The sequence below is a fragment of the Methylocystis sp. Uni0008 genome (genome assembly GCF_056838045.1).
The window spans coordinates 57,672-114,575 of record NZ_JBXEJH010000002.1 but is presented as its reverse complement, the minus strand read 5'-3'; the positions used below and the strand labels follow the sequence as shown (position 1 = coordinate 114,575).

Genomic DNA, 56,904 nt, shown 5'->3' with positions numbered 1-56,904 from the left:
GCGATGGGTTCGCCTATGGCGTTGTGCTTACAGGCGCCGGCGCCGATGGCGCGCATGGTGTGAAGTCCATTAAGGAGTCCGGCGGCATCGTTCTCGTGCAGGACCCCAATGAGGCGGAATTTCCTTCAATGCCCCGCAACGCGATCGCGGGCGGCGTAGCCGATTATGTCCTGCCCATTCGGGCGCTCGCGAACCAGCTAGCCGAGCTGCTGAAGGACGCCAAAGCGCATTCAATCCCAGCCGCAACCGAAGATAATCAGGAAGTGACAAGTCGCATACTCGCACACCTACGCTTAAGAACCGGGCACGATTTTTCGCTCTACAAAAGAGTGACCGTATTGCGACGAATTGGGAGAAGGGCGCTGATAACCCGCAAGGACTCGCTGGAGGAGTATTACCGGTATCTGAGGGATAACGCCGAGGAGGCGCAAGCGCTATTCGCTGATTTTTTGATCTCCGTTACGACATTCTTCAGAGACCCGAAGGCGTTCGGCGTTCTCGCTCGAGATGTCATCCCAAAACTTTTCGATGACAAGGCTGCGAGCGACACGGTCCGCGTCTGGGCGCCGGGCTGTGCGACCGGAGAAGAGGCTTATACGATCGGCATGCTGCTCCTTGAAGAGGCTGCGCGCCGCGATCCAGGGCCCGACATACAGGTCTTCGCGTCTGATCTGGACACAAAAGCGCTCGCTATCGGCCGAGAAGGACGGTTTCCGGCGACAATAGAAGCCGACATCTCCAACGAAAGAATTGAGCGATTCTTTCTTCGTGAAGGAGACTATTATCGCGTACGTCGGGAGCTTCGCGATATCATCCTATTTGCGAGCCACAGCCTGCTGCGGGATCCGCCCTTTTCGCACGTCGACCTGATTTCGTGCCGCAATCTCCTCATCTATTTGGACCGCGAACTCCAAGACCAGGTTTGCAACACATTTCATTACGCTCTCAATCCTGGCGGGTTCCTGTTCCTCGGATCGTCGGAAAGCGCAGATCACCCAGGTGAATTGTTCAAAAGTGTAAATCGCGAGGCGCGGATTTTTCAAGCGGTCGCAAACAATTCCGAAATAGGAACTAGGCTGCCGGTTACCCTCAGTCCGCGTAAATCGCCGGTTGAATGGTCTGCAGAGCCTTCGCCGTCGGAGAAAGCGGACGTCGACCGCTCGGCATTGCACCGGCACATGCTTGAGATGTACAAGTTTTGACTTAATCTGACGGACGGTGTTTTTAGCCACGCGTGGGAGCCGTGGCGGGGGCGGAGTTGGTCGGGGTAGCGCAGCCCCCGCCACGGCGTCTCCAGGAGACACCGATATGACCAAGGATCAGAAAGTCATCCGCGCCAAGGCCGGCCTGCTCGAGCTCGCCAAGCAGCTTGGCAACGTCAGCCAGGCTTGCAAAATCATGGGGTACAGCCGCGACAGCTTTTATCGCTTCAAGGACCTTTATGACAAAGGCGGCGAACTGGCGCTGCAGGAACTGTCTCGTCGCAAGCCGTTGCTGAAGAACCGGGTCGCGCCCGAGACCGAAGCGGCGGTCGTCGCCATGGCGATCGACCAGCCGGCCTGGGGGCAGACGCGCGTCGCCAACGAACTGGCCAAGAAAGGGATCAGCGTATCGCCGTTCGGCGTGCGCTCGATCTGGCTGCGCCACGACCTCGCGACCATGAAACACCGGCTGAAGGCGCTCGAAGCCAAGATGGCGCAGGAGCAGCTGATCCTCACCGAGGCGCAGGTCGCCGCCCTGGAAAAAGCCAAGTCCGACAAGGAAGCGCATGGCGAATTCGTCTCCGAATGCCCCGGTTATTGCGGCGCGCAGGACACCTTCTACGTCGGCACGTTGAAAGGCGTCGGCCGTGTCTACCAGCAGACCTTCGTCGACACCTACGCCAAGGTCGGCTTCGCCAAGCTCTATGACCGCAAGACGCCGATCACCGCCGCCGATCTCTTGAACGACCGCGTCATTCCCTTCTACGAGGAGCACGGCATTCCGCTGCAACGCGTGCTCACCGATCGCGGAACCGAATATTGCGGCAACCCCGAGCGGCACGAATACGAGCTGTATCTCGCGGTCGAGGACATCGACCATACGCGCACTAAGGCGAAGAGCCCGCAAACCACTGATGTGATCGACAAGAGTTTATTTTTCGGATTTGGGTTATTCTCTCCCTGCGCACGGGTGACCGCGTGGCGAAGAGCAGGGCATGAGGTGAGAGCCCTGCCGCGCAGCCTTTATCGTCGCACCTCGTTTGCGGCGCCTGTGCGCACCCTTTTTGGGCCGCGAGGGTTCCATCCGGAGACAAAGCGGGCATAAGCCGTTTCGGCCTGCTCCACCCACCTCCGCTCCTCGTCTCGGCAACTCTTGATGTTGTAGGCGTGAGCTGCGCCCTTTTGGCCGCGCGCCGGCTTGAATCCTGCCCTGAGCTCGAGGTCGCGCAGCTTCTTCGCGTGCAGCGACGGACGCGCCCACACATAGCTCTCGCCCTTGGTCAAGAGATGCCAAATCACGATGGCGAGTTTGCGCGCGGTCGCGACGGCCGCTACATGCTGGCCGCGCCGGGCCCTGACCCGGAGAAAGAAAGCTCTCAAAGGACCCGGCGCGCGCGCCGCGGCCCAGGCGGCCTCTACGAGCATGCCGCGGGCATGACCGCGGCCTTGCTTGGTAATCCGGCCGTGATAAGCCGGCCCTGGTCCCGACTGCCGGACACTTGGGTTCAAGCCGAGGTAGCTGACAAGCTTCTGCGGTTCGCCGAAACGGGTCACATCGCCAACCGCAGCCACGATCGCAAGCGCCACCACCATGTCGACGCCCGGGATCGTCATCAGACGCTTGACGCCATCGTCCGAAAGAGCCGAGCGGGCCAGATCGCGTTCGATCACTTTCAGGTCCTCGCCCAGGCGGTCGAACTCGCGCAGATGCCGTTCGATCGCGAGGCGCTCATCCTCGGGCACGACCTGCTCGACGAGCCAGGCCCGGCCCTTAGGTCCGCAGAGATCTGCATGCGGGCAAGACGGGATGAGATAGGCATGCAAAATCGATTGTATGATGTTCTTGAGACGGGATCTCTGTCGGACAATCTGATTGCGACGCGTCACCTGACGGCGCAAGGCCTGCGTCGGTTCGTCGGGGATCCAAACTTCGGGCAGGAAGCCGCTGGCGTAGAGCTGAGCCAATACGCTCGCATCGATCGTATCGGTTTTGATCTTCGCGTGAGCGATCATGCGCACTTGCTTCGGGTTCGCGATCACGACCTTCTTGACATGCGGAGCGATAACCGCTGCGACAGCCGCTGCATTGCCCGTCGCCTCGATAACCACGGTGTCATCTTCCGAGAGTTTTTGCGCAAAGGCCGTCAGAAGCGCGCGTCGCATGTCAACGCGCCCTAGCCGCTTTAGCTTTCCGTCATCCCAAGCCACCGCTTCGGCGAAAGCTCGGTGAATGTCCAGTCCAATGATGCGCATGCCCAATCTCTCCCCTTTGCCTCGTTCAAAATGGGAGCTGGCGGGCAACACGACATCTACTGATCCGCGCTCGCGGCGCATCCGGGAAAGTCGCAGGGGCGGCCATGTAACGAGCTCGGGCTCTCAGCCCAATGTCTATCGGCGGCCTGCCCGCACCTTCGTGCTCCCGGCGCCCCTCGTCCCGGATGGGCTCACCATACGCCGTTCCCAAAAAGAAAACAGCCGGACGAAAAGGCGCCAGGAATCACATACCGGATAACGGCATCGTCGAGCGTTTCCACAAGACCATGCTCGACGAGTTCTACCGCATCGCTTTCCGCAAGAAGGTCTATGCGACGATCGACGAGCTGCAGAGCGATCTTGACGCGTGGATGCGAGAGTTCAACGAACTCCGCCCACATCAGGGAAAATGGTGCTTCGGAAAAACGCCGATGCAGACCTTTATTGACGCGCTGCCCTTGGCGCGTGAAAAATCAGGTCATCTTCAGGCCAACGAGGAGAGCAACGCCGCCTGAAACGACATCGGCCAACTCATGCCGTCCGTCAGATCAAATATCAACTTGTACACTTGAGAGAGTCGCTCCGCCAAGCATGCTGATCGATGAAAATCACCATGCAATTCATCTCTCCGACAATGCCGGCCGATTCTTAAAATTTTCTGGCGGCCCCATCACCACGGATGCGATCGAATTAGTGCGAGAGGAACTCCGCTTTGATCTACGGATGGCGCTTCACCGTGCGTTCGTACGCGGAGAAGGGACCCTCAGCACGCCGCTTACGGTCAAATTCAACGGAGATGAAAGGCGCGTCTATCTGCAGGTTAAGCCGGCGCTCGAGGAAAACGATCCAACGCGCTACGCCTTGGTGCTCTTTATCGAGGGCGAAACCGTTGAGCGTAACGATCTGGAAGTTGATCAACGCGCGCCAACATCGGGGGTCAGCAACATAGTCAAACAGCTACAAAGCAAGCTCCAGCTCGCCCACGGGCAATTGCGAGCGACCAGGGAGGAGTCGGAAGCGGCCAATGAGGAGTTGCGCGCGGCCAATGAGGAGCTTCAGTCGATCAACGAGGAATATCGTTCAACGTCGGAGGAGCTGGAGACGAGCAAAGAGGAGCTTCAGTCCATTAATGAAGAACTCCAAACCGTCAACAATGAGTTGAAACTCAAACTGGAGAACGTGTCGCGCGCAAACAGCGATCTCCAGAACCTAATGGCGGCTACTGATTTTGGAACGCTCTTTCTCGATCCTTCGCTGCGCATCAAGCGCTTCACGCCGAACATAACGGAGCTCTTCAACATCACGCCCAGCGATGAGGGGCGGCCGATCACCGATTTCATGCACCAGCTCGAATATGATGGGCTAGCCGACCAAGCCCGGGTCGTACTAAAAGACCTTGTGCCTATCGAGCGCGAAGCAAAAAGCCGCAACGGGAGATGGTATCTCATACGCGTGCGACCCTACAGAACAGTCGAGGATAAGATCGACGGCGTGGTCGCCACGTTCGTTGATATCACTGAACGCCGTCGAGCTGAGGAAGCGCTCCGCGAAAGCGAGGCGCGGCTGCGTCAAGAAACGCGGCTCGTCGAACTGTCAAGGTCGCCCATCTTCGTATGGGATTTTGACGATGGCATCACACAGTGGAATCGAGGGAGCGAGCAGCTGTACGGCTACTCGCGTGAGGAAGCGATTGGGCAGAAGGAAGAAGCTTTGCTTCAAACATCCGTGCCGGGAATCAATTTGGATGCGCTGCGACATTCGCTTATAAAAAACCGAGTTTGGAGCGGCGAGCAGCTGCATCGAACCAAGGACGGGCGGACGCTAACTGTCGAAAGCCAGGTTGAATTCATGGCAACCGGAGATCGACGCCTAGTGCTCGAGAGCACCAGAGATATCACCGACCAGAAGAAATGGGAGCAGCGGCAGCGTCTGCTGCTCCGAGAAATGAATCATCGCGTGAGCAATACGCTTGCGGTGGTCCAGTCAATTGCGCGGCAGACGCTGCGCACGACTGCATCGAATAGCGAATTCGTCGACTTATTTGAGGGACGACTCGCAGCGTTGGCGCATGCGCATACGCTGCTGATCGAGTCGCGCTGGGAAGGCGCAGAGCTCGGTCATCTCGTCAGTACGCAGCTCGCAGCCTACATTCGAGACGAGGGCATACAGCGCCTACAATTGCATGGCGAACCGATCATGTTGTCTCCCGATATCGCCACTCCGTTGGGTTTGGTGCTTCATGAGCTCGCGACCAACGCCGCCAAATATGGAGCGCTCTCGTCGCCCAAAGGTAAGGTTGACCTGGATTGGACCGTGCGCCAGGAGAAAAAACAGCAGATCTTAAAAATCATCTGGCGTGAATCCGAGGGACCCGAAGTTGTTTTGCCAAATAGGGTGGGCTTTGGGGGTTCATTGATCGAGCGCAGCTTGCCGGGAGCAAGCGTGCGTCGCGAATTTTTGCCTGAGGGCTTGATTTGCACGATTGAGATTGACATCGCCAGGAGGCCAAAAAGTGACGTCGAAAGTTGAGGGGGACGGTAAGCTAAGAGGCGCAAAGATACTCGTCGTCGACGACGAGTTCCTCATCGCCGTGCATATCGAAACGATCTTGAATGACGCGGGCGCCGAAACCACAAGCGCTACGACTCTCCAAGAGGCTTTGATACGCGCAGAGAATACAATGCTCAGCGCGGCTGTATTGGATTTCCGATTGGGTGGGGACACTTCCGAACCCATCGCGGATGTGCTTGCAGCTCGAAACGTCCCTTTCGTGTTCTACAGCGGCCAAACGTTGCCCGATAAGGTTAGGGCGAAATACCCCGGCGTTATAGCCTTAGCCAAGCCTCTCAGGCACAATGACGTTGTTGAAGCTGTGCGCAGCCTGATTGAGCGTTGACGCTTGTCGTAGACGCCCCTCTTCGATGAAATGCGGAACCAGTTCGACGGCATCTTTCGAACGTTTTGTACCCCGTCTAATTGACGAGCTCGACCTTCGCGAAGCTCGCCGCGCCGCGCGCCGGCTCCAAGGCCGCAGAGTTTATATGGCGATAATTGACACCTCGCAGCGGTGAAAGCCGCGGGGATGCGACGGAACACGTCTGTCGCTCTCGGAGGACAAAGAATGAAAAGCGCTGCTCACTTCGAACGTCGGAACGGAGCCAAGCAGAACAAGCATAGGCTCAATAGAGAGGTATTCTGCTAGCGAGGGACAAATCAAAGGTTAATTTCGTCATGGCGGAATTGTGATGGAGATGCGCGGGATACAGCGCCTTGTTGTGGTCGACAGGTCGCGCAACCGAGTGTGCCGCGACGCGGCGGTTCCCGGTCCGCATGCGCGGAATTGGGCAACGATCGTTGCGCGGCGTACGACGATGATACCGCGGGCGTGGCAGCCTATGCTGCGCGGTTGCAAGACAATGGGTCTTGACAAAGCGGCTCAGGATTACGTCTTCACGCCATTGGCTACTAAGCGCGATCCTGATGACGATCTGAGCTTGACTGCAGCGGTTGTGAGGACGGGTCATCTTTGGATGATGTCTGATCAGGCGCATCCGGACGAAACGATCTACGCCAACTATGACGAGTTGCCTTTATGTCCGATACGTCCGACGCGACCATTGACGCCTCGGCTCGGCGAGCCAAATGACGCCTGTCCAGAACGGACGTACGCAGCATAGCCTCAAGACGCGCGACCGGGCGGCTCGCCGGAAATGGTGGAGGAGCGATCATGACCAATCAAGGGCCATCTCCCGAGAAGGAATGGGAAGTAACGACCAACACCTACATTTTCGCTGGAGTCGGCGCCGTCATATTGGGCGGTCTCGCATATGCGAGCCTCGGCGGCGTTCCGAACACAATCGCTGCTGCCGTCGTGGGTGGATTAGCGGGCGGCGCCCTAGGGCTTTTTTTCTAAGGATGATCGATCGGTCGGCGTGGGGCGAAATCGGCATCCGCGCCGGCGGGCATGAAGCGGACGGCAGCACCGCTCTAGTTCTTACAGAGCTTCTTCCAACTCAATCAAAAGATCTTGGAGTTCGGCAGGCAACGGCTCAGTGACGATCTTCGTGAACTTAAATTCCAATTGTTTGCCGATTTTTTCTAGCGTAGCGGCGGGCAGCCCTTGACGCTCGCGGCTAAACGCACTGCTCCAATCGTCTGGCTTCAGTTCTTTCATGAGATGCTCCGCTCTGGGCGCTAACCTCTTCACGGCAGTTTCGTTCCACGATATTCGGAAAAAATTGATGTCGGGCCTGAATTGAGCGTCGAATTGACATTGCCGGCGCCGGTTCTGTGACCGGCGGCGACGGCGCCCATTCTTCTAGTTTTACTGTGCGGTGGCCGGAGCAGCGCTGCAGAATTGCCACTCATCTTACAGAACTCCAGTCGCCAAATCGACCCGATCACGACCATCATTCCTGCGATAGCCAACCGTACGAACCGAAGCGGAACTATTATTGCTAGCCGAGCTCCGATGTAGGCGCCAAGAAAAGCAGCATCCGGAATGAGGAAACATGGCGGAAGGGCGAGCCTGGAAAACGCGAGCTCAACTTCAATACCGTGATGACGACAAGCACGAGTCCGATGCCGAGCTCGAAGGGATTGAGGTCATGCGTCTCGCGAAAGAACTCATAGCGTCGCCACCGCGGAAAGCCCGCTAAGCGTCCGAGCAGCCCACTCCGATTATCGCTGCAAGAGCGGCCGTCGGAGCGAAGTGTAGGAGTGCGCCTCGATCGACTCGGCGGCCGACGAGGAAACGTTAAGCAAGCTATACGCCAGTGAACGTTTAGGCCTGGGGCGCGCAAGTTCGCGCTCTCTTGGTGGCGCCCGGCGTTAGCTCTTGTTATTCGCTTTTGCGTTGACGCCGTTATGATCGATCCATCGCCGATTCACTGCCCAAAGCGCGATGCCGACGCCCAGCAAAGCGAGCGCGATAACGTAGTCGTTGGGAGGCCGACCCGACAACACTGGGAGGGCGAGATAGCCGCATAAAACCGCGCCCAGGAGTGGCGTACCGGAGGGCGCGTGAAAGTGTGTGTGTTCGACTTGCTCCCGACGCAGCGCCAGACAGGCCATATTAACTCCCGTGAATACGCACAGAAGGAGAAGCGCTGTGGTGCCGCCAAGCTTCTTCACTCCATCTTCGCCGACGATGACGACCAACGCCGCAGCAAGCGCAGTGGTGAACAAGATTGATACCCAGGGCGTGCGCCGGGAAGGATGCACCGCGGCGAACCCAGGGGGCAAAATGCCTTCATTGGCCATGCCGTACAGTAACCGGCTAGCCATCATCAGATTGATCAGAGCCGAGTTGATCACGGCGAGCAAACCGATGCCGGCGAAGAATCTTAGCGGAAAGGAAGGAGCTCCGATGGCGACCACCTTCAGCAGCGCATCTGACCTCGCGGCGGCAAGCGTCTCGGCGGGAACCAGCAGCGAAGCGGTGAGAGCGACCAGCTCATAGAGCACGGCTGCGGCGGCCAGTCCGGAAAGCAATGAGCGCGGGAAGATCCGCGCTCCGCCCTCGCATTCTTCGACCATGTTCACCGAATCCTCGAACCCGACCATAGCGAAAAACGCCAGTGAGGTGGCCGCGCTGATCGAAAGCAGAAAGCTCTGGTCTCCGGTATGAATCTCTAAGAGCCGGCTCGGCTCGCCGTGGCCCGCTCCGAGGGCGTAGCCGCCCATCGCAATGACTAGCAAGAGGCCCGAAACCTCGATGCTGGTAAGCGCCATGTTGACCTTCACCGATTCGGTCACCCCTCGGAAGTTGATCAGGCCAAGGGCGATGAGAAATCCGACGGCCGTCGGCATGACCGGCATTTGGACGAACGGCTGGAGGTAAGCGCCGAAAGCCAGGGCCGCCGCCGCAGCTGACGTAATGCCCGAACTCATCACGGCGAAAGCGACCAAGAAGGTGAGGAAAGGAATACGAAACGCCTGCTGGACGTATAGCGCTGCGCCGGCAGCGCGGGGATATTTGCCGACCAATTCGAGATAGCTGAAAGCGGTGACGAAGGCGACTGCGAACGCCGCTAGGAATGGCAGCCAAAGCGCGCCGCCAATCTGCTCAGCTACGCTGCCGATGAGCGCATATATGCCGGTGCCGACGACGTCGCCGATAACGAAGAAAAACAGGAGCTTTGGACCGATCGCTGGCTTTAGCGTCGCCTGGATCGCGTGTGAGCGCCGACCCGTGTCATTCAACATGAGAAAGAATCACCATCTAAGGCTTGAGGCCATCGACCACTAAAGGACCATTGCCTACGTTGGCGCTAGCGCAAAAATCCTGCTTGTCACAGGCGTTCTTACCTGTCGATTTCGCCAAAAACAATATCGAGAGAGCCGACGATGGCGGACACATCCGCCAACATATGATAACGCATCAAATAATCGGCCGCGGCGAGATGCGCGAAAGAGGGCGCGCGAATCTTGCACCTGTATGGCTTATTTGAGCCGTCGGAGATGAGATAGACGCCAAACTCTCCTTTTGGCGCTTCTACTGCTGCATAGACTTCGCCGGCCGGCACATGAAATCCTTCCGTGTAGAGCTTGAACTGCTCGATCATCGCTTCCATTGAGCGCTTCATTTCGAAGCGCTTCGGCGGTGTAATTTTATGATCAATCACTGCAATTGGCCCGCGGCCCGCGCTTGAGGCGAGCTTGTCGAGGCATTGCTTCATAATGCAGGTCGACTGTCGCATTTCCTCCATTCGAACGCAGTAGCGATCGTAACAATCGCCATGCTTGCCGGTTGGGATGCCGAAATCGAATTCAGGGTAACATTCGTAAGGTTGCGCCTTGCGCAGATCCCACGCCGCGCCGCAGCTCCTGACGAACACGCCAGAAAAGCCCAAGCGCCACGCGTCTTCCAAGGTCACGACGCCGATGTCGACGTTTCGCTGCTTAAAGATGCGATTGTCAGTAAGCAATCCTTCGAGATCGTCGCAGACTTTCAAGAATGGATCACAGAAGGCATAAATGTCATCAAGAAGCTTACCGGGGAGGTCCTGATGCACGCCGCCGATGCGGAAATAATTGGCGTGCATGCGCGCCCCCGAGGCGCGCTCGTAAAACACCATTAGTTTCTCGCGCTCTTCGAAACCCCACAAATTGGGAGTGAGCGCGCCGATGTCTGAAGCTTGTGTAGTGACATTCAGCAGATGAGAAAGAAGCCGACCGATCTCACAAAAGAGCACGCGAATGAGTTGCGCTCGCCTCGGAAGCTCGAGTCCGAGCAGTCTTTCTACAGCGAGACAAAAGGCGTGCTCTTGATTCATCGGTGCGACGTAGTCCAACCGGTCGAAATAGGGCAGGGCTTGTAAGTACGTCTTGCTCTCAATGAGCTTTTCGGTTCCACGATGCAAAAAGCCGACATGCGGATCGACGCGCGTCACCACTTCGCCGTCTAGCTCGAGTATGAGCCGCAATACGCCATGGGCGGCCGGATGCGCGGGGCCAAAATTCACGGTGAAATCGCGTCCCGAAATATGAACCATGGCTGCCTCAGAATTTCTGGGGAGCAACGCTGCCTCAAGGCGTGTGTTCCACGTCAATTGCGCCGATAGGGTAGAAGAAACTGAATCCGCTGGCGCACACGGCCTGCGTGCTTAGATCGCCCAAAGAACAATTTGGGTGTTTTCCGCCTAACTGTCGCGCTGTCTTGATCGGCGCCGCGCCCTATATGAGGGCTCGTGACGAATGCTCGAGGGAACGTCCGATGGCCAAGGCTTCGGCTTTAAAGTCATCGGCAAGAAGATCATCGCTCGCCAAAAAACTGATCGATCTGCACCGTATCGACGGCGGCGAGGAAATCGGCGCGCCACTCGCACTGCGCATTGACCAGACCCTTACGCAAGACGCCACGGGCACGCTCGCCATGCTTTCGCTTGAGGCAATGCGCCTTGATCGCGTGAAAGCCGAGGTCAGCGTCCAATATGTCGATCACAATCTACTACAGGTCGACAATCTCAACGCTGAAGATCACCTCTTCCTGGAAAGCGCCTGCCGGCGATTTGGCCTTTGGTATTCGCGGCCCGGCAACGGCATCAGCCACGTCGTGCATATGGAGCGCTTCGGTCAGCCAGGAAAATCTCTGCTTGGCTCCGATAGCCATACGCCGGCGGCCGGTTCGCTTGGCATGCTGGCGATTGGCGCTGGCGGCCTCGATGTAGCGCTGGCCATGGCGGGAGAGCCCTATGTGACTGAGGCGCCCGCCATATTTGGCGTCGAGCTCAGTGGCGTCTTACCGGCCTGGGTGAGCGCCAAGGACGTCATACTCGAAATGCTGCGTCGTCACGGCGTCGCTGGCGGCGTGGGAAAAATAATTGAGTATTATGGAAGCGGCCTTGCTGGTCTTAGCGCGATGGACCGCCACGTTATCGCCAATATGGGCGCTGAACTTGGCGCGACGACATCCGTCTTTCCTTCCGACAATGCAACGCGCGCTTTCATGGCCGCGCGCGGGCGCGAAGCGCAATGGCGAGCGCTCGCGGCGGACGAAGGCTGTGAATATGATGTCCACGACAGCATCAACCTGTCGGCTCTTGAGCCGCTGATTGCTCTGCCTTCCAGTCCTGGCAAGGTCGTTCCAGTCACCGAGGTTGAAGGCCGGGAGATCGCCCAAGCTTATATCGGTTCTTCCGCTAATCCCGGTTGGCGGGATTTCGCCATTTCCGCCGAAATGGTTCGAGGCAAGACAATTCCGCCAGCCGTTTCCTTCGACGTCAATCCGACGTCGCGAGAAGTGTTGCAGATGTTGCTTGACGATGGTCGCCTTGCGGCGCTCCTTGGCGCTGGCGCCCGCATTCATCAGACAGGGTGCAATGGGTGCATCGGTATGGGTCAGGCCCCCGCGATTGGCCGCAATTCCTTGCGTACGACGCCGCGTAATTTCCCCGGACGATCCGGCACGAAGGAAGATTCGGTCTTTCTCTGCTCGCCAGAAACCGCGACTGCTTCAGCCCTTGCAGGCTGCGTGGCTGATCCGCGCAAGATCGGCATTCTCTATCCGGGACTGGTTGAGCCCGCGCCGCGGTCCGAATTGTCGCTGATTGAGCCGCCGCTACCGCCAGCGGAAGCGAAGCGCGTCGCTTTAGAAAAGAGCGCCAATATTCATTCGTTGCCGGACTTTGATCCTCTTCCTGACAAGGTCGAGTTAGAGATCTTGCTTAAAATGGGCGACGACGTATCAACCGACGAAATTCTTCCAGCTGGAGCCAAGGTGCTGCCTTTCCGCTCAAATCTGGAGCGCATCTCGGATTTCGCGTTCGAACCGATTGATCCGGGCTATTCACGCCGCGCCCGCGCGCTCGGCGCCGCGCTCGGGCACGCCGTTATCGGCGGAGAGAATTATGGTCAGGGATCATCGCGCGAACACGCCGCCGCGGCGCCGCGCTATCTCGGCCTGCGCGTGGTCATCGCGAAGAGTTTCGCGCGCATTCACCGCCAAAATCTCATCAATTACGGCATTCTCCCGCTGCTCTTCGCACACAATGACGCTTATGACCGCTTGCACATCGGCGATAGGTTGAACTGCGAGAACTTGCGCAGCAAGCTCACGAACGGGGAGGCCATAATCTTCGCGAGCGGCAAGGGAGACGTCGAAACGGTCCATCACCTGACGCTCAAGGAAATCGCTGTCATTATCGATGGCGGCGTGATTGCGCATCGACGCCGCCTTGGCCATATGCACGAGGCGTCTGAGAGGCGGTCGGCCTAGCTGAATCTTCGTGGAACACGCGCGCCAACTGCTGCAGCTGCCCGGCTACGTCCGCGAGTATTCCTTTGAGCGGAGGAGCCGGAGGAGAGCGTCAAGAATCGGTCGCTGACCGTTGGTGATTCTACGCGCAGCATCTCCAATCTCGAACCATTCCGCGCGGTCCGCCTCTGGGAAATTTTTAACGCGAGCAGATCTCGGTGGCCACTCCATTTGGAATTCATCGCTCTTAAAGGAGTCAAGATCGAAATCTCCTTGGAGCGCCCACACGGTCAGGCGCTTGCCGCTGGGCTGACGAAACTCGCCAAGATCGACGAAGGCGCCTTGGGGGGTCGTTCCCGTTTCCTCCCGAAATTCGCGCTTGGCGGCCAGCAGGGGCTCTTCACCCACGCCAATCAGTCCTTTCGGGATTGACCAGGCGCCTGCGTCCTTAAGCTGCCAATAAGGGCCGCCAGGATGGATCAGGAGAACCTGCAGCGAGCCGCGGATGCGGCGATACAGGAGAATTCCCGCGCTCCGCTTGACCATTTCCATTTTTCCACCGACGCGCTTCAACTCTCCATGAGAACACGTCTATAGTTCGAGGTCCATCAAGCCGCGGGCGCTTTGCGTGGCCTGGCCGCCCGGGTTTTCTCAGGAATTCACGTTTTGATTTTTATAGTCTGGCCGCATTGAGGCGCGGCCACGAGTCAGGGTTCAGAATGTCTTCAGGCCTTATCTGTTGCTCGACGGTTGCGACCGCACAGCCGCTTAGCGAAGCCGAGATGGCGCTGAAGAAAGTCAGGCGCTTTGCTCAACTACACCCCTGGTCCTTGCGAGGGTTAAGGCGATCGGCAGCGGCTACTCGGCCTTAAGGGGCGATTCGCGAGGGCTAAGGCACTTGATGACTCAGGCGATGGCGCGGACCGGTCCTGCCATTACGTGCGAAGGTTCTTGTCGCCAGGCGCCTGCGACGCAGTATTGGCTCTACCCCTATGGCGCGCGCGAATTCTTATGTCTGCCTGCAGGAATGCGCTAAGCCACATCGTAAAGAACGAAAACTATCATTCCTTCGAAGTGAAAAATTATGTCGTAGCTTCGGCGGTGCCGCGCGATGACACGGCGTGCAGCCGCCCAATCCGAGGAACATTTTGGCGGTCAAAAGGTTCCTGCGCATCCGCGCAGACCCTAAAAGGAGCAATGAAATGAGTACCAAAGCTCAGATTGTGTTGAGGAACTTGGCCGAGGTAAGTCGCGACGGAGAAAAGGGGTTTGCCGCTGCGGCCGGAGTCGTTAAAGACGAAAAACTGCAACGCGTCTTTGAGGGAGTTTCAGAGCGATTTGGGATTGGCGCTGGCGAGCTCGAGGACGAGGTAGTGATGCTTGGCGGTACGCCTCCTGGAACTGGTGGCACTATCTCAGGCGCGCTTCACCGCTACTGGACAAATCTGAAGACGGCGATTGCCGGTAGCGACGACGAAGCCATTCTGAAGGATTGCGAGCGCGAGGAAGACGCCGCGAAAGCCGCCTATGAGAAAGCGCTCAGTGAGGAATTGCCTTCGCATGCCCATACGATCGTACGGCGGCAATACAACAGAGTGGTAGAACATCGCGATTTGATCAGGCGCTTACGCGACGCGGCCTAACTGGATTGATTACGCCCGCGCGATGGCGGGCCGTGCTCAAAGTGTGGCGACTACCGTCGAGCAATCCAGTTTTTCGACCACGGTTCGAAAAGGCTTTTTAGGGCTTCAGCGTCGCCAGTGAGGCAATGCCCGCGGCACGTGCAGCGCCTCTCTCCGGTTGTCATTTTGATCGCCAGCGCGGGCGTCGTAAGCGTCCCCGTAACCATTATAGACGTCGGTTCGGGTCATTTGGCGCCGACGTAAGTTGTGACGGACACATTCGCGGAGCACTCGGCGCCGCTCTGCGGGAGGAGACCGGCTGTGCCGCCCGTCTAAGACCAAAAACTCGCAGGGACGAAGTCAAAGATTCCCAATCTTGGCCACAATGTCTCGGATGTGGCAGCTTTTGGCGAAGGCTCTAAATGTTCTCCTAGAGAAAATCCTATAGTTGCATCACACCCTGGCCTCATGAAGGTCGTTCTTGTGAAAGTGGAGACGTGGCACATCCAGAACTCGGAAAACAGGGCCGGCCGGGCGACGCCTCCGCAATCGAGCGGATTCTCGCGGCTGAACGCGAAAGCGAGAACGCGCTTCAAGAGTGTCGACGGCGGGCGCAGCTCCTGGTGGCGGCTGCTCAGGAAAGCGCCAATGCGCTCGGGCGGCGAACTGAAGCCCGCATCTCGAGATTGTACGCGTCATGCGGCTCAATCGACAATGGTGCTGCAAAACTCTTGGGCGAGCCAAGCTCGGCTAAGGCGATCCCCAGCACTCGACAAAATACCGCTGCGCTGAGGCGGGCGGCTGCGCGCCTCGCAGCGAAGCTCACGGGTGGCGACGATGAGGCCTCTTGCTGAGTGGAGCTATGTCCAGGCAAGGTTGCAAGCTCGCCATGGCGCGCGCTTGGGCGAGCCCGAGTGGCGTATGCTCGAGACCGCCAAAACGCAGGCGAGCCTCTTAGAGAAAGCGCGCTCAACCTCGCTTCGCCGGTTCATCAATCGCATAGATGACGAGATGACGAGTCATGCGATCGAGCGCATTCTGCGCTTTGCATGGCATTCATATGTGGCGGAGATTGGGAGTTGGACGCCGCCAGCGTGGAGGCGGGCGACGCTCTGGGTCAGCTATGTCCCGGATCTCGTCGTGTTGGATCGCCTTCTCGCCGGTGAGACGGCGATTTGGCTGCGCGACGACCCGCTGTTCGGTCCACTCGTTGACGCCGATCACGATACGCGCCTCGGCAAGCTCCGAGCGTCTCCGTTCTTTCCGCTGGCAGCGGCTCCTAAGGAAATCGGGCTTGGCGAAAGCTGGCGCGCACACTGGCGGACGTTGTGGCCGCAGCGCTGCGGGTCTCACTATCAACCACCGCTCGAGAAACTCGCCGATCTTGTTAAAGCTCATGTTAGCGAGCTCGCCGAGGCCAGCGTCGAAGAATTGAGCCAACTCTATCGGCAGAAATTGGCGCATGCGTTGACGCGAATGTTTCGCAGATGCGGCGGGACGCCTGCCGCCGCATTTTGCCACCTGGCGCTGGTGGCTCTCGATGTAGAGCGTCTGCGCGGCAGCCTCGTTCGACGACGGTTATTCGATGCCGCATATGCCGAGAGGTCCGGATGACGTTGCGCCCAATTCCTGCACGCTGGTTTGAGCTGATTACGGTGCACGCCGATGTCGTGAACGCCATGGAACGCCTTTCGCGCACAGGCGCTGTGGAGCTTGAGACGTCCAATCGCTTTGCAGAGCTTTTGCTAGCTCCTGATCTGGAACGGCGCCTAAAGGATTACCGTGAGCTCGCGAGTCGTTACCGGGCATATTGGCCTGCTCCCGTGGCGGAACAAAAACGGCCGCCGGAATGCGCTCTTAGAATATTGGACTCTGCTTGTCGGCGGCTAGCGGCGTGGCGTGTCAAAGCGGACTCGATCATCGGTCCGCTTGAATACAAATTACGGCGGGCCGCAGAATTAAATTCTCTAAGAGAAGCGCTGAGCTATGTCGGCGACGAGTTCCCTGCTCCCCAACTGTTGGCGGGCGCTGGCCCAAAACTGCGGGCTAGGCTTGCATTGCTGCCGGCGGGCGCGATGCCGGGCCAGCCTTCCGCTCGAATTCTGTTCCATGGCTGGCAATCATCGGCTGCGAACTACGTCTTAGCGGTTGGCCTGCCGCCGGACATCGACCAATTTGAGGCGCAGGTTCTAAATGTCCAAGGACGCTTCATACCGCTCCCCGCTTGGTTGCCGCCTTTCGTAACGGACGCCAAGCGGGTCATATCGGAACGTCTCTCTTGCCTTGAAAAGGAGAATGACGCACGGCGCGGGGAGCTTGCGGCATTGTCTGCGCGATTACGGATTTCGCAAGCGCTGGCAGATATTGCGATTCTCGAGTGGCTCACCCGAAATGTAAGCGCATTGCGCGGAAGCGGAAGGCTTGTGTGGATCACTGGGTGGACCAATGATCTTGGGGGAACGGTCCTGCGTAAGGCGCTCGATCAAACCGGCGTGCGTTATGCGCTCCGCATTTCGGACGCGCCGGTTGGAGCGGAGCCGCCGATGCTTCTCGGTAACCCCTATTGGGTTCGCATCTTCGAGATGTTTGCTCGGCTACTCGGCGTGCCAGCGCGCCACGAAGCTGATCCGAGCCTTATCGTGGCGACTCTCGCCCCGCTAATGTTCGGTTTTATGTTCGGCGACGTCGGCCAAGGCCTGGTCCTTCTTGCAGTCGGCTTAATCTTCGGTCGTCGCGTTGCTTTCCTTAAGATCCTCGTACCTGGAGGGCTCGCCGCCATTGGCTTCGGTCTTCTATTCGGCAGCGTGTTTTGCAGAGAGGATATTATTCCCGCGCTATGGATTCGTCCGTTGGTCGAGCCGGTCGCTTTGCTCATCGCCGCTCTATCCATCGGCGTGGCGGTTCTCTCAATTGGCATGGCGCTTGACGCCGCGCAGGAATATTGGCGCGGCGCCGCACGCCGCTGGTGGCAAAGTAAGGCGGGCCTGTCCGTCGCCTATTTCGGACTGATCCTTTCGCCGATCTGGGCCGAGAGCTTAATTCTCGTAGCTCTTGGCGCGGTCTGGTACATTCTCGGCTCAGCGATGTTCGCGCAAGAGGGGCGACTATCCGTTGGTCTGCGGGGCGCCGCAGAGTTTGTCGAGCAGTGTTTGCGGTTGCTCGTGAATACGGTCTCATTCGCACGCATTGGGGCTTTCGCGCTTGCACATGCCGCGCTGTCGGCGGTTGTTGTTAGTTTTGCCCAGGCCAGTGGCCCTGTCGCTTACGGATTCGCGCTGGCGCTCGGCAATCTTTTTATCATCGCCCTCGAAGGGTTGGTGGTGAGCGTTCAAGCGACCCGCTTGATGCTGTTCGAGTTCTTTATTCGCTTTTTTACCGCCAAAGGGCGCGACTTCAATCCGCTTTCTTCACCCCACGTCTCCGACGCGAATTCGCTGAGAGGTGCGTCATGATGCTGCTGCGAACGCCTTCGATGGCGACGTTGAGTTTTATTGCCGCTTTAGCTATTGTCTTTTTGGCGCAGCTAGAGTTCGCCGAAGCCGTCGAGGCTGCGCCAACAACCGCCGATTCCGGTGTTGCGCAGTGGGCCATGATCGCCGCCGCCGTCGCATCGGGACTCTCCGCTCTGGCGGCAGGCTATGCGGTCGCCGCCGTTGGAAGCGCAGCGGTTGGCGCTCTCGCCGAGAAGCCTGAATTGCTGGGCAGGGTGCTTATCGTCGTCGGCCTCGCGGAAGGCGTCGCGATCTATGGGCTCATCGTCGCTGTCCTAATTCTAAACAGAGTTGGTTGACATGGGCGCGGCCATTTTCATCGGCGACGAAGTCGCCGCGGCGGGCTTTCGCCTTGCGGGCATCGAGACAATGACGCCCCCTATCGAGGCCATAGTTCCGGCGTTGGAAGAAGCGAAGCGGAAGGCGGCGCTCGTCATCATCGCCGCGAGCATTGCTCGGCACATACCACGATCTGACCTCGAGGCGACGCTTCGCGCGGCTCAACCTATTGTCGTCATCGTCTCCGACCTCCTGTCGCCTGCGCGTTCGCCTGATCTTGGCGGGAGGCTCAGGGTCCTCCTGGGTATCGAGCCATGAACGAGATTGGAGAGGGAGGCACTTTCCCGGCGGAAATGCTTCTGCGGGAAATCGAACGGCAGATGCAGGATGAAATGCGAGTCATCGACGAAGCGGCTGATCGCGAGGCGGGTACTATTCTCGCCCAGGCTCACGCCGCCGCGCGTCGGCGCATGCGCGACGCCGTTAACGAGTTGCGTAGAAATCGCGCTCTCCGTTTAGCGCGTGACAGAGCCAAGATCGAAGAGGCCGCGCGCATGCGCGCGCAACAAAATGCTGCAGAGGCGCTCAGGCAAGCTTGGCCATTCTTGATCGAAGCGCTCGACGCCCGCTGGAAAAGTTCCGCCGCCCGCTCACGCTGGCTTGAGGGCGTCGCTCATTATGCGCGTGATCGATTAATGGCAGGAAGTTGGACCATTGAACGTCCTCCTGGTTGGAGCGCCAACGACCAAAGGCGTATTTGCGAACTCCTCGACAAAGGGCAGGATGACATCAGTTTCACAATTGATCGCGACATCACGGCCGGGCTCAGGATTCGCGCTGGTCAGGCGACGCTCGACGCGACGTCGCAAGGACTCTTGGCGGATCGGCGCGCCAGGGAAGCCTCACTTCTCGCTGAGATCAACTCCCAAGCCAAAAGCGAGCGCCCGCGGCGCGGTGTGAAGAAATGACGAGCGAAGCGGTAATTCGGTGGATCGGCGGTCCTGTGCTTTATGCGCGCGCCAGGGGCTCTTTCCACATCGGCGAAGCGATTGAAGTCGGCGACCGGCGGCTGCGAGGCGAGGTGATTCTACTGAAGGGCGAGGAGTTGGTCGGGCAGGTTTATGAAGACACGACTGGGCTTCGGCCAGGGGATCTGGTCCACGGCGCCGGCCATCCTTTGTCGGTGCGTTTAGGTCCCCACCTCCTCGGACACATCTTCGATGGGTTGCTGCGTCCCCTCGACGAAGCGCCGAGAGAGAATGATGCTGGGAGCCGGTCTCGTGGTCCCATTCCCTTTCATCCTTTGGTCGAAATTCGCCAAACGGTAACGCCGGGCATCGCCTTCGGCTCCATCCCGAGTAGCGGCGTGTCGCAACTGTGCCTTCTGCCGCCAGACGTCGCCGGCGTCGTGGAGCATATCGTCGAGGAAGGCGAGTTTGGACCCGATGCGAAACTCTGCGTGATTCGCACGTCATCAGACTCGCTGCAAGAAATCGGCTTTTTTCACAATTGGCCAGTGCGGCGAGCGCGGCCCGTTCAGGGGCGGCTGCTGAGTGATGAGCCAATGATCACTGGCCAGCGCATTCTCGACACGCTCTTTCCAGTGGCGAGAGGCGGACGCGCAGCCTTGCCCGGCGGATTTGGCGCCGGCAAGACGGTCTTGCAGGAAACCCTTGCAAAATGGAGCGACGCGGACGTCATCGTTTACGTCGGCTGCGGCGAGCGCGGCAATGAAATGGCTGAAGTCCTGCACGATTTTCCCTCGCTTTACGATCCTCGCACCGGCCGAGAATTGATGGAGCGCACCGTCATCATTGCGAATGTCTCAAACATGCCGGTCGCAGCGCGTGAGGCGAGCATCTACACCGCTGTCACTGTTGGCGAGTATTTCAGAGATCAAGGGCTCCATGTTGCGCTGATGGCGGACTCGACCAGCAGATGGGCGGAGGCTTTACGGGAAGTGTCGGGCCGCCTGGGAGAACTGCCTGGGGAATCCGCCTACCCGGCGTATCTCGGCTCAAGATTGGCTGAATTTTATGAACGCGCGGCGCAGGTGCGGACGCTTTCCGGCAGGATCGGCTCAATGACGATCATTGGCGCTGTTAGCCCGCCGGCCGGCGATTTTTCGGAACCGGTGACCAGCCATACAAAACGTAATGTCCGCAGCTTTTGGGGCCTTGATCGGAATCGAGCGCAGGCCCGCTTTTATCCGGCGATCGACCCGCTGCAGTCTTACTCCGAGGGTGCGTCGCGATTTGCGCCTTGGTGGGCGGCGCGTGGCGACCCAAATTGGGGAGAGCGCCGACAGGCGCTCATGTCGCTCCTTGAAAGTCAGGCCAGTCTCGAGCGGATGGCGAGAATCGTCGGCAGGGACGCCTTGCCGCCCTCCAGTCAGCTGACGCTGCTTTGCGCCGGTCTCGCCAATGAGGCGTTTTTACGCCAGTCGGCCTTCTCGAAGGTCGACCGCTACTGCTCTCCGCAACGACAGACGGCGATGCTCGGCCTCATATTTCGATTCTTCGAGCTTGTGCAGCTTGCCTTCGAAGATGCTGGCGTGCCGCCGCAGGACTTAGCGGAACTTAGCATATTGCGTCGGTTGCGACGAATGGGAGAGGAGATCGGCGAAGGCGAGTTGGAGAAATTTCAGGAATTGCGTAGCGCTTTGGAGGCGGAGATAGCCGAATTGAGAACAGCTCATACCAGAAAGGCCGCGCCACATGCTGCCTGAGCTCTCAGTTCAAGGCGGCGCGACCGCGATCGAAGGCCCGCTGCTATTCTTGAATCGCAGTGTCCAAGTCGGTTTGAACGAAGCGGTTGAAATCCTGCAACGAGGCGAAAAGCCGAGACTCGGTCGCATCGCGGCGCTCGATGACGATGTCGTCGTGATCGAAATCCTTGAACCAACGATCGGACTGGGACTTCACGACATTCGTGTGCGCTTTCTTGGAGAGCCCCTCCATTTCGAGCTCGGTCCAGGTCTGCTGGGGCGCATCTTCAACGGGGTCGGCCAACCAGTTGACGGCGGACCTCCAATCGCCGCGGTGAGGCGCTTGCGTATCGATGGTGAACCGCTCAACCCCGTGCGCCGTGATCTGCCGAGCGATCTCATCGAGACGGGCGTTTCGGCTATCGACTTGATGAATAGCCTGGTCCGCGGCCAGAAATTGCCGATCTTCTCAAGCGGGGGGTTGCCGCACGACCGCATCGCCATCGAAATTGCCCAGAATGCGCGATTGCGGGGAGATGCCGCTGGCGCGTTCGCCATTGTTTTCGTGGGCATCGGCATCTCGCATGAAACTGCAGAAGGCTTTCGTCAGGCGATGCAGAATTCTGGCGCTCTCGCGCACACGGTTATGTTCCTCAATCTAGCAAGCGAATCGTCGACTCAGCGGCTGCTGACGCCGCGCTTTGCTCTTACCGCGGCGGAATATTTGGCGGCTCATGAGGATCGACATGTCCTCGTCATCGTAACCGACATGACGAACTATTGCGAAGCTCTGCGTGAGGTCTCAGCCAGTCACGGCGAAGTTCCGAGTCGTAAGAGTTATCCAGGCTATATGTATTCGGACCTCGCTTCGCTTTATGAGCGCGCCGGATGCGTGCGCGGCGAAAAAGGAACCGTGACACAACTGCCGATCTTGACCATGCCGGCCGACGACATCAGCCATCCAATACCGGATTTGACGGGCTATATCACCGAGGGCCAACTGGTGCTTGATCGGGCGCTAGATCATAAAGGCGTTTATCCGCCTATTAATGTTTTGCCGAGCCTTTCGCGTTTGATGGACCAGGGCGTCGGCGCCGGCTTCACGCATGAAGACCACCCCGCACTTGCGAGCCAACTCTTCGCGTCCTACGCGAAGGCGACGCAGGTGCGGCTACTCGCAAGCGTCGTCGGTCGAGATGGGCTGACGCATATAGATCGTCAGTACCTGGCGTTCGCCGATCTATTCGAACACGATGTGATCCGTCAGAGTCGTTCACGGACTTTGGAAGAAAGTATGGAGCTAGGCTGGCGCGCGCTACGACGGCTGCCCAAGCTCGAACTCGCGCGTCTTTCCGATGCGCAGATCTCGATTCACCTTAATGAGAATGAAGGCGCCCATGCGTGAGGCGACGACCACGAGAAGTGCGGCGCTCGAGCTCATTAGCGAGCGCGAACTTATGCGCGAGGGCTACGAATTCCTAGATCAACAGCGCATTCTGCTCGCAACCGAAATGCTCCGCCAACTCAAAATCTATGAGCAGTTGTTCGAAATATTTGAAGCCGAGCGAAGCGTCGCCGCACGAGCGCTCGAAGCGGCCGTCGAGCGGCATGGTCTCGACGCTCTGCAAATTTACCCAGCGCCGGCAGCGCCGAGCATCGATTTTGCGACCGAGGGGAGCCTGCTCGGCGTTCCTCTGCTTGTTCTTGGGGAATTCGCCGAGTCTCTCAGCGTTCCGCTCGAGGCAATTGACCCGTCGCCGGAAGCAAAGTCCTGTCGGAGGGCCTTTGAACGTCTACTTCGGATTTCGGCAGACGTGGGGGCAAGAGCAAGCAATCTTCATCGGCTCGGTCGCGAGTACCAACGCGCGAATCGCCGCGCGAAAGCTCTCGAGAATGTCCTTTTGCCCGAAGTTGAAGAGGCGATTAGGCGTGTCGAGGACCGTCTCGATGCTGTAGATCGAGAGGAATTGATACATGCCAAGTGGGTAATGAAAGGGTCGTCCAAGGTGCGATGAGCGCGATTGAGGTACAATGAACGCGTTCAGTTTCTCTGGGACGTGAATTACCTGAAGCCGCGCCGACCCAGCATTATGCGCTTCTGGAGCAGAACGTTGCCGGCTCCCGACACCGATCCGATAAATCAACGATAATCAATCAAACGCGCGGACAAGCTTGATCGGTGTGTTTTGCGCGCGACATCTGCCCGATCAAGCGACGCCGGAGTTGGCGTCGGTTCGCAATACGCGCGTCATGCACTGCCGCAAGGCCGGATACGCCGTCAAGCTCGCCGAAGCCTTGAAGGGCTCCGTCACCGGCGAAACGCGGCTCGGCGAGCTTTCATTCGTCTAGACCACGAAGTGCAGGAGGCGCAGGAAAGAGGGAACCATGGGGAGCTATGCCGGCCAGGGGCGTCGCGCATCCGCGACAGATAGGCGCCCATGGGGGAATACAGGCGCAGCCGGGACAACAAAGGAACCCATTCGACGATTGCTCCATTTTGCGAAAGGCGTCAGCATGGCTGGGTTTAAGGCAGCCAGACCAGACTTTCACCGCCCGCCCCGAGACGTCAAGGCGAAGGCGCTACTGTCGCACGACGAGCACTGAGCACTTTGCGTGGTGTACGATGGCGCCGGCGTTAGAGCCGATGAGAAACCGATCCATTCCGGGCCGATGGGATCCTACGACCACGACGTCAGCGCTCCACTCCTCGGCTTCCGTCAGAATCTTTTGATAGACGGGACCGAACAGCACAACAGTCGAAACGCGTTCCTTCGCGTAGTCAACGCTGGCCGCGAGGGCCGTGATCTCCTCCTCAATGCCTAGCCGAATATCCGTGTCGAAATCTCCCTTGACGTAGTCAAGAAAGGCGACTGGGATAAGCGTCTGCACGTTGACAAGCCGGAGTTCGCTATTGAAGGCCCGAGCGAGCGCCGCAGCTTTGTCAATCGCTTGTTTTGTCATCTGAGATTCGGTGAGATCGATTGCAGCAAGAATCTTCTTGAACATCTTCGCCTCCTTGGCTCTCCCTTTAGTAGTTAAATGCCGATGTCTACTGCCGAGGCAACGGTGCCTTGGGCATATGCGCGCGCGAAGGCCATCTATCTGCGCCCCCGCCTTCGCCGACCAAGACTGCCCCAGCCCTCCCTGTATTAGGGCGGCGTCCAGCAACATTGCAGGGGAGTTAGGCGCGCGTCGCTAGATTTTGCCCCAATGCTGAGAGGCGGCGGGTACGGTCGGATGAATCGGAGAGCGCAAGCCGCTACTGCGTCCTTTGCATATTCGTCAACTTCTGCGGTTTCATGTGCCTGCACCCCGGTCATCATCCGTTGGGAGGGACATCGCTGACATACGCCAGTGACCGCGGAGGAGCGCAAACGGCCCTTGGGTCTACCGCCAGTCAATGGAATTCACCCGCACTGGCGATGCGCATGATTCACACGATCGCAATGCAGCGGCGACGCGCGGGAGCACTGCGACGCCGATGGAGAGGCGCGACGTGACGCCGTGCCCAACCCACTGGAAGCAGGCTGTATGGGCGCTTGCGGTTCTCCACTGGCGGCGCTGCGCAAATCCGGCCGATGAGCAGAGCCGTAAAAAAGCCCGAGAACTTGGAGCGTCCGAGCTTCTAAGTCCTCTAATTATGAGTACTCGCCCTCAGGATGAGCCGCACGGATCAGATGACTTCTCTTTTCAAACCTACTGATGGCTCTCTTGGCCTTCGCCGAACAGGGGCTGGCGCACGGTTCAGGTTTGGACGTGCGTCGCCCTCGCGCGGGAAAGGCCGTGTCTTAGATGTCTCGACAATTCTCGTTTGCAGCGAGTCGCTACGCTTACGCTCACCACAGTCAATGGGAGTAATTTAACAGTTGCCGACGATCACGCTAAAAGAGAGTGAGCTGCTAAAGCCGAAATATTCGTGTCGCGGCTTCCTTCCGGAATTAGATCCGCTCACCGCCTTTCCGTCTGGTTCGCCTTACGCCGCGCTCGACGAAATCGGGCGCGATCTACCCAGTCTCCTTCATGAAAAGGAGTTCCGGACCTACGCGCGCGCGTTGCGCATTCCCCCCTGGGAGGATCCCATCTCCGAGACGACTCTTTCACAGCTTCGTCTGTATTACGTCCGGATTGGATTCCTCGCATCGGCTTATATCAATCAAGTCGGTCAAAAGCCGGCTACGTCTCTTCCTCTCAACATTGCCGAACCGCTCACTAAGGCGGCGAAACGGCTCAACCGACCGCCAATTCTCAGTTACGACGGCTATGCGCTGTACAACTGGAAACGGTTTCGCAAGAACGGGCCGATCGCGCTCGGGAACATCGACACGATCCAGAACTTTGTCCATATGTACGACGAGCGCTGGTTCATACTCGTGCATGTCGAGATCGAAGCCATCGCAGCGGAGATTCTGTCGGCGATCGCTACGATCAAGCGTAGGCTGATCGTTGAAAGCGCCTCTGATCTTAGCGCCGATCTTTGGCGCATCGAGAAGGCGATACGACGACAGGTCGAGGTGCTCAAGCGCATTCCTGAGCACATGGATCCGACGCTTTATTATAGGACCTTCCGGCCTTACATTCGCTTTTTCGAGAACGTGACCTACGAAGGCGTCGATCAAGCCCCCTTGCATTTCCGTGGCGAGACGGGCGCACAGAGCAGCATCATGCCGACGCTGGTAGCCTTTATGAAGATTCCACATCAGCGGTCTTTGCTCTCGGATCATCTCTTCGATATGCGCAATTACATGCCGGCCGAACATTTGGCGTTGATCGAAGAGGTTGAGGCTATGGCCGATGTGCGAAATCCCTTGCATAAGGAGGCCTACAACGCTGTCTTGGAGGCGATGGCAAGCTTCCGGCGGGTCCATTACGGCTGGGCTGAGGAATACATTAATCGTTGGACTGATGACCCGCGAGGAACGGGCGGCACTCCCTATATGCAGTGGCTGCAACAGATGCTCGTCGAAACCGAGGCGCACTGTCTTTGAGCAGTAGCGAGCGAGTACGAGCGATCGGCGCCGCGCGTGAGGCGAGGCAAAAGCAGGAGCCAGCGCATGAAAGCAATCGCGATCGATGGTTACAGCGACGCAGACAGTTTGAGCCTGCGAGATTTGCCCGATCCGCAGCCAGGCGACGAGGAGATGCTTGTTCGTGTCCGAGCAGCCAGCGTAAACCCCTTGGATTGGAAGATTCGGCAAGGCCAATTGCGATTCTTACTCCGCCTGCGCTTCCCTTATGTTTTGGGGTCGGATGTCGCGGGCGAAGTCGTGTCGTCAGGCATGCTTGCCAGAAGGTTCAAGGCAGGCGATCTCGTTTTTGGCTTCAGTGATCCGAGGCGAGGCGGCGGTTATGCGGAACTGGCGGTCGTAAAGCAGGCGATGGCCGCCTCGAAGCCCGAATCTTTGGATTACGCCGAAGCTGCTTCATTGCCGATTGCAGGATGTGCGGCCTTGCAGGCTCTGCGTGATCTCGGCAATCTCTCCCGAGGCTCAAGGGTTCTCATCCACGGTGGAGCGGGTGGGGTGGGGCACTTCGCCGTACAGATCGCCAGAGCGTTCGGCGCAGTGACTGCCGTCACCTGCGGGCCCTCCAACGTCGAGTTCGTCCGTTCACTCGGCGCGGATTCGGTCATCGACTACCACCAGCGTGACTTTACTGCTGAAGGGGCCAATTATGACGTCATCTTCGACGTCGTCGGCAAAAGTTCATTCTCTGCCTGCCGAAAGATTCTGGCGCCCGGCGGCGTCTATATCACGACGTTGCCGAGCCCGGCGTTCTTTTTCTCGAGCGCTATTCAGAAGTTCGCGAAGGCATTCGGCAGAGCCAAGCAGGCCAGGCTGCTTATGGTTCGACCCAACGGGGACGATCTCGCTTATCTCGGTCGACTGGTGGACGAGGGGAAACTGAAGCCAGTCGTAAGCGTTAGGCTTCCTCTTGAGCAGGCAGCGGAAGCCCACCGCGTCGGCCAAGCCGGCCACGTGCGCGGGAAGATGGTCTTGGAAATATCCGATCGCTCCAAAACGCACACGCCCGTCTAGATCGCAGCGCGGCGCGGCTTTTGTTCGAGGAGCGGGCATGTTGCAGGGGAGACCTGAGCGGCGGTTCGGCGCTTTGGTTCCATGGAATTTCGGATTGCTCGGGCCGCGTTGGCAAATATTTGCCATATGTGCGGACCTGGCTGGCCGCGCGTGTTGAGGGATGGCGTTCGTGCGATATTTCCTCTTCCGTTTACGAATTCAGTTTCGTCGAATTCGTTTTTCCTGGCTTATTTCGACGAGCGCCACCATGTTGACGCCGCTGCAGGCAAGCGCCAGTCCGCCCTCGGGCGCCGGGGTCATATTGCGGATGACGCCGCCGCCCGAAGGGACGGGCCACCGCTTGAACGATTCAGTTTTCGGATCGAATCGCACCAGCATGTTTGGCGTAGCCGCCGACTCGGCGTACCAGATGATATCGTTGACCGCAGTAATCGCGTAAGGTCCGGATTCTCCGCCACCGGGGGACGGCCATTCGACGACCTCGCCGGTCGCCGGGTCCAATCTGCCGATATAGCCCCTCGGGTAATCTGAATACCAAATGAGATCGTCGCTGGTCACCGCGATCCGCCGAGGCCTCGCCTGGGGATTTGGCAAAACGAACTCCTCGATCCGCATCGTCTGGGGATCGACGCGTCCGATCTTGTTCGAGCCGAATTCGGCGAAGAACGGCGCGCCCTTGGAATTTACCACCAAGCCATAGGGCAGGGAATCTGCGGTCGGTGATGAGACAAGCTTGATCTCGCCCGTCGCCGGAGCGAGACGCCCGATCATATTTCCGCCGATCACGGTGAACCACAACGTTCCCTCCTGATCGAAGGCCGGCGTGTGCGGGTCGCGGGCCTTCGGATCGGGAAGCGGAAATTCTCGGATGTCGCCGTTCATGGGATTGAGCTTGCCGACGTAACCCTTGAAACTCGCCGTGAACCAAATATTGCCGCCGGCGTCGGAGACGAGCCCGTGCGGACCCGAGTTCGCGGTTTTCAGACGGTACTCCCGAAACTGACCGGTCTTAGGATCAAGACGGCCGAGCAGGTTGACCATCTGTCCAGTGTACCAGATAGCCCCATCGCTCGTGGCGAGAGGATCGTGGGGGTGCGAGCCGGGCGTTGGCACGCGCCATTCCTTGAAGGTTACATGAATGTCTCGAACAACGATGTCTGAGATCGAAGCGTCGTTTCGGAAGCCACTTCCACTCGGCGAAACAATGCTGATTGCGACCGCGAGGGTCAGCAAGACTCGTTTTTTGCGCATCATCAACTCTCGAGGCATACCGAGAATTAGCGCCCAACCTTCCCCCTTCAATCTTTCTGGATATAGCAGCGCCTATGCTGAATCCTTTTCTACTCGCGATTTTGTCTTTCTGCGAGTTTGCCTTTCCAGCCGCTTATTTGTGATCGTGACCATGCTCATTCTCTGAAGATTTTTCGATATCGGCCTCCATCGTCTTGAATTGTTGGGCGGAGAGCCGAGGTAGACGACGAACGAAGGCCACGATATTCCATATTTGCTCATCCCGATGCGTGGGCCCGAATGCGGGCATCGCAGTTAGCTTGACGCCATTCTTGATGATCCAGAACAGTTCCGCGCTGCTCCATCGCCCTGAAGTTTCGGCGAGATTCGGAGGCTCCGGTCGCAGGCCTTTGCTGATGTAACTGCGCTCTTTCCCCGGTGCGCTGTGACAAATGACGCACATGTCGTGATAATCCTTGAATCCCTTTCTTATCTGATCCTCACTCCATGTTTCTGGCGACTCGTTTCCCGCGTGGGCTCGCACGGAATTACGCATGGTCCAACTCAGAACGACGCGCGCCAAGGCCGTGTGGGGCGCGGTGGCGGCCACGTTGTAGACGCCGCTGACGATGACGAGAAAAGCGCCGAGCGCGCTGACGATGAACGCTGTCACGAAGCCGGCAAGAAACTTCATGGCGCACCCTCCCCGATAGTCATATGGGGCGTCCTGCGAAAAGCGGACCGGTTCCTTGAGCGATCGTTGGGGCGCAAGGGCCTCATCGTCATCCGCGCGTGGCACAGAACTTCGCCGTCTCCTCGAGGCTGGGGTTCGATGTCGTCGAGACGCGCGGCGCCGCCTTTTACCCCCATGCGGGGTCAGCAGCCGCTGCTTGCGCCATCGATCCATGGCTCCGAAGACGAACGCGTCTCGATGCGGCCTTCACCCCATAGCAGCGGCGATGCCTGCAGAACCGCCGGAAGCGGTTGAGGCGCGAAAACAGCGCGAAATCAGCGCGCCGCCAACAATCATCACAAGGATCCGCGGTCCATTGCGCGAAGGCGCCGCCAGACGGGTCCGAACTCCTTGCGAGCGCTGGAATGTGCGGCCGCTGCTCGATCCAAGCCACGCGGCAAGAGCAACAAAAAATGCCGACGCAAGACGGCGACCCCGGCGAGGTATCGGGTGATCAGTGAGGCATCGGCTCGGGACTAAAATTCCATTTTGTGGAAAACGTGTCCCCTTTTGCCAAGGGCGCGCTTCCGCCAAATATGCGATTGAGCCGAAAGTGCCAATTTCGCTTTTTATTCGTAAGGTCAAAAGGGCAAAAGGTGCGTTCGCCTGGATCGCGACATTGTTGGCCTCTGCCGATTCCATGAGTGTGTACTACGTCGCCTCCCCGGCCTCCAACATGTCGAGCACGGGACAGGGTGGCGCCGGATCGCCGGAACAATGGGCGATCGTCTCGGCGAGAATCTGTTCAAGTTTGGCGAGGTCGACGAGCTTCGCCCGCACATTATCGAGATGCGCTTGCGCGATCCCGCGCACCTCGGCGCAGGAGCCGCGCGCCGGCTCAGCGAGAGCCAGCAGAATGCGAATATCGTCGATGCTGAATCCGAGCTCGCGAGCGCGGCGAATGAAAGCCAGCCGTCTAACGTGCGCCTTTTCGTAGGCGCGGTGGCCGCTTTTCGTCCGGGCCGGTTTCGGCATCAACCCTATGCGCTCGTAATAGCGCACTGTCTCGAGATTGACGCCTGCCGCGCCGGCGAGCCTTCCGATCGTCAATACCCTCATGCCGTGAATAATTCCCCGCTTGCACCTGTAGCCGCTACGGAATGCAGAATAGCTCAATCATGAGGGAGGAGCGAGACATGGCGATCACAACCCGCGCACAACAGATGATGCCGCCGGAGGCGCCGCCGCCCGCCACGACAGCCGCGGCGAAGTGGTTCGCGGCGCTAGGACTCGCAGCGGGCCTGGGGGCAGTGGTGGCGTCCTCTTGCTGCGCCATTCCCTTCGGTCTCGCCGCGCTGGGCGCGGGCGCAAGCATTCTCGGCGGGCTCGCGACTTTTGCCGCTTGGCGCATCCCGTTTCTTGCTCTTAGCGCCTTGGCCGTCGTGGGAGGTTGGGCGGCATGGTGGCGGAGATGTCCAATGCTTTGCGCGTCTGAGTCGCGGTGCGCGTCGCGCGGAAGCTCACCCGCCACGCTGGCGCTTCTCCTATGCGTCTCGGTGATCGTGGCGGCGGCAGAAAGCTGGAGTTACATAGATCCTGTGCTGCTCAAGCTGTTTCGGGGCCGGTGATGCCGATCGTCTCGACGCTCACCTGTCCGGCCTGCGGCCATAGGTCGACGGAAACCATGTCGACGGACGCCTGCCAGTTCTATTATGAGTGCAAGGCTTGCGGGGCCTTGCTCAGGCCAAAGGCCGGGGATTGCTGCGTCTTTTGTTCCTTTGGGGACGTTCCTTGTCCACCGATGCAGGAAGCGAAACAACGGGACAGCGCCGCGAATTGCTGCTCCGATCTGTCAAGTCAGGCGGCGCGATGCTCCTCCACTCGAGACCACAGGCTTTGATGGACCAGAGCACCGCCGATCAGCAGGAGATCCGCGCGATCACGGAAGGCGATCAGCGAGACCTCACCACGCTATTGAGCGCCGGCCAACCACCCGTCGGTCGATTTGGGAACGACCTGATGGCGAGATCGGGCACGAAGGCGGAGTAGCCGAGAAGCACGACAAGGATCAGGCTCTTGGAAATTCCTCCATGATCGTTTGCGCGGAGCGGTTGACGAACGCCATGCGGCGGCGGCGACGAGCGTGAGTCCACGCAGCCGCTGTGATCCTTCGACGTCAAGGCGCCTCTCTACATCGGACGTTGGGAATGGCGGCGCGCGAAATGCGCCGATCAACTGCGCGTCCTCCCCTTGTGGATGCGCCCCTTGCTTGCCGGTCGTTCTTTCTTCAACTTCGGAATTCGCGGGTCAGCGGCAAGGATCGGCCGCACCTGCACCCGTCCGTCGGCGGGAAACTGCGCCTCGCCGGTCTTGACCATCGCTCCCTCTCCAAGCTGCTCCCATGCTAGGCATGTAGTCGCACGAGTTGGAATTTTCATTGCAAAGTCTTTCGAGCGAAGCGCCGGACCTGGGCCTCGAACGCACTACCCTCGTCATTCACCCTCCGGCTCTGCGGCCTGTGATTTCGCTTGTACGCTATCTGCTCTTGGCCGCTGTCGTCGCCGCCGACAACAAGGCCACCACCGTCTTTTGGTCGCACGGAGTAAAGTTTAGGCGGACGGCGTCCGGTCGACGTTCCTGACTAAGCAGAAGCCGGGGACGAAATGCGGCTCGGATTACGTTTGCTCAGAGGCCGAGGAACGGAAATGCAGGCGTCAACGCGGCGGCGAAATCGCGCAGGAATTTCGCGACGTGTGCCCTTTCGGTGATCGTCAGCAGACCGGCCCTGTCGGCGCGCGTGAACGGGATATTCTCGGCGTCCAGTTTGGCGAAAGTGCCGGCAGGCAGAGCGGGAAACTCGATTTCGACGCCGCCGATGACGAGCAGTTTTTCGCGCGTCTTGCCCCCTTTGGCCACGCCCTTGGCGTCGGTGAAGCCATACCAGAACGGAAAATCACTCGGCGGTTTGCCGTGTTTGAGGTTGATCACCGCGACGTGATCGGCTCTGTCGCCGATCAAACTCAACCATCGAGCGACGGATTGAGCTGCGCCGACGTCCGGCGAAATGACGTGAAATAACGTCAGCCTGTAGCCATGAGCTTCGAATGCGTCGAGAAGCCCCTCAAGTCCTTCGCCGCCGTCGACGATCCGCGTGAGGTCCGCCAAGAGGCCGCCGGCGAGATCGTGAACGTAAAGCCTTTCGCCAGACTCGATCGAGTCGAGCAGAATGTTGCGTTCATCATCCGCGCGACCGTTGTAATAGCCGACGCCTTCAATTGGATTTTGCACGCGCTCCACTGCGCCGCTGGCGTCACGGCTGCCGAGAACGCGCGCGGTCGCGCCGACGCTGCTGTCGGCGTCATAGGCCGCGACGCGCTTGCCGCTGGTGCGGAGGTGATCGACGAGCGTGCGCGTAAACACAGACTTACCCACACCGCCTTTCTCATTGGCGACGAGGGCCACGCGCTTGACGGCGGCGGGCGAGGCAGCCGCGCGAGGACGGGCTTTGACGGCGGCAGTAGCGGTAGCCATGTCCGAATGTCCTTTGCTGTCGGGGTTAAGTGTCGCGATTGGCCGCGACGCTAGATCTTGTTCGTTACACATCGTCGTCGAAGCGATGCCCCAGAACGTCCTTCGTAGTTCTTCGAGCTTGCGTCGGAGGCTTCGTCGCCAATAGCGAAGGAGACGTCGCGATCGTTCTCGCCGCATCGGCTGTCCTCGAGCCTGATTTAGCCGTCGTCGTTTTTGGCCTGGCGGTGACGGACGCCTTTGTCCTTTTGCGTCGCTTGGCGGGGCGAGCGCGCGCCTCATTGATGTATTTGTTCAACGTGCGGACGGCGATGACAAAGCCATTGCAGCGCAATATCTCGGCGAGTTCCGCGCCCGTATACCCTTTCGCGCGGAAAGCGAGCAGATCCGGCAGCAATTGCGCGACTGCGGCTTTCAGAGGGCTGCGGGAGCGGGCGCCTTCTTTCGGCGGAGCCGAGCGTAACGCCGATTGAAGGGCTGACACTCTATCGGAGATCGCCAAGCTCGCTTTAACCGCGTTTTTGTCCACAGCATCGCTTTCCTTCAACCTTGCGTGATCGTCATGTGTCTCGCTCTATGTCCAGCAGAAGACCGCGGGACTAGCCAGGGGACGCCGAGCGATCACGAATCGAATCAAGATGGCGTGCGACGAAAATATCGCGTCATTTGCGACGAGATCGCGGCGTGAATAGTGAATTTTCCAAATATCGACACTGCTCCCGTGGGGAGCATTGTCGTTTCCTATAGGCCGCTCTGTGCGATCTACATCCTGGTTCAGCGGACTTCCCCGGCGACTCCCGCGCCCGCTTGGTGCTTTCCTCGCGATTTCCACTCGCTCGAAGCGAGCGCCACGACGCGATCATGGGCCATGGTTTCGTGCGCGTCGTGCACGCTCTCGCGGGCGCTGCGGCGTCTTTGGACCATCCGCGCATCCGCGACACGCTCGATTTGGGCAAAGTGCGAGCGGGCGTTGCGGTCGTCCGCTCTCCGATAGTTGCATTCCGCTCAGTTACAGGCGAGCGCCGGGCCGCACCGGGACGCGGCCGAGCCGCACGCCGCGCGCGTGAGAGCGCGTCAGATGGTGGCGAGGCGCCTGTGTCAATGAACCAGATGCTCAGCGAATAGCGCCTGCGTCACACCGAGTTTTTTCGGCGCTGGCGCAAGTCACGCCGGCTACTCGGCGATTGTTCTCAGGTCGCTGCGCGGCGGCGCTCGGGATGGCATTGCCGCGCCTTTCCTTGCCGCGCCTCTATCGTTGCGACGTGAATTCGACGACAGCGCACTCCATCGCAGGCGCGAACCCGTGACGCCGCATTCTCCGGACAGGTCAAAAAACTTGAGCGCCGATGAACGGCGCTGTAAGATGACACTTGGTCAAGGCCCCCAAGCCTGATCAAGCTCGAGCCCGGTCGCCGCCCGCCAGCGCGACCGGGTTCTTTCGTTCCGGCCATCGGTCAAATGGCTTCCAGCAGTCGGTCGATTCCCGAGTTGGGAACTAACATCCGGATTGCCGATCCTGACGAGGCGGACCTGCTTCGCTCGCCATTAGAGATGCAAGCGACTGACGCCGAGGACTGCGCAAGCGTGATTGATGCATCAAGCTGATTCGGGTCTCAGCTCCCTATCATTCAACCTTCGCAACGTTTGGTTTGCTGCGGCTCGGTTGTGCAGGGAGAGACGATTTATACAAAATGGCGAGTCTTCTGAGCTGCGTGAGCGGGCAGTAGCCATGGTGGAGGGAGGCGCGCCGTTGCGATAGGCCGAGAAGGAGTTCGGGGTGTCGCACCCGTCAAAGTTTCGCATGCGCGCACGGCGCGCAAGCCAACCCTTGTCGACGGAAGAGGGCTTGGACGCCTGGCGCTCTGGAAGTGAGCGTTGGCATCGGGCGAAGCGCGCCTGGCGCTTGCGATGGCGCGCTTAAGAGCATCGCGCCATCGCCAGACTAGGCTTTCGCCGTGACCGGCGCAGACTTTTTGCGGGGCTGGTCGCGACCGGCTAGCATGCTTCGGGGCTCCTAAACGCTCAGCGGAACGCCATTGCTTCAGCGCTGAGGCGTCGTTCTTAATAGAGTTTGGATCGACCGTCGAAAGACAAAGCGAATACGCGAGCGCGACCGCCGGCGGTCCGGCGCGACTCGAGAGTCGGTTTAGGAACAACGGGGTAGTAAGAAAGGCGCGAACGTCGCGGTATTTATCTGCAGATCGCAGCAGCGAGACTATCAAGGCTCAGATGCGGGCTTGCGTCCAGCTGTGCCGCATGTCTCTGCGATCTCTCCGCCGTCCAGCAGCGTAGGAGTCTGGCCATTGATGACGGGACAAAGAAGAATGAAGGAATGCCAGCCAATGCGGCGCCGGCCCATGCGCGTCAGATAACGCCGATGGCGGGAACGCGCGGCGACACACCGGCGCCGCTGCCGCGATCGGCACGCTCGCGCATTAGCGCCCCGAAACCGCGAAATGACGAAAGTTGACGCCGTAATCGTCCAGCAGTCTGTGCATTGCCGGGGAAAGATGAACGACTCGAAACGCCCTTTGATTTGACTGGCAATCGTTTCGCAGGCCAACGTATTTTGTGTAGAGCGTGTTCGCTTCGCCGTCGCCGACGGTCGAACGCACGTGTTCGAGCAGCATTTTCACTTCCGCGCCGCCGAAGTGTTGGATGAGGGCGCAACCGACGCGCAGGTCCTGCGCATAGGTCGGGCGCGACAATAGCGCGACACCCATCAGCATCACGCCGGAGCCAACGAAACTATTGATCTTGGCTGAGCTTCGCAGACGATTGAACATGGATCCCCCCGCCAAAGAATGACTGTGAGATCGCTTGGCATGCGCTTGGTCTGCGCTTCGCCGCATGCTGCCGAGCGGACCAGACCGGTCCGATAGTGTTGGACGGTCGTCTTGAGAGCCCATGACGCGGGCCAGACCGCTACAATATAGCATAATGCGAGAGTGCGTCGAATCTTTAGTAAAAACCGTCGGATCCCCGCGGTTTACATACACGGTCGCAGCGTTTTGGCCGACAAAGAGGAGACTAAGGCGGAGCAAAACGTGACAAGGCGCCCACAGCTTGCGCTATGCAAATCCTCGGGTGTGAGCCTTGCGCCTGTCATTTGCCGCGCCCACGCCCTCGCGCGCAGCCGAGGCCGAGGCGCTGCGCGATCGCCGTCACAACTCACAGCGCCGCTGAAGATGGCCGCAGTGACAATCGACGCGCCATCCTTGGTCCATCGCCGTCGGGCGCCGAGCGTCGGCTGCTGAATTGCCGCCGTGTTCGACGAGCTTGCTTTCTCCTTCACCGTCGTCTGACGCGCCCCGCGCCCGGGCCTTCCTGACTGTAGGACCAGTTGAGCATAAGGACCATCAACGTCACGGATCCGCCGTCGAGCGCTCATCGCTTACTCGAGCTGGTCGCGGCTAGATGATTGATTCACGGCAATCCCGTTGGGAGCCGCTTCCTTCTCATCACGGCGCGACAATAGGCGCTCACGACAGCGCCAGACAGGAGCCCCATCGTGAGCCCGGTGGTGCTCGCAAGCGCGTCAAGAATGTGAGGCGAGCGGCCGGGAACTAAGCCCTGAAAAACCTCCAACACGACACTAACGGCTGCGAGCCCGCCCCAACCGACACGAGCTCCCAAAGGGAGGAGTAAGCGATGCCGAAAAGAAATGCTGCGCCTGCGTAGGCTAGGAAGTGCTCCACCCTCGCCGAGGACAAGGTAGAGGGCCGCAGATAACCAGGGACCAGCGAGAGCGCTACAATTGCAAGGGCAGATAGCCAAGCGAGAATTTTCAAAGTTTGAAGAATCACACCAAAATTGAGCTGTGCTGCTCTTGAGGCGTTCGCATAGGATGGCGGCAATTTCGTCCTAAAATTCACTCGTCCTCAGCACCTTTTGGAGTAATCGTCGGATCGCGGCTGGGCGCGTCAATTGTGGCTCGCGCTGTTTCGCGATCCACGCGTCGAGAGCGTCAAGCGACCGCCTTTCAAGGCGAACATTTACTGCTTCTCTATCAATGCGCGGTCGTCCACGTTTTTTTAGCGCCAGATGCCAACATGGCAAAGTCATAGCGCCACGGAGTGGCCGCCGCAAGGCGCGTGGAGGCCGCTCGGTGTAAACCATGGGTCCTTCGAGCCGCGATCGAACGGCTGAGCGAATATGACGGCGCGAACGAACTCCGACAATCCATAATGCGAGCGCTTCCGCCCCTTGGCAGTCTCTCCGATTCTCGCGATCGATAGTGCGATAGCCGAGCGTCTTTGGTTTCGGATGGCGTGTAGCAGTTGTCGCGTGACAATTGCCGGCGCATCGGAGCGCGCGCGGCCTAAAAGTTCGCTGGAACCAGAGATGTCGACCGGCAAATGGATGGCGTTCGGCCAGCGGCTCTGCCGGCCGGCCTGGCGGTGTTGAAGAGGATTGCGCTGAGGCGCTCCGGAAGGTTCATTCCGCCGACGGCGGCTGGTCTGCGCCTGTCAAATGAGTTGCGAACGATGCGTGGGACCGGCGAAGAATATCGGTTAGACGGTGATCGCCTCATGGGGCAACGAGGAGGAATGCTGAAGGACTCCCCGGGGACACGTACAGCAAGTAGAGCGGCAATTCGCGCGCAACTGTTCATCAATGATGCCGCTGCGCATGTGCCGAGTGGCGCGCACCCTCGCTGCGCACGGGGTTGACGAGCGGCGACGCAGTGCAATTTAACTTTTGTTTCATCTCATCGGTTTCAAATGGCGCTGCGGGCGGCCTCTTAGCTCATGACCGTAAGGGGCCGCCCGTTTCGTATGGTGAAGCTTGCAATGGACGGGCTTCGCTCTGTTACGCGCCCCCTGGCGGGTGCAGCGCCGCAAGGCGCGGGGCGGCCCACGGTTTGAGGGAGGCGTGGGCCGTTCCTTTTCAAAGGGTGCAGGTTCCCGGTCATTTTTGGCGAAGCTGGCGAAGGCCGCCTGGCTGTTTTTTTAGATTTCGCCAATGATCGACGCGCGGGCGCGCGTCGATCACGCCATCATCAGATAATAGACCATATCGCGAATGAGTGGTTCGGAAGCGCGCGCCTCAACGAATGATTGGGCCCCACGACCTTGCCTCGGAAGAGAAGGAGAAGCGCTGCATCCCGCCGATACACTCTCGGACGGCGCGAACGGAAAGGAGCGCGATTTGCGGCGCATTTTGCCGGTCATAACGGCGCCGCCAGCTTTTGCCGCTTGAAGCGGCGCCGGCACCGGCAACTATAAAATCATTGCTGTTTGGCAGCGAGAGAATCGTCGTTGGCGCCGATATGGAAGCTGCGATGACTTGCGCCAGTCTTTTCGTCATTATTCGCATTTACGCTACGGGGATAGTCCCGGCTCACTTAGCCGATTCAGTTGACCGAACTGAATTGCGGGACGTCCGGCGACGGAGGTTTGGGTAGAACTACGCACATCGGAAAGATTTAGATTGGCGGAGGAACAACCTTTGCACGAAATTTAGCGAGCGAGTGCGCGGCGTCGGAGTCTCTCGTTGGTCAACGACATCGCGCCAGCAAGAATCGCTAAGTGCGTCCGCGCTGGCCAACGGCCTGATGTTGCCCTAACATTCAAATCGACTGTACTGACCGATGATCGGGAGAATAATCGATAAATCACGGCGATGCTGCAATGACGCAACTTAGACGGCAACTGCGTTTAGGTATCGCTCGCGCGGAACGGTCGCGACGTAATGAACTTGCGCTACGCTTAGCGCTACACGCGGTTCCTACGATCAGCTTCGAGTGGGATATCATACGGGACATCGTGCGGCGCTTCGATCCGTTTGACTCCAATGTTTACTCAAACACTGGGATGCTCAGTCGTTTCGCCGCTGTCCGGGATGCTGTTCATCCAGAAGATAGAAGGAAGTTTTGCGTAGACATTGAAGCAGCGCTACGCGGCGAGACGGAACGGTTTGAAACTGAGATCCGCGTGCTGAGCGCAGATGGCGCAGTGTCGTGGTTCCGCGAGCTAGGTATCGTCGAGCGAGACCAGCGCGGGCGGCCGGTTCGGATGATCGGCATCGCGCACGACATTACGGCGCAGCGCGACAAGCGTGGATTGGAAGCGGGCCTTGCTTCCAAGATCGCGGCCTCAGCAGCGCCAGTTAAGGCTCTTGTGATTGATAACAATCGTGACGCCGCCGATCGACTTGCGCTGCTCCTCGAAACAGTCGGAGCGTATGTCCGGCTCGCTTACAGCGGAGCAGACGGCGCGGGCGCGTTGGATGATTTTGTGCCGAAGATTGTCTTTCTTGATATCAGCATCCCCTACGTAGAGGTCATCGAAATTATACGTCGCATCCGTGAGTCGCCTGGGGCCGAAACAGTCCCTCTCGTAGCCCTCAGCACGTCGCGCGCGCAGGTTAAAGCGCATCTATCGAAAAGCGCCGGTTTTGACGGTCTGCTGGCGAAACCGGTGGGGTTTGAAGCGCTTCTCGATCTATTGGAGAAGTTGCCTTGTACTGAGGCGAAGCAGCGCCAAGGCTCACAGCCAAGACAGTAGCTGCATTGCGGATTGCATCTGCCGCGAGACCGGTCCTGCCGCCATTCCTCTCCAGGAATATCACGCAGAATCGAAGCTGAACGAGCGCATCTGTCTGTGTCTGGGGTGTCGCGGAAAGGATTTCGAGCTCCTTCGCGAAGAGAGCCGTTTGAAGCGCTTCACCTTCACCTCCCCTGAAATCCCCTTTTGGCGCGCAGGTCCACTCGGCCAATGTCGGAAAAACCGTCGGTTTCACCGCGCTCCGGCTGTTCTATAGGCCCTGGGTTGTTCTACTTGTTTAGTCTCACCCTGGGGTGGCGCCTCTCTTGCCCGGAGGTCAAGTCCGTTCCACCCGCCATCAGCGGGCAAAGAGCGCCGCTTTATGTCCTCTTGGACCGGCAATTGTAAGCTGAGGCGGATCAACTCCCAGGGAACAAAACTTCAAGCCTGAGTGTGGGACACAAAATAATTTGCCTGGCAGGGTAAATTCGCTGCGCCCCAAAGGGCACAGCTGTCGCACTCTTTATGAAGGCGCTCGCCAGAGCCCTCCACAGGCTGCTCACGATCCCGCAGATTGACTGCTCATCATTGCGTGGATTTGCCGTTCACGATCTGCGGACTGGGCGCTCACGATCTTCTGGAATCAGTGCTCCCAACGCGGCGACAACGCAATGCGACCGCCACGCTCAACTTCCTCGCCCCGCAGCCTGCCTTGCCGCAACCGTCAGCTACTGTGTATGTGTTCCGAGCCCAAGAAAAGAAAAGCGGGCGAGCAAACGCTGATAATGCAAGAGGAGGAAGGCGACATGTTACGAATGTGCGCTTCGCTAGCGGCTCTATTGGGGTTCGTTTGCACCGCCCATGCATCGGAGACAGCTGAAAAAATCATTGCTGCTGCGAAGGCTACGTGCGCCGACAAAAAGGGCGAATTCAAAGTTGCAAAGAATGCAATAACGAAGCTAGACCTGACGGGTGACAGCACGCCTGAGGAGATCATCGACTTCGCGAAGTTTGCCTGCTCGACAGCTACGTCACTTTATGGCGGCGCGGGCGGCGCCGAACTCATCCTGATCGTCGAAGGCAGCCCGACGCATTTTCTTGCTCAAAAATGGAAAGTCGTTGATCTAGATAAAGCCAAGGTTCTGCTGATCGCGGTCGATCATTCCGTGTGTGGGCAAGAAAGCGACCCCTGCATTGTCGCATATACATGGAACGGCAAGAGCTTCTCCGGAGCGGCCCGCGATCAGTGATGGCGGTGATACCTTCGCGTCAGCCTCGATCTCGTGAGAAATGTTCGAATTCCTGTGGTTCGGTAGGAAAGGGCGCTTGCTTTCGCAGCGCACACGCTTTTCTGCAAGGCGATTTGATCGCTTGATTCAATCCTCTAAGCCGCTTGATTTCGGCGAGAACTTCGCTCAGTCGCCTTCTCTTTTTTGCGATTCTCCGGTGATGAAGTGAAACGCTGAAAGTGAGGATTATGGTTGGGGGCAGCCTGCGAGGCGTTCGGCAAGGTATGGCGGCGGCTCTACTCGCGGATCAACGCATCCCCTTCTCGCCGCCGCCGTTGCGGCTCACTTTCGCTGGGATTCGAAGACTATGTTCAACGCAGCCGTCTGATGTGCAGTATCCCCAGCCCGCATTTGGCGGTTAGAGACGCGCTCGACCAGAATTACGCCGGGCGCGTCTCGTCTAACGCGAGATGATCACACTTTCGATCGACCGCTTGGATGTGAAATGAACTTTTATCAAAATTTGCTGCAGGAAAATCGAGCAACGGCCTCGCCAAGGCCGAGCTCCTGGCTGTTGGTCCAGTCGAGCGCAGCTGCGAGAAGATCGGCTGGCCAAGCAGCTCTGTGAGCGTCGGACGTAAATTCTCTCGCATCGCCGACATCGCGCATGTCGCGATCGCGATCGCCGTCCGCCTCGTGTATGTCGCCGTGGCCCAACCCAGCTTTGGGGAAATTAGAATCGGCATTTACGGCAGCTGCACCTTGCCTCTTCGCTATTCGGAAGCTCGACGCCATCGATTTCGATGGCGGCGCGGAATGGCGAGACCGACCGTCGATCGTCGCGCTTAAGACGTTCAGTTGCCTGGGGACGGATTGTCGCGATATCTCATGTGACGACCGTGCGGACTAACCCCGTCGAGCGTCATCTGCAGGGCTGCGTCGATGACCGCGTAAACCGATGGAGAGCTCATTTGCTGTACTGGACTTGGTTCGTCGTGACCGTGTTGTTCGGCATTGCAGCCGCTGCCGATATTGTCGGCTATGGACCGCAAGCGTATCTTGGTGGATTGCTCACCGGCGCAGCCTATGTTTTTGCATTGAAATCGTTGCCTAAGCCGGGGAAGATTTCTGATGGCGATGAAGCGCAACGCTCGCCTGCGGCGGACCGGGACCATCTGCCTTATCCATCAGTTCCACGAGAGATTTTGGAGATTAGCGACGATCAAGAGCGATCTTCGATGCCGAAGAAGCGAAAGCAACGTCGGCGCTTCCGCTCGCAAGAGCCGAAAGCGCTTTCTATCATAGAGCGGCTGAGAGGCTTTTCACGCCGTCTCGGGGAATGATTCTCCCTTCTGACAGGGTCAGCAGATCTGGTGATGTTCATCAATTCACGGCGTGTGCGAGTAGCCGTCCACGAGTCGGTGGCCTATCTGAAGTTCTGAGCCCCATCGGCCAAGCATAAGGCCTTCAAATATCCGAGCGTTCAGGAGTAGCTGTGGAATATGCAGCAGTTTTTTAATTGTCGATTTTTGTCCGAATTCGCCCACAGAAACGGTTCGGGTCCTGATGCGCGCCGCACCCTCTGATGACGCCAATGTCGGCGTGTCTGTAATCACCCGCCGGCTCCACGGCAAGTTGGCAAGGGCGCTGAGCGCTGCGCCAGATCAGCAGATCGGGGAGCTCCGTTCAAGGTTTCGAGCGCCGCTTCTTTGACGATCTGCTTTTCTAAAATCAGGTCAGACACCGCCTGCCGAAGCCGCGTATTCTCCAGTTCGAGCTCCTTCAGACGCTTAACTTGGCCACATTTCAGGACACCATATTCTTGGCGCCACCGATAACAGGTAACCTCTGTTACGCCGATCGATCGAACGGCTTCTGCTACCGACCCTCCATGAGAAGTCAGCGCCTCAACTCGTAGTAGTTTTTTTCCCCCTTTTTATAGGGCCGAGCAGGTCGATCACGACGAAATTCCGGAGGACTCACTGTCCACCGGAGTTCTGCTGTTGTATAATCACGGCTCTGCTGTTTTTACTACGCTGCTCTGTGATCACATAACCAGGGCCTTCTCTGGTCGTAACAACGGGTTTCTCTTGCGCTGAGCCGGACTGCGTAATTTCAGCATAGCTGCTTCCGTTGTGAGAGCGAGTGACAATCATAGTTTCTTCCGCGAAGCCTGTTCCCGTCATGGCGATCGTGCTCCACAGAAAGACGACAACTCGTCGCATTTGCGCCCCCCCAACTTCAGACAGCGTCACGATGGATTCGAGCGATTATGGCGAACCGGAAAAGCCAGTCCAGCCATTCGCGATCTGAACTATGTTTGCGTGGTTATGAAAGCCGTTTTGTCCGACAAAGGCTGAAGAAGTCGGGCCGACTTGCGTGATGTGGGCCACATTTCGATAGCCTTCTTGAATCACGCCTGCCTGATTGCTTTTGCCAACCTGGCCGACGCCATACACATTGACATCGCTCGTTTGAACCCTAACCGACTCATTGCTTTGTCCAAATTGGACGCCTGCCGTAATGTCAAGCAATGGCGAAACAAAGGTGCGCGTTAAGTCTTGTGCGTTAGCTTCCGCCGCGCTCAAGGCTGTCGCCAGCATCACGCTAACGCTGAGGTGTGCGAGAGAGGATTTCATGGCGCTATCCCATGTGAGGAAAAGATCCCTTTCGTGGAGAGGGCGTCTGCGATAGCCGCAGGTCGCAGAAGCTCATTGGCTATTAGATACGACGCCGTTTACACTCACATGCCGCCGCTCGTGAAGCTTGGCGAGCCCTGAATGACGGTCGCTGTCTGACCAATGTAGGAGAACTTGTTGTAGTTGGCAGACTGTGAAACGTGCGCCGTAGCGTCCGCCCCGTTGTAGCTACCCTTTATGGAGCCCTTGCAGTTGCAGTCAAACTGCGGCGAGTTTTGGACGACAGTCGCATCCTGCGTAATCACGCTGCCGAAGTTTCCGTTCGCGCTCTGCCTAACGGAGGCCCAGGAATCGGCGAGATTGTAGCTGCCAGTAACGCTACTGCCGCCCCAGCCCCAGCCATCAGCGAATGCGACGGAAGAGATGCTCGCCAGCGCAAGAGCGGCAGGAATAACGAGTAGTTTTTTTTTCATGGCTAAAGCCTCCAGAGAGGTTTCAATCCGAGGCAAGAAAGAACGGCTGTAAATGCCGATGTTAATTTCCCCAGAAGCGCCGGAGTAAAATTCCCCAGTTGGCGGGCGTGGCGATCAGCCGAGGTCTTGATCGGCGCCTCCGTTTTTTGGCGGGCGTCCGCGACGACGCAGGGTCGGCGGGATTGGCGCGGGTTGGATGCTGGCTTTCGTCCGAACATGTTCGGGCAAGAGGTCGGCGTGCTCGCGCAGGCGATAGCTCGAGCCTTCGATCTGGAAGACGACGGCGTGATGCAGGAGACGGTCGAGGAGCGCCGTGGCGACGACTGGATCACCGAACATCGCAGAATGATACAATTCTCGAACGGCTGGGGTGCGTGACCACGGTCACGGATTCTCGGCATTCGCTTTTCGGCCAGCGGTTTACAGTTTTGCCGGAACGCTCGGGACGCGGTCCCGCTTTTGTCGTTGTCGCATTGCCAGACGGGCGAAGGCGTTCGATCCGGATTTCCTGCACGGATCTTGGCCACGCGTCGCCCCCCGCGGATAAGAGGGCGCTTGATCCACCGCGCGTCAGCGTGCGCACGCTGATCCCATTGGCGCGGCATTTGAACGCGACGCTGTCCCTCCTCGTCGAGGAGGTGATTCGCGATGACTCTTCAAGCTCTTCCGCGTCGCGTAGCGTCTCTATCGCCGTCGACTCCGGCCTGCGCATCCGGCCGGCTCCCGACAGCATCTTCCCGCCTTTGGCCCAATCTGTCGGCCGAGACGCAAACGCAGCTCGCCCAGCTGCTCGCGCAACTGATGCGGCGCATGCAGCCGGCCGACGACGCAACAAGAAGGGGGAGCGCTCATGCTGATGACATTGAGCGACGCTGACGAGCGCCTGACCACCTCGCATCGCGCCAAACTCGCTTACGTCTACGTCCGGCAATCGTCGGTGAACCAGGTGCGGCAACACCAGGAAAGCACGGAGCTGCAATACCGCCTCGTCGATCGCGCCATCGGGCTGGGATGGCCTCATGAGCGTGTCCAGGTCATCGACGAGGACCTCGGAAAATCGGGCGCGGGTGGCGTCGAGCGCCATGGTTTTCAAAAATTGATTGCCGAGATCGGCCTTGGCAACGCCGGTCTCGTGGTCAGTCTCGATGCGTCTCGCCTGGCGCGCAACAATCGCGACTGGCATCAGCTCCTGGAACTTTGCTCGGTGTTCGGCGTGCTCATCGCGGATGGCGAGCGCCTCTATGACCCGCGCGTCTATCACGACCGCTTGCTGCTGGGGCTGTCCGGCATCATGAGCGAGGCGGAGCTGCACCAGATTCGCACGCGCCTCCATCAGGGAGAACGCCAAAAGGCGTCGCGCGGTGAACTCCGCTTGCCATTGCCTGCCGGGCTCGCCCACGACCGCGCGGGAGCGATCATTCTCAATCCCGACGAAGAGGTGCAGGCCCGTCTCCAGCTCGTCTTCGCCAAGTTCCGGGAGTTGCAGAGCGCTCGAGCCGTAATGCGCTTTTTGCAGGCGAACAGCTTGCCGCTGCCGGTCCGTCCAATCCTCGGTCCGAGCCCACATGATGTTGTCTGGCGCGAAGCCGACAGCGCGCGGGTTCGCAATATTCTTCAGAATCCCGCTTATGCTGGGGCCTATGTCTACGGCCGTCGGCAACGGGACCCGGCCCGATGCCGCCCGGGTTCTGTCCGGGGAACCGTCAAGGTGGCTGTCACCGATTGGGCGGTTTGCTTGCAGGCCGCACACCCTGGTTACATCAGCTGGGAGGAGTTCATGGCCAACCAGCGACGATTGGCGGACAACGTCAACCGTTACGAGGCGGGGCACGCCGGCGCGCCGCGCAAAGGCTCGGCGCTGCTTCAGGGCGTCGCTATTTGTGGTCGTTGCGGCCGGCGCATGAGCCTGCGCTACACAGGACCAAATGGCGACTATCCAGTCTATTGCTGCCGGTCCGATCGGGATCAGCGAGGCGTCGCCTTGTGCCAGGAAGTGCGGGCGATGCCGATCGACGCGCTCGTTGAAGACGTTCTCCTCGACGCGCTGGCCCCGGATCGGATTGCGATCGCGCTCGCCGCCATGGGGCACTTGGAAGAAGAGAGCCGACAACTCGAACGGCAATGGGCGCTCCGTCGCGAACGCGCCCGCTACGAGGCGGAGCGGGCGCGCCGCCAATATGATGCGGTCGAACCAGAAAACCGGCTCGTGGCGCGATCGCTGGAGCGGGCCTGGGAGGAGAAGCTGCGCGCCGTCGAGGAGATCGACCGCGAGCATGCACGCTGGCGGGCAGAGGAGCCGCTCGTGTTGCACGAGGCGGATCGCGCCTCGTTGCAAACGCTCGGCGAAAACCTGCCGAGAATCTGGCGCGCGGCCACAACATCACCCGCCGACCAAAAACGCATTTTGCGATTCATCGTTCGCGAAGCGATCCTCGATCAAAAGCGGGCGCATGGTCAGGTATGGCTGAAGATTATCTGGCAGACCGGCGCAACCAGTGAGCATTGCTTACAGAGGCGCGTTCACACTTACCGCGACTACGTCGATCTCGATGGGCTGCGGCGACGGATCACGGAGCTCAACGCCGCCAACAAGATGGACAAAGAGATCGCGGAAACCCTCAATCGAGAGGGTTTTGTCGCGGCGCGTGGTTGCGCATTCAAGGGAGGCAATGTCTGGTTGCTGCGCACCCATTGGGGCATCCCAACGGTTAAAATCAACGGTGGCGACGCGAACCCGCCGCAGTGGCCTGACGGCAGCTACTCGATCCAGGGCGCCGCATCGGCGATCGGTGTGACGCCGCAAACGATTTTCGATTACCTCGCTCGTGGACTGTTGGCCGGCCATCAGCTCACGAAGGGCCAGCCTTGGCAAATCGACCTCTCAATCGAACAAATCGATAGGCTTCGCACCCACCTCCAGCGCATGAGGCGTTCGAGAAAGGAGGCATCATGAAAACGTCGGCTCGCCGAAGATTTCGCCCCATTCCGCGAAGCCGCGGTTCGAGGTGAGGATCATGGCGCCCCTTTCATAGCGGGCGTTGACGAGCTGGAAGAACAGATTGCCGCCGCCGGGCGTAACCGGCAGATAGCCGATCTCGTCGACGATCAGCAGCGAGAAGCGGCAGAAGTAACGGATCTTCTCCCGCAGCGCCCCTTCGCGTTCGGCCTTGGCCAATGTTGTGATGATGTCGGCGAGGCAGGCGAAGTAGACGCTGCGGCCGGCTTTAACCGCCTCGACGCCGAGCGCCAGGCTGAGATGGGTTTTGCCTGTGCCGGGCGGTCCGATGAGATGAACCGCTTCGGCGCGATCGATGAACTGCAATTCGGCGAGCGCCATGACGCGGCTCTTGTCGAGCGACGGCTGGAAGGCGAAGTCGAAGCCGGCGAGCGTCTTGACGGCGGACAGGCGCGCCATCCGGACGCGGCGGTTCTCGCGTAGCGTCAGTTCTTCGGTGAGCAGAATGTCGAGCGCGTCGAGCGCCGTAGTCTCGCCACGCTCGATGCCGCGCAGGGTGATGTCGAGGATTTCGAGGGCGCGCGGCATTCTCAGGCCGACGAGATTGCGTTTGACGCGGTCGATGACGGCGGAGGGCGTTGCATTCATCGCGAGCCTCCCTGCATCGCCAGCCGGCGCCCCACCGCGTCATAGAAGGCCAGCGGGCGAGCTATGCGGGATTTTGGGTGACGGCGTAAATCAAGCGGCGGACTTTTCTTCGCTTGCGACTTCGATGCCGTCGCGGAATGTTACACCGCTGACAACTTTCGGCAACTGACTTTGTCCTTGTAGTCGTCGCCAATTTTTCGCTGCCGCCATGATCAGCTTGAAGACCATGAGGCGCGCCGTGTCCTGGGAAAGCGCGCCCTTCATGCGAACTGTGCGATGCCGGACCGTCGCGAAGGCGCTTTCGATCGGGTTCGACGTGCGCAGATGCGTCCAATGTTCGGCGGGAAAATCGAAAAACGTCAGCAGTGCGTCGCGGTCCTTGAGCAAGCAATCGACGGCCCTGTCGTATTTTGGCGCGTATTTCTCGGCGAAGATCGTCATCGCGGCTTCGGCCGCCGCGCGGTTCTCGGCAAGCCAGATTTCGCGCAAATCCTGATGCGCATTGGGCTGCATGGACTTTGGCAGCTTGTCGAGAACGTTCAGGGTTTTGTGCTGCCAGCAGCGTTGATGGCGCGTCGATGGGAACGTCTGCTCCAACGCCTTCCAGAAGCCGAGCGCGCCATCGCCGACGGCGACCTCCGGCGCGATCGACAATCCGCGCGCCTTCAAATCGACGAGCAATTCCTTCCAGCTCTGCGCGCTTTCCCGCATACCCGTCTGAAAGCCGAGCAGCTCCTTCTTGCCCTCGGGCGTGGCGCCGATCACCACCAGCATACATTCGGCTTGCGGCTCCATGCGCGCTTGCAGATAGACGCCGTCAGCCCAGACATAAACGTAACGCCGAGCCGACAGATCGCGCCCTTGCCAGCGCCGATGCTCGTCCTCCCATTCGCCCTTGAGCCGCGCGATCACCGCAGGTGAAAGGTTGGGCGCGTCTTTTCCGAGCAAGGCCGTCAGCACTTCCTGAAAGTCGCCGGTGGAAATCCCACGCAGATAAAGCGCCGGCAAAAGAACATCGAGACTTTTGGTTCGGCGCGCCCATTTCGGCAAGATCGACGACACATAGCGAATGCGCGCGTCGGCGGTTGCTGCGCCACGATCGCGCGCTTTCGGCTTCGCCACCTCGACCGGCCCGATCCCCGTCTGGATCGGACGAACCGGATCATGCCCATGCCGAACGACCCGCCGGCGTCCGTCCGGCAGTTCCAGTTCCGCGTGCGCAGCCAGGAAGGCGGCGAACTCCGCCTCTACAGCCTGCTGCACCAGCCGCTTCGCGCCACAGCGCAAAATATCAGTGAGCGGATCGTCGATTTCGTCTTTCTGACGAAGGGAAACAACCTTACTTTCGTTCATGGCGTAACGCTCCCTCGGGAGGTTCGGGTCGGCTCGACACCAACCCCGTTACGCCGCCTGCTTCACACCGTCATCACCTAGATTCCGCCATAGCTCCCAGCGGGCATCTCGCGGCGTGATCGCCGGCGCGCAGCATGAGGGGCGGCAATGCGTCGGGCGGCCGGCGACGATACGCTTGCAACGGCATTCTGCGATGCGCCGGATCGAGACGTTTTTCGCCGCGGCCTTCGGGCGGCGCATGGGCGGCGATCAATTCCTCGAAGATGCGGATGGCGTCGGCGAAGACATGGACATCAAGGACGCGTCGCCGGGTCGTGTCCGGGACGCTGTAGAGATTGCCGCCGACGCTGACCATGCCTTCATGCGACGCGCGCCGCTCGAGCCGAAGCACCGCCTGATAGGGCGTCGACGGCACCGGCTTGAGCGACGCCTTCTCTTCGGCGAAAGCCTCATCGACGACGCGCCTGGTCGTGGCGTGGACCCTCGGATTGGCGATCGTATCGAGCCAGATTCGGAGCTGGGCGTTCAGGTCATCAAGATTGCGGAAGGCGCCGCCGAGGAAAAAGTCTTCCCGGATGTAGCGGAAGGGCCGCTCAACCTTGCCCTTCGTTTTGGCGCGGTAGGGTTTGCAGGCGCGCGGCTGAAAGCCGTAATGGCGCGCCAGATCCAGTAGCGCGCGATTGTAGACAACGAGGCCATCCGGGTCTTCCCCGATAACGGCCGTCTTCATGCGATCGTAGAGGATCTCGCGCGGGACGCCGCCGAGCGCCTCGAAGGCGGCCATATGGCAGCGTAGGACGCTTTGCATATCCTGGTGCAGGACGAAGCGCGCCCAGATGAAGCGGGAATGCCCCAGGACCATGGAAAAGAGCCAGACGATCCGCTTGACGCCGAGCTCGTCGAGGAACTCGACATCGAAGCGGGCGAAGTCGACCTGAGCCTGTTCGCCAGGCGGCGTCTCGAAGCGCACCTCGAAGCCTTTCGAGCGCGGCGGCCGAAGTTCGCGCAGGAAGTCGGTGACCGCAGTGTAGCCGCCGGCATATCCGCGATCCTTGATCTCTCGCCATAGCCGGCGGCCGCTCAGCGCCGGATAGGCGACGAGGCGCTCCCGCAGATAGGCCTCGAAAGTTGCGATCGCGCGTTCGCGCGGCGGCCGCGCCTTGTAGCTGGGCGCCGTCAGCCCCGCGGCGATGTGCTTGCGGACGGTCTTCCGGTCGATTCCGAGCTGGCGCGCGATCGCGGACACAGAGACGCCCTGACGATGTAATTCCAGGATCATGACAATTTCCCCGAGTTTGATCACCGAGCCCTCCCTTCCGCCAAGGGGAGCAGCATCGGCGAGTCGGCGCCGCCCGGCCTTCCAGGGCATGCCCTGGAAGGCCGGGCGTCACGAAAACTGGGGAATTTTCAACCGGCACATTTGGGGAGTTTACGACCGGCACTCACAACGGCCTCGTTGAGGCGCAAAAAGTGGCGTTGCTGGCGGAGCTGGAGGCGCAACCAGAGCCGGAAAAGATCGTCGGCCTGCACCCGGCCGCGCTTCGGCATTATGAGAGGCTGGTTGGACAGTTAAACGATGTTTTCGCCGAGGGGTTACCCCCGACAACGCGGAGGCGGCGGAGAAAATCCGTGAACTGGTCGCGAAAGCAGTCGTCATACCCTCAGGCGACGGCTTTGCCATCCAGCTTCAGGGACGCCTTGCTCTGCTCATGGATGCTCCGAACGCTTACCCCAATATGCGGATCGCCGCGTCGGGGGGATCGGTGGTAGCGGAGGTCCGATACATCCCAAGACCCACTATGGAGAACGCTTTGTTCTGCTACTGGCGGGACGCCGCGTAGAACATTCTTTTTCAAACGCTTCGGACTCCTTAAACCGCGGACCTGCGTCACCCCAATCACTGTCGTCGTCGTTGAACGGCACGTGGTGCGGTACGGACCATCCCGTTGAATGGCCGCCTCGATGATCTTGCAAGTAAGGTAATAGCGCCTTACTTTTTGTTTCGACCGCTTCGCACAGGCGGCGCCCACCCGAGGCCATGATGAAAAGCACGCTGAAAATTACCTCCAAGGGGGCAAGTCACCTTCCGCAAGGAGGTGCTGGACCAGCTTGGCGTCAAGCCCGGCGACAAGATTACGGTGGAGCTCGTCTCTCCTGGGTGGGTTGAGGTGAGGCCGGCTGAGACGCCGGCGAAGCTAGAAGCGTTTGTCGGCTGTCTGAAAAAGCCGGGAGCGCCGAAGCTGTCGATCGAAGAGATGAATGAGATTGCTCGCAAGGGTTGGGCGGGCGAGCGGTGAAAATCACGGCGGATACAAATATTCTTGTCCGAGCCGCCGTGATGGACGATCCGGTCCAAAGCTCTCTCGCGGTCAAGGCGCTGCTCAACGCCGAAATTGTGGCTGTGACGCTGCCGTCGCATTGTGAATTCGTCTGGGTGCTGACGCGCGGTTACAAGAAAAAACCTTCGGAAGTGGGCCAACGCCTTGAGAAGATTGATCGAAAGCGCGAGCGTCGTGGTCGATCGTCCCGCCGTCGAAGCCGGTCTTGGCGTTCTTGATAAGGGCGGCGATTTCGCGGATGGCGTGATCGCTTTTGAGGGCCGGCGCGCGGGAGGTCGCATTTTTGCGAGCTTCGACAAAGAAGCGGTCGAGCTGATCTCGTCGACCGGCGGCGAAGCGAAGCTGCTTGGGAGGAAATGAACGCGGCGTTGAGGGAAGCAGGGTTGGGGCCGCTTCTTCTGAGGTCCCGTCGCCGGGACGAGGGCTTGGCAAGGTCGCGCGTAGCCTACCGTTTTCCATTTATTGCGCTTGCGGCCGCCCAGGGCGGCTGCGCCAATCGGGTTCTGCGAGGGCTGTGGCATTTTTGCACTAGTCGTCTCCGATAGAATCAAGTTTTGTGGTTTCGATTGTAGACGCCCCTTCGAACCGCTTCTGAGACTCAATGAGCGCGCGGACCCAAACATCCCTAGCCGGACTGTATCGCGTGAGGCCGTCGCGCCTCTCGCAAGCGCGGAGACAGCTCCTCACCGGCTCGCTGCGGCGATTCGGTGCGGCGGGGTCGCTTTGCGCGCTTTTTGGCCTGGCGGCACCTGCCGCGTGGGCGCAGTCGATCAATCTGAACAAGCTCATCCCTGCCGGCGCGGACGTCGCCGCCCCGGGGACGTCGAGACCTGTTTTGGAGCCGGGCTTTGCGCTTCTGCAAACTCCCCCAGGCTCGGAAAAGACATTTGTCGTCGTCCGTCAAGTCAACGTCACCAACGGCTTTCCCGAGCTGGACGCTAAAACTCGCGAGTTGATCGCCCAGATCGAGGGCAAGCGAGTGAGCGTCGCGCAAATCTACGATTTCGCTCGCTCGCTCGATTACGCTTACGCCGCCGCGGGATATCCGCTCGTGCAAGTGAGACTGAAGCCGGAAAGCCTAGCCAGCGGCGTGGTGAGTCTCGATATCGTCGACGGCTTCATCGAACGGATCGACGTTTCGAGAGCGCCGCAGGACGTCCGACCACTCCTTCTGGAACGCCTGCGTCCACTACTGGGCGTAAGGCACGAGAGGATAGAGGAGATCCAGCGTCGCATTCTCCTCGCAGGGCGTCTGCCCGGCCTCACTTTCAACTTCACGCGCAAGGAGGGGACGCGGCCGGGCGGCGAAGTGCTCGAACTGGTGGCGACGGAACGTGTCGTCCAGGGGACGACGAGCGTCGACAATCGTCTCTCCAGATACCTCGGCACTTGGGAGTTTTCGCAATCCTTGCGCGTAAATAACGTGCTGGGCCTGGGCGAGCAATTCTTCGGCAGCGTGGCGTCGAGTTCCGATTTCAGCAGAGTCTGGGACGGAAACGCCAAGTTTCAGTTTTACGGCGGCGGCGTCAATGTTCCGATCGGCGCGGACGGCCTGTCGGCCACGGCTGGCTATTTGCAGGTTCGCACGCGGCCAACGCCTCTCCCGTACTCCTTCAGCTGGCTCTATACGGTGGCTGGTGAGCGGTCGCCGCAGTTGTTCGAGCAGGCCTATGCGCGCCTCAGTTATCCGCTCATCCTCAATCTGAGCACCGAGCTCTGGCTGCAAGCCGCCTATGAGCACATCAACCAGCGTATCCGGTTCAATCCCTTGCCTGCCGTCTTCCTCTGGCCCGGGCTCGCCATTTACGACGTGGCTCGGGACCGTTACGACGTTTTCCGCCTTCACGGGGATGCGGGATTTTTTCTGCCCTCGCCTTCGGGCGCAAAGGTGATGTTAACGGCAGAATACTCCAAGGGCATCGCGGGGCGATTCCCGGAGAACCCGTTGTTTCTCGGGATTCCCGGGACGCGTCCTTTTGAAACGCCCCTTTTCAGCAAGCTCTCCGTTTTCGCCCGTCTGTTCCAAGCCTTGCCGGAAGGCTTCCAGTTTGCGCTCTTTTTACGCGGTCAGACGAACTTCGGGCTCTCGCTGCCCCAGGCGGAACAGTTGTCGCTCGACGCGACGGGCATCGCCGTGTCCGGCTTCGCTTCGGGCACGGTCAACGCGGATCGCGGCTATACGGCGCGCGGCGAACTCTCGCGGCCCCTGGGGCAACTGAAACTCGACTTCGGGAGCGCGTTCCCCACGCCCTATATCTTCGCGGCGACGGGGCGAGGCGTTTTCCAAGTCCCCTTTAGGGGCCAGCCAAAAGACTTCGGCGTCACATCCTTGGGCGGCGGGCTGCGCATGGACATCAGCATCAACGGTGTGCCTGTTGGTTCCTCGTTGAGCGTCGAGGTCGCCAAGGACTACTCCACCTACGACTTAGTCTATCCGAGCGGATACAGGACCAATTTTGCGTACGCTGTGCAATTTTGAGTTCCCCGCAGTATGCGAGATCGCGTTCGCGCTGACGCAAACGGAAGGAACAACACTGTGAGAATTCTGACTGTCTTCATGGCGCTGATCGCGCTTACGACGGTGTCGAACGCGCAAGTCATCAGCGGCAGCGGCAGCGGTAACGGGACCGGCAACGTTGGATTCGCCAACGGCAACGGCAATGGCAACGGCAGCGGCAACGTGACGAGCAACAGCACCACGGTCATCCCGGGCGTCAGCAGCTACAACCGGCAGATGCGCGCCAACACGCCGAGCGTCTATGCGCCGGGTCTCGCCGCCTCCGGCATCGAAAGCTGTATCGCCAGCGCCAGCGCCGGCGGCTCAGGGCCCGGCTTTGGATTAACCGTGGCCGTGACTACACAGGACAAAGGCTGCAATCTGCGCCTGTTTTCACGCACCCTTTACGCTATGGGGCATCGGGTTGCGGCCACGCAAATTTTGTGCAACGATTCGCAGGTGGCCCAAGCGCTGGCGCTTGAAGGCGTCGTCTGCCAAGCTGGCGAGACCGCACAGGTTGCCACGCGCTGCATGCGCTACAGCCTCTTCGGAATATGCGAGGAGTACGAACAGGTCGCCCCGCTGCCGGCCGCCGTCGAGCCTGCGGAGCCTGCGCCACGCGTTCGGCGTGCGCGTAAGCACAAGCGGGTGGGCATGGCGGAAGCTCAATAGCGTTTCCGGTCAGCTGATCGCGAAGGGGGACTCGCCACCGTTTAACAAGCGATTTTTTTCGCCAACGAGGAACTGAAGGTGGTGCCTGTTTTTAGCATGGCGCAGGCGACGTTGACGAGGCGGTCTGGGACCGATCGCAAGGCGCGGCCGTGGCTGTGACCTCGTCTTCGGAGGGCGGCATATTTCGGAGCGGCTTCTGGGGTCGTGCTGCACGGCGACGCGTGCCCAATGATACTGGCGTTGGCGAGCCGGTTATGGCGGGCCGGCGCGACCCTGTCGAACTTCGCAAGGCGGCGTAATCTTATCGCCGCAGGGCATCGAAAGCTTCTGCGAACAGCGTGGCGAGCACGATCATTCCCACTCCCGGCAAGGACGCGAGGATCCTCTGCCCCGGCCCGGCCTCCTCCGACGGAACAAGCCGGGCGGTGAGGGCGTCGAGCCGGCGATGCGCGTTCTTGAGCTGGTCGACGAGCGGGATGCGCGCAATGAGCGTCGTGACTTGCGCGCTTGCGGCCTCCGTCGTTCCGGCAGCGACGCCCGCACCGGCGGCTGGCGCAACATGTCCAGAACATGCGCCGCGTCCCAACGGCGACAATAGCGCCAGAGCTGCTCTCGCAGACGATTTGTGAGGCGATCGCGCTCGGCGCCACGGTGCTCGGCGATGCGCGACCATTCGCGCAATTCGATGACGACGGGGTCAGCGACCGCGAGCAGCAGAAAGCAACGAGGATCGCTACGCAACGAGGATGCCATCAACTTGGCGTCGCGGCTGTCATCCTTGGTGCCCGCCAGTGTGAAGCGGTCGCGAAAGCGAGCCATCTGCTTCGGGTTGATGGCGTGAACCTTGAAGCCGCGTTCGATCAGCGTCTCGACCACGGGGCCGTGCGGGATTTTTTCACGGTTTTGCGACCATCGACGTCCATCAGGAGCACATGATGGCTCTCACTCGCCCAATCAACGCCCGCATACCATCGTCCATCAGTCATAGTTGCTCCCCGCTCCAAAAGACGAGCCACCGCAACCTCCGCCGATCCCTGTACTGGCGCTTAAGTGGGCTACACGTCCGGCGCGAAACTCCCCACGGGGAATCTATCGCCGCCAATTCGTCGGGGCACGCGTCCCCAAAGTGATCGGGTCACAGGGGGCGATTGGTTGCTCCCGACGAATCGGCTCGGTAAAGGCTACGCTGATTTGGGCCCTCGCCCGCGGGCCACGCTACGCCGCTACGCTTCACTTCGCGCGACCTCGCGGCGTGCATTCCAAGAACCGCATGCGAGAGGTACAGGGGGAAGACGTCGGCAAAGATTTCCACCTGAGGCTTAAGAGCGGCGATTGACGCACGCGCATCGGTTTCGATGTCTTAAGCGTCGGCAACGCGCCCTATTTGGATTTACTTTCAGCGAAGACCGCGCTTGTGCCCACATTCTCCAGTTCGCCTACAGTACTCCGCTTGAATTGCCTTCAAATTTTGAGTGTTTGTCCACCAAAGCCCGTTATCATTATTGTTAGTGGCTTTGAAATTTCCGTAACCGTTGCCAGAGTTGTTATTTCCGTTGTTATTGCCACTATTTCCGTTGCCGTTGAAGCTGCCGAAGTTGCCGTTGCCATTGCCATTGCCACTATTTCCGTTGCCGTTGAAGCTGCCGAAGTTGCCGTTGCCATTGCCATTGCCACTCCCGGCTGTAACGGTCGGCGGCGGCGCTAGGCTCGGGGTGCCAAAGCCCCCGGAGAAATTAGTTTGAAGCGATGGCCCATCGACTCCGAAGTTAAAACCGTTGCTGAGGCCGCTAGTGCCCTGATAAGCTGGGGCCGCGCCTCCGATGCCCAGCAGGCCCGCCGGCGCAGAGAAATTCGGATAGGTTCCCTCTGCGCTCAAAGCCGTGCTGATGGCCAGACTGGCGAGGAGGGCTCCCTGCGCCGCGACAATTATCTTGGCCCGACTCATCGTGAACTCCTGCGCGTTCTCCTTGCTCCGGGCATCGTCGATTGAGCCGGGCTCATTTATTAATATGGCCCACCTCGAGGCGTCGACAAGTCTCCTGCCCAGGTCGTGTCCAGTCGCCGTGTGCGCCCTAGGACCACAGGGCCGATCCGATGAACCATTGCTCTGACGAGGATAAGGACGCAGCCATCCATAAGGGCACGCGCATAGTCCGTTCGAATCCACCCACGGGAAAACTGCGTACGCATTGTCCGTCGTCGAATGATTTGAGACAGGCTGTGCAGCGATTTAACGGAGGACGCGGCTCATCTGACGATTGAGTTTAAGCGGCGGTCATTTGATCGTGCAAGCGTCGATTTTCGATGGTGATGCGTTTGATCCTTTCGCGTTCACGCAGGATTTTTGCGCCGCGTCCGCAGTAGACGTCGGCGTGCGCGAGATTGTTCAGGCTCTGGTGATAGCGGCGATGATTATAGTGATCGACGAAGGCGGCGATTTTCGCCTTCAGGTCGCCGGAGTAAAACCAGGCCAGTTGGTCGCGATCGCCGACATGCAAAGGGGCCTGATGGGCCCCTTTGCATGTTGGCGGCGGAAAAAATTTCGGGCTACGTCGGCGAGATTTCGCCGGTATCGGGATCTATGGTCTGCTCGGCGGTGGGCTGCGGCTCCTTACGACGCCGGGCCCTCGATTGCTTGAGGCGATAGCTCTCGCCGTTCAGTGCGCCCCGATGGCGCGTATCGCCAGTGGAGGAAGGTTCCACCCAGATAATTGTCGATTGGTCTGGTAGCTGACGAGCGGTTGGGTTGGGTAACTGGCCGGACTGAAGCCTCGTGACAAAGGCCGCCTTGGGCGGTCGAGCAATCCGACGGGCCATAACGTGAGTGAAGCCTGAGCAGGCCTCGAAAGTGAAATCGCGGATGCCGACCCGACTGAATGACGGGGAAGGCTGC

Annotated in this window: 45 protein-coding genes and 9 pseudogenes (1 of these 54 cut by a window edge); 30 read left to right on the top strand and 24 right to left on the bottom strand. The window is 59.5% G+C overall.

Annotation, left to right across the window (positions count from 1 at the left end):
* Nucleotides 1–1,187 (top strand): annotated as a pseudogene (locus AC0X69_RS20445) (chemotaxis protein CheB); its annotated part reaches 358 nt to the left of the window's first position; the annotation flags it as partial.
* 121 nt (nucleotides 1,188–1,308) lie between these two features.
* Nucleotides 1,309–2,130: pseudogene (locus AC0X69_RS20440) on the top strand (helix-turn-helix domain-containing protein); the annotation flags it as partial.
* Between the two features lie 95 nt (nucleotides 2,131–2,225).
* Here the strand turns inward: AC0X69_RS20440 and AC0X69_RS20435 are convergent.
* Nucleotides 2,226–3,455 (bottom strand): IS110 family RNA-guided transposase, encoded by a 1,230-nt coding sequence (locus tag AC0X69_RS20435; RefSeq protein WP_482613769.1) that lies wholly within the window; start codon nucleotides 3,453–3,455, stop codon nucleotides 2,226–2,228.
* A 257-nt stretch (nucleotides 3,456–3,712) separates the two neighbouring features.
* Here AC0X69_RS20435 and AC0X69_RS20430 point away from each other — a divergent pair.
* The 4 genes and pseudogenes from AC0X69_RS20430 to AC0X69_RS20415 all read left to right on the top strand — a co-directional run.
* A pseudogene (locus AC0X69_RS20430) lies at nucleotides 3,713–3,970 on the top strand (integrase core domain-containing protein); the annotation flags it as partial.
* Nucleotides 3,971–4,022: 52 nt separating this feature from the next.
* Nucleotides 4,023–5,984: pseudogene (locus tag AC0X69_RS20425) on the top strand (PAS domain-containing protein); the annotation flags it as partial.
* Nucleotides 5,968–6,351: a response regulator gene (locus AC0X69_RS20420; RefSeq protein ID WP_482613768.1), complete on the top strand. Its 384-nt coding sequence runs from the start codon at nucleotides 5,968–5,970 to the stop codon at nucleotides 6,349–6,351. The pseudogene AC0X69_RS20425 and the gene AC0X69_RS20420, both read left to right, overlap by 17 nt.
* Nucleotides 6,352–7,182: 831 nt before the next feature.
* Nucleotides 7,183–7,368 (top strand): hypothetical protein, encoded by a 186-nt coding sequence (locus AC0X69_RS20415; RefSeq protein WP_482613766.1) that lies wholly within the window; start codon nucleotides 7,183–7,185, stop codon nucleotides 7,366–7,368.
* Nucleotides 7,369–7,449: 81 nt separating this feature from the next.
* Here AC0X69_RS20415 and AC0X69_RS20410 read toward each other — a convergent pair whose 3' ends face one another.
* The 3 genes from AC0X69_RS20410 to AC0X69_RS20400 form a co-directional block, all read right to left on the bottom strand.
* Nucleotides 7,450–7,629 carry a hypothetical protein gene (locus AC0X69_RS20410; protein WP_482613765.1) on the bottom strand — a complete coding sequence of 60 codons (180 nt, stop codon included), beginning with the start codon at nucleotides 7,627–7,629 and terminating at the stop codon, nucleotides 7,450–7,452.
* 656 nt (nucleotides 7,630–8,285) lie between these two features.
* Nucleotides 8,286–9,662: an APC family permease gene (locus tag AC0X69_RS20405; RefSeq protein ID WP_482613763.1), complete on the bottom strand. Its 1,377-nt coding sequence runs from the start codon at nucleotides 9,660–9,662 to the stop codon at nucleotides 8,286–8,288.
* Nucleotides 9,663–9,760: 98 nt separating this feature from the next.
* On the bottom strand, nucleotides 9,761–10,951 hold the full coding sequence (locus tag AC0X69_RS20400) for an NADH-quinone oxidoreductase subunit D (protein ID WP_482613761.1): 1,191 nt from the start codon (nucleotides 10,949–10,951) through the stop codon (nucleotides 9,761–9,763).
* A 221-nt stretch (nucleotides 10,952–11,172) separates the two neighbouring features.
* Between AC0X69_RS20400 and AC0X69_RS20395 the strand changes: the two genes are divergently transcribed.
* Nucleotides 11,173–13,173, top strand: coding sequence for an aconitate hydratase (locus AC0X69_RS20395; protein WP_482613759.1), 2,001 nt, complete (start codon nucleotides 11,173–11,175; stop codon nucleotides 13,171–13,173).
* A 45-nt stretch (nucleotides 13,174–13,218) separates the two neighbouring features.
* Here the strand turns inward: AC0X69_RS20395 and AC0X69_RS20390 are convergent, their stop codons facing one another.
* Nucleotides 13,219–13,698, bottom strand: coding sequence for an NUDIX hydrolase (locus tag AC0X69_RS20390; protein WP_482613843.1), 480 nt, complete (start codon nucleotides 13,696–13,698; stop codon nucleotides 13,219–13,221).
* A gap of 656 nt (nucleotides 13,699–14,354) precedes the next feature.
* Here AC0X69_RS20390 and AC0X69_RS20385 point away from each other — a divergent pair.
* The 10 genes from AC0X69_RS20385 to AC0X69_RS20340 all read left to right on the top strand — a co-directional run bounded on the left by AC0X69_RS20385 (nucleotide 14,355) and on the right by AC0X69_RS20340 (nucleotide 23,600).
* Nucleotides 14,355–14,795, top strand: coding sequence for a PA2169 family four-helix-bundle protein (locus AC0X69_RS20385; protein WP_482613758.1), 441 nt, complete (start codon nucleotides 14,355–14,357; stop codon nucleotides 14,793–14,795).
* 900 nt (nucleotides 14,796–15,695) lie between these two features.
* On the top strand, nucleotides 15,696–16,388 hold the full coding sequence (locus tag AC0X69_RS20380; protein ID WP_482613756.1) for a hypothetical protein: 693 nt from the start codon (nucleotides 15,696–15,698) through the stop codon (nucleotides 16,386–16,388).
* Entirely contained in the window at nucleotides 16,385–18,226 is a 1,842-nt protein-coding gene (locus tag AC0X69_RS20375) for a V-type ATP synthase subunit I (protein ID WP_482613755.1), read from the top strand. Before AC0X69_RS20380 ends, AC0X69_RS20375 begins: the two co-directional genes overlap by 4 nt.
* Nucleotides 18,223–18,564: an ATP synthase subunit C gene (locus tag AC0X69_RS20370; protein ID WP_482613753.1), complete on the top strand. Its 342-nt coding sequence runs from the start codon at nucleotides 18,223–18,225 to the stop codon at nucleotides 18,562–18,564. The genes AC0X69_RS20375 and AC0X69_RS20370 overlap by 4 nt, the downstream gene beginning before the upstream one ends.
* A 1-nt stretch (nucleotide 18,565) precedes the next feature.
* Nucleotides 18,566–18,862 (top strand): V-type ATP synthase subunit F, encoded by a 297-nt coding sequence (locus AC0X69_RS20365; protein WP_482613752.1) that lies wholly within the window; start codon nucleotides 18,566–18,568, stop codon nucleotides 18,860–18,862.
* A gap of 152 nt (nucleotides 18,863–19,014) precedes the next feature.
* On the top strand, nucleotides 19,015–19,512 hold the full coding sequence (locus AC0X69_RS20360; protein ID WP_482613750.1) for a hypothetical protein: 498 nt from the start codon (nucleotides 19,015–19,017) through the stop codon (nucleotides 19,510–19,512).
* Entirely contained in the window at nucleotides 19,509–21,272 is a 1,764-nt protein-coding gene (locus tag AC0X69_RS20355) for a V-type ATP synthase subunit A (protein ID WP_482613749.1), read from the top strand. Before AC0X69_RS20360 ends, AC0X69_RS20355 begins: the two co-directional genes overlap by 4 nt.
* On the top strand, nucleotides 21,262–22,656 hold the full coding sequence (locus AC0X69_RS20350) for a V-type ATP synthase subunit B (RefSeq protein WP_482613748.1): 1,395 nt from the start codon (nucleotides 21,262–21,264) through the stop codon (nucleotides 22,654–22,656). Before AC0X69_RS20355 ends, AC0X69_RS20350 begins: the two co-directional genes overlap by 11 nt.
* A complete protein-coding gene (locus tag AC0X69_RS20345) occupies nucleotides 22,649–23,266 on the top strand; it encodes a V-type ATP synthase subunit D (RefSeq protein ID WP_482613746.1) in 618 nt (205 codons plus the stop codon). Before AC0X69_RS20350 ends, AC0X69_RS20345 begins: the two co-directional genes overlap by 8 nt.
* A gap of 157 nt (nucleotides 23,267–23,423) precedes the next feature.
* Nucleotides 23,424–23,600 (top strand): hypothetical protein, encoded by a 177-nt coding sequence (locus AC0X69_RS20340; RefSeq protein WP_482613744.1) that lies wholly within the window; start codon nucleotides 23,424–23,426, stop codon nucleotides 23,598–23,600.
* Nucleotides 23,601–23,831: 231 nt separating this feature from the next.
* Here the strand turns inward: AC0X69_RS20340 and AC0X69_RS20335 are convergent, their stop codons facing one another.
* The gene (locus AC0X69_RS20335) at nucleotides 23,832–24,257 is read right to left on the bottom strand and encodes a universal stress protein (RefSeq protein WP_482613742.1); all 426 of its coding nucleotides are present in this window, start codon (nucleotides 24,255–24,257) and stop codon (nucleotides 23,832–23,834) included.
* Nucleotides 24,258–25,117: 860 nt separating this feature from the next.
* On the opposite strand from AC0X69_RS20335, the gene AC0X69_RS20330 reads away from it, so the two are divergent.
* On the top strand, nucleotides 25,118–26,236 hold the full coding sequence (locus AC0X69_RS20330) for a PrnB family protein (protein ID WP_482613740.1): 1,119 nt from the start codon (nucleotides 25,118–25,120) through the stop codon (nucleotides 26,234–26,236).
* 66 nt (nucleotides 26,237–26,302) lie between these two features.
* On the top strand, nucleotides 26,303–27,286 hold the full coding sequence (locus AC0X69_RS20325) for an NAD(P)-dependent alcohol dehydrogenase (protein ID WP_482613739.1): 984 nt from the start codon (nucleotides 26,303–26,305) through the stop codon (nucleotides 27,284–27,286).
* Nucleotides 27,287–27,484: 198 nt separating this feature from the next.
* Here AC0X69_RS20325 and AC0X69_RS20320 read toward each other — a convergent pair whose 3' ends face one another.
* The 4 genes from AC0X69_RS20320 to AC0X69_RS20305 form a co-directional block, all read right to left on the bottom strand.
* Nucleotides 27,485–28,540 (bottom strand): Vgb family protein, encoded by a 1,056-nt coding sequence (locus AC0X69_RS20320; RefSeq protein WP_482613738.1) that lies wholly within the window; start codon nucleotides 28,538–28,540, stop codon nucleotides 27,485–27,487.
* Nucleotides 28,541–28,670: 130 nt separating this feature from the next.
* Nucleotides 28,671–29,210 (bottom strand): c-type cytochrome, encoded by a 540-nt coding sequence (locus AC0X69_RS20315; RefSeq protein WP_482613736.1) that lies wholly within the window; start codon nucleotides 29,208–29,210, stop codon nucleotides 28,671–28,673.
* A gap of 246 nt (nucleotides 29,211–29,456) precedes the next feature.
* Nucleotides 29,457–29,891, bottom strand: coding sequence for a hypothetical protein (locus AC0X69_RS20310; RefSeq protein WP_482613734.1), 435 nt, complete (start codon nucleotides 29,889–29,891; stop codon nucleotides 29,457–29,459).
* 9 nt (nucleotides 29,892–29,900) lie between these two features.
* Entirely contained in the window at nucleotides 29,901–30,308 is a 408-nt protein-coding gene (locus tag AC0X69_RS20305) for a MerR family transcriptional regulator (protein ID WP_482613732.1), read from the bottom strand.
* A 77-nt stretch (nucleotides 30,309–30,385) separates the two neighbouring features.
* Here AC0X69_RS20305 and AC0X69_RS20300 point away from each other — a divergent pair, with 77 nt between their 5' ends.
* From AC0X69_RS20300 to AC0X69_RS20290, 3 genes are read left to right on the top strand one after another with little or no spacing between them, the layout of a single operon-like run.
* Nucleotides 30,386–30,817 carry a mercury transporter MerT gene (locus AC0X69_RS20300; RefSeq protein WP_482613731.1) on the top strand — a complete coding sequence of 144 codons (432 nt, stop codon included), beginning with the start codon at nucleotides 30,386–30,388 and terminating at the stop codon, nucleotides 30,815–30,817.
* Complete coding sequence (locus AC0X69_RS20295) at nucleotides 30,817–31,089, top strand: GDCCVxC domain-containing (seleno)protein (protein WP_482613729.1); 273 nt, start codon at nucleotides 30,817–30,819, stop codon at nucleotides 31,087–31,089. Before AC0X69_RS20300 ends, AC0X69_RS20295 begins: the two co-directional genes overlap by 1 nt.
* The gene (locus tag AC0X69_RS20290) at nucleotides 31,089–31,238 is read left to right on the top strand and encodes a hypothetical protein (protein ID WP_482613728.1); all 150 of its coding nucleotides are present in this window, start codon (nucleotides 31,089–31,091) and stop codon (nucleotides 31,236–31,238) included. Before AC0X69_RS20295 ends, AC0X69_RS20290 begins: the two co-directional genes overlap by 1 nt.
* Nucleotides 31,239–31,420: 182 nt before the next feature.
* Here the strand turns inward: AC0X69_RS20290 and AC0X69_RS20285 are convergent, their stop codons facing one another.
* The 4 genes from AC0X69_RS20285 to AC0X69_RS20270 all read right to left on the bottom strand — a co-directional run bounded on the left by AC0X69_RS20285 (nucleotide 31,421) and on the right by AC0X69_RS20270 (nucleotide 35,503).
* Entirely contained in the window at nucleotides 31,421–31,567 is a 147-nt protein-coding gene (locus AC0X69_RS20285) for a hypothetical protein (RefSeq protein ID WP_482613727.1), read from the bottom strand.
* Nucleotides 31,568–31,874: 307 nt separating this feature from the next.
* On the bottom strand, nucleotides 31,875–32,720 hold the full coding sequence (locus AC0X69_RS20280) for a nucleotide-binding protein (protein WP_482613725.1): 846 nt from the start codon (nucleotides 32,718–32,720) through the stop codon (nucleotides 31,875–31,877).
* 64 nt (nucleotides 32,721–32,784) lie between these two features.
* Nucleotides 32,785–33,201, bottom strand: coding sequence for a hypothetical protein (locus AC0X69_RS20275; RefSeq protein WP_482613724.1), 417 nt, complete (start codon nucleotides 33,199–33,201; stop codon nucleotides 32,785–32,787).
* 1,951 nt (nucleotides 33,202–35,152) lie between these two features.
* The gene (locus AC0X69_RS20270) at nucleotides 35,153–35,503 is read right to left on the bottom strand and encodes a hypothetical protein (RefSeq protein ID WP_482613723.1); all 351 of its coding nucleotides are present in this window, start codon (nucleotides 35,501–35,503) and stop codon (nucleotides 35,153–35,155) included.
* A gap of 2,847 nt (nucleotides 35,504–38,350) precedes the next feature.
* Here AC0X69_RS20270 and AC0X69_RS20265 point away from each other — a divergent pair.
* The 3 genes from AC0X69_RS20265 to AC0X69_RS20255 all read left to right on the top strand — a co-directional run bounded on the left by AC0X69_RS20265 (nucleotide 38,351) and on the right by AC0X69_RS20255 (nucleotide 41,777).
* A complete protein-coding gene (locus tag AC0X69_RS20265; protein ID WP_482613722.1) occupies nucleotides 38,351–39,226 on the top strand; it encodes a PAS domain-containing protein in 876 nt (291 codons plus the stop codon).
* Nucleotides 39,227–39,990: 764 nt separating this feature from the next.
* Entirely contained in the window at nucleotides 39,991–40,455 is a 465-nt protein-coding gene (locus AC0X69_RS20260; protein WP_482613720.1) for a hypothetical protein, read from the top strand.
* A 950-nt stretch (nucleotides 40,456–41,405) separates the two neighbouring features.
* The gene (locus AC0X69_RS20255) at nucleotides 41,406–41,777 is read left to right on the top strand and encodes a hypothetical protein (RefSeq protein ID WP_482613718.1); all 372 of its coding nucleotides are present in this window, start codon (nucleotides 41,406–41,408) and stop codon (nucleotides 41,775–41,777) included.
* Between the two features lie 356 nt (nucleotides 41,778–42,133).
* On the opposite strand, the pseudogene AC0X69_RS20250 reads toward AC0X69_RS20255, so the two are convergent.
* The 4 genes and pseudogenes from AC0X69_RS20250 to AC0X69_RS20235 all read right to left on the bottom strand — a co-directional run.
* Nucleotides 42,134–42,337: pseudogene (locus AC0X69_RS20250) on the bottom strand (transposase); the annotation flags it as partial.
* Nucleotides 42,338–42,704: 367 nt separating this feature from the next.
* The gene (locus tag AC0X69_RS20245) at nucleotides 42,705–43,073 is read right to left on the bottom strand and encodes a hypothetical protein (RefSeq protein ID WP_482613716.1); all 369 of its coding nucleotides are present in this window, start codon (nucleotides 43,071–43,073) and stop codon (nucleotides 42,705–42,707) included.
* 104 nt (nucleotides 43,074–43,177) lie between these two features.
* Complete coding sequence (locus AC0X69_RS20240; RefSeq protein ID WP_482613714.1) at nucleotides 43,178–43,546, bottom strand: hypothetical protein; 369 nt, start codon at nucleotides 43,544–43,546, stop codon at nucleotides 43,178–43,180.
* Nucleotides 43,547–43,660: 114 nt separating this feature from the next.
* A pseudogene (locus tag AC0X69_RS20235) lies at nucleotides 43,661–43,885 on the bottom strand (ATP-binding protein); the annotation flags it as partial.
* A gap of 511 nt (nucleotides 43,886–44,396) precedes the next feature.
* Between AC0X69_RS20235 and AC0X69_RS20230 the strand changes: the two are divergent.
* Nucleotides 44,397–46,499, top strand: coding sequence for a recombinase family protein (locus AC0X69_RS20230; RefSeq protein ID WP_482613712.1), 2,103 nt, complete (start codon nucleotides 44,397–44,399; stop codon nucleotides 46,497–46,499).
* A 6-nt stretch (nucleotides 46,500–46,505) separates the two neighbouring features.
* Here the strand turns inward: AC0X69_RS20230 and istB are convergent.
* From istB to istA, 3 genes and pseudogenes are all read right to left on the bottom strand, one after another.
* A pseudogene (istB, locus tag AC0X69_RS20225) lies at nucleotides 46,506–47,150 on the bottom strand (IS21-like element helper ATPase IstB); the annotation flags it as partial.
* 90 nt (nucleotides 47,151–47,240) lie between these two features.
* Nucleotides 47,241–48,503 carry an IS256 family transposase gene (locus AC0X69_RS20220; RefSeq protein ID WP_482613710.1) on the bottom strand — a complete coding sequence of 421 codons (1,263 nt, stop codon included), beginning with the start codon at nucleotides 48,501–48,503 and terminating at the stop codon, nucleotides 47,241–47,243.
* Between the two features lie 73 nt (nucleotides 48,504–48,576).
* Nucleotides 48,577–49,806: an IS21 family transposase gene (gene istA, locus AC0X69_RS20215; RefSeq protein WP_482613709.1), complete on the bottom strand. Its 1,230-nt coding sequence runs from the start codon at nucleotides 49,804–49,806 to the stop codon at nucleotides 48,577–48,579.
* Nucleotides 49,807–50,599: 793 nt separating this feature from the next.
* Between istA and AC0X69_RS20210 the strand changes: the two genes are divergently transcribed.
* The 4 genes and pseudogenes from AC0X69_RS20210 to AC0X69_RS20195 all read left to right on the top strand — a co-directional run bounded on the left by AC0X69_RS20210 (nucleotide 50,600) and on the right by AC0X69_RS20195 (nucleotide 54,011).
* Entirely contained in the window at nucleotides 50,600–50,800 is a 201-nt protein-coding gene (locus tag AC0X69_RS20210) for an AbrB/MazE/SpoVT family DNA-binding domain-containing protein (RefSeq protein WP_482613708.1), read from the top strand.
* A pseudogene (locus AC0X69_RS20205) lies at nucleotides 50,797–51,202 on the top strand (type II toxin-antitoxin system VapC family toxin). The gene AC0X69_RS20210 and the pseudogene AC0X69_RS20205 overlap by 4 nt, the downstream one beginning before the upstream one ends.
* 475 nt (nucleotides 51,203–51,677) lie before the next feature.
* Nucleotides 51,678–53,321, top strand: coding sequence for a POTRA domain-containing protein (locus AC0X69_RS20200; RefSeq protein ID WP_482613707.1), 1,644 nt, complete (start codon nucleotides 51,678–51,680; stop codon nucleotides 53,319–53,321).
* A 57-nt stretch (nucleotides 53,322–53,378) separates the two neighbouring features.
* Nucleotides 53,379–54,011, top strand: a complete 633-nt coding sequence (locus AC0X69_RS20195; RefSeq protein WP_482613706.1) for a hypothetical protein — start codon at nucleotides 53,379–53,381, stop codon at nucleotides 54,009–54,011.
* A gap of 351 nt (nucleotides 54,012–54,362) precedes the next feature.
* Here AC0X69_RS20195 and AC0X69_RS20190 read toward each other — a convergent pair whose 3' ends face one another.
* From AC0X69_RS20190 to AC0X69_RS20180, 3 genes and pseudogenes are all read right to left on the bottom strand, one after another.
* The gene (locus tag AC0X69_RS20190; protein ID WP_482613705.1) at nucleotides 54,363–54,887 is read right to left on the bottom strand and encodes an IS110 family transposase; all 525 of its coding nucleotides are present in this window, start codon (nucleotides 54,885–54,887) and stop codon (nucleotides 54,363–54,365) included.
* A 520-nt stretch (nucleotides 54,888–55,407) separates the two neighbouring features.
* Complete coding sequence (locus tag AC0X69_RS20185) at nucleotides 55,408–55,956, bottom strand: hypothetical protein (protein ID WP_482613703.1); 549 nt, start codon at nucleotides 55,954–55,956, stop codon at nucleotides 55,408–55,410.
* A gap of 319 nt (nucleotides 55,957–56,275) precedes the next feature.
* A pseudogene (locus AC0X69_RS20180) lies at nucleotides 56,276–56,479 on the bottom strand (integrase core domain-containing protein); the annotation flags it as partial.
* Between the last annotated feature and the right edge of the window lie 425 nt (nucleotides 56,480–56,904).

What these genes read in the sequence shown, in the direction of transcription:
- AC0X69_RS20435 (WP_482613769.1), bottom strand. Translation starts at nt 3,455, where the DNA reads ATGCGCATCATTGGACTGGACATTCACCGAGCTTTCGCCGAAGCGGTG.
- AC0X69_RS20415 (WP_482613766.1), top strand. Translation starts at nt 7,183, where the DNA reads ATGACCAATCAAGGGCCATCTCCCGAGAAGGAATGGGAAGTAACGACC.
- AC0X69_RS20410 (WP_482613765.1), bottom strand. Translation starts at nt 7,629, where the DNA reads ATGAAAGAACTGAAGCCAGACGATTGGAGCAGTGCGTTTAGCCGCGAG.
- AC0X69_RS20405 (WP_482613763.1), bottom strand. Translation starts at nt 9,662, where the DNA reads ATGTTGAATGACACGGGTCGGCGCTCACACGCGATCCAGGCGACGCTA.
- AC0X69_RS20400 (WP_482613761.1), bottom strand. Translation starts at nt 10,951, where the DNA reads ATGGTTCATATTTCGGGACGCGATTTCACCGTGAATTTTGGCCCCGCG.
- AC0X69_RS20395 (WP_482613759.1), top strand. Translation starts at nt 11,173, where the DNA reads ATGGCCAAGGCTTCGGCTTTAAAGTCATCGGCAAGAAGATCATCGCTC.
- AC0X69_RS20390 (WP_482613843.1), bottom strand. Translation starts at nt 13,698, where the DNA reads ATGGTCAAGCGGAGCGCGGGAATTCTCCTGTATCGCCGCATCCGCGGC.
- AC0X69_RS20385 (WP_482613758.1), top strand. Translation starts at nt 14,355, where the DNA reads ATGAGTACCAAAGCTCAGATTGTGTTGAGGAACTTGGCCGAGGTAAGT.
- AC0X69_RS20380 (WP_482613756.1), top strand. Translation starts at nt 15,696, where the DNA reads ATGCTCGAGACCGCCAAAACGCAGGCGAGCCTCTTAGAGAAAGCGCGC.
- AC0X69_RS20375 (WP_482613755.1), top strand. Translation starts at nt 16,385, where the DNA reads ATGACGTTGCGCCCAATTCCTGCACGCTGGTTTGAGCTGATTACGGTG.
- AC0X69_RS20370 (WP_482613753.1), top strand. Translation starts at nt 18,223, where the DNA reads ATGATGCTGCTGCGAACGCCTTCGATGGCGACGTTGAGTTTTATTGCC.
- AC0X69_RS20365 (WP_482613752.1), top strand. Translation starts at nt 18,566, where the DNA reads ATGGGCGCGGCCATTTTCATCGGCGACGAAGTCGCCGCGGCGGGCTTT.
- AC0X69_RS20360 (WP_482613750.1), top strand. Translation starts at nt 19,015, where the DNA reads ATGCGCGACGCCGTTAACGAGTTGCGTAGAAATCGCGCTCTCCGTTTA.
- AC0X69_RS20355 (WP_482613749.1), top strand. Translation starts at nt 19,509, where the DNA reads ATGACGAGCGAAGCGGTAATTCGGTGGATCGGCGGTCCTGTGCTTTAT.
- AC0X69_RS20350 (WP_482613748.1), top strand. Translation starts at nt 21,262, where the DNA reads ATGCTGCCTGAGCTCTCAGTTCAAGGCGGCGCGACCGCGATCGAAGGC.
- AC0X69_RS20345 (WP_482613746.1), top strand. Translation starts at nt 22,649, where the DNA reads ATGCGTGAGGCGACGACCACGAGAAGTGCGGCGCTCGAGCTCATTAGC.
- AC0X69_RS20335 (WP_482613742.1), bottom strand. Translation starts at nt 24,257, where the DNA reads ATGTTCAAGAAGATTCTTGCTGCAATCGATCTCACCGAATCTCAGATG.
- AC0X69_RS20325 (WP_482613739.1), top strand. Translation starts at nt 26,303, where the DNA reads ATGAAAGCAATCGCGATCGATGGTTACAGCGACGCAGACAGTTTGAGC.
- AC0X69_RS20320 (WP_482613738.1), bottom strand. Translation starts at nt 28,540, where the DNA reads ATGATGCGCAAAAAACGAGTCTTGCTGACCCTCGCGGTCGCAATCAGC.
- AC0X69_RS20315 (WP_482613736.1), bottom strand. Translation starts at nt 29,210, where the DNA reads ATGAAGTTTCTTGCCGGCTTCGTGACAGCGTTCATCGTCAGCGCGCTC.
- AC0X69_RS20310 (WP_482613734.1), bottom strand. Translation starts at nt 29,891, where the DNA reads ATGGAATCGGCAGAGGCCAACAATGTCGCGATCCAGGCGAACGCACCT.
- AC0X69_RS20305 (WP_482613732.1), bottom strand. Translation starts at nt 30,308, where the DNA reads ATGAGGGTATTGACGATCGGAAGGCTCGCCGGCGCGGCAGGCGTCAAT.
- AC0X69_RS20300 (WP_482613731.1), top strand. Translation starts at nt 30,386, where the DNA reads ATGGCGATCACAACCCGCGCACAACAGATGATGCCGCCGGAGGCGCCG.
- AC0X69_RS20295 (WP_482613729.1), top strand. Translation starts at nt 30,817, where the DNA reads ATGCCGATCGTCTCGACGCTCACCTGTCCGGCCTGCGGCCATAGGTCG.
- AC0X69_RS20290 (WP_482613728.1), top strand. Translation starts at nt 31,089, where the DNA reads ATGGACCAGAGCACCGCCGATCAGCAGGAGATCCGCGCGATCACGGAA.
- AC0X69_RS20285 (WP_482613727.1), bottom strand. Translation starts at nt 31,567, where the DNA reads ATGGTCAAGACCGGCGAGGCGCAGTTTCCCGCCGACGGACGGGTGCAG.
- AC0X69_RS20280 (WP_482613725.1), bottom strand. Translation starts at nt 32,720, where the DNA reads ATGGCTACCGCTACTGCCGCCGTCAAAGCCCGTCCTCGCGCGGCTGCC.
- AC0X69_RS20270 (WP_482613723.1), bottom strand. Translation starts at nt 35,503, where the DNA reads ATGTTCAATCGTCTGCGAAGCTCAGCCAAGATCAATAGTTTCGTTGGC.
- AC0X69_RS20265 (WP_482613722.1), top strand. Translation starts at nt 38,351, where the DNA reads ATGACGCAACTTAGACGGCAACTGCGTTTAGGTATCGCTCGCGCGGAA.
- AC0X69_RS20260 (WP_482613720.1), top strand. Translation starts at nt 39,991, where the DNA reads ATGCAAGAGGAGGAAGGCGACATGTTACGAATGTGCGCTTCGCTAGCG.
- AC0X69_RS20245 (WP_482613716.1), bottom strand. Translation starts at nt 43,073, where the DNA reads ATGAAATCCTCTCTCGCACACCTCAGCGTTAGCGTGATGCTGGCGACA.
- AC0X69_RS20240 (WP_482613714.1), bottom strand. Translation starts at nt 43,546, where the DNA reads ATGAAAAAAAAACTACTCGTTATTCCTGCCGCTCTTGCGCTGGCGAGC.
- AC0X69_RS20230 (WP_482613712.1), top strand. Translation starts at nt 44,397, where the DNA reads ATGCTGATGACATTGAGCGACGCTGACGAGCGCCTGACCACCTCGCAT.
- AC0X69_RS20220 (WP_482613710.1), bottom strand. Translation starts at nt 48,503, where the DNA reads ATGAACGAAAGTAAGGTTGTTTCCCTTCGTCAGAAAGACGAAATCGAC.
- AC0X69_RS20185 (WP_482613703.1), bottom strand. Translation starts at nt 55,956, where the DNA reads ATGAGTCGGGCCAAGATAATTGTCGCGGCGCAGGGAGCCCTCCTCGCC.